48 protein-coding genes (2 of these 48 cut by a window edge) are annotated in these 56,944 nt (G+C 64.8%); 30 read left to right on the forward strand and 18 right to left on the reverse strand.

Annotated elements, in window-relative coordinates:
* On the forward strand, positions 1–554 hold the 3' portion of the coding sequence (locus HAP47_RS14650; protein ID WP_371821783.1) for an NAD-dependent epimerase/dehydratase family protein. It extends 325 nt beyond the left edge of the window; 554 of the gene's 879 nt are visible here — the last part of the coding sequence; the start codon falls outside the window, past its left edge; its stop codon occupies positions 552–554.
* A 67-nt stretch (positions 555–621) separates the two neighbouring features.
* Here HAP47_RS14650 and HAP47_RS14655 read toward each other — a convergent pair whose 3' ends face one another.
* Both HAP47_RS14655 and HAP47_RS14660 read right to left on the reverse strand, forming a co-directional pair.
* A complete protein-coding gene (locus tag HAP47_RS14655) occupies positions 622–1,632 on the reverse strand; it encodes a glycosyl transferase (RefSeq protein WP_173637624.1) in 1,011 nt (336 codons plus the stop codon).
* A gap of 10 nt (positions 1,633–1,642) precedes the next feature.
* Positions 1,643–2,629: a lysylphosphatidylglycerol synthase transmembrane domain-containing protein gene (locus HAP47_RS14660; protein WP_173637623.1), complete on the reverse strand. Its 987-nt coding sequence runs from the start codon at positions 2,627–2,629 to the stop codon at positions 1,643–1,645.
* Positions 2,630–2,966: 337 nt separating this feature from the next.
* Here HAP47_RS14660 and HAP47_RS14665 point away from each other — a divergent pair, with 337 nt between their 5' ends.
* From HAP47_RS14665 to HAP47_RS14690, 6 genes are all read left to right on the forward strand, one after another.
* On the forward strand, positions 2,967–4,379 hold the full coding sequence (locus HAP47_RS14665; RefSeq protein ID WP_173637622.1) for a mannose-1-phosphate guanylyltransferase/mannose-6-phosphate isomerase: 1,413 nt from the start codon (positions 2,967–2,969) through the stop codon (positions 4,377–4,379).
* Positions 4,380–4,628: 249 nt separating this feature from the next.
* Positions 4,629–5,645, forward strand: coding sequence for a Gfo/Idh/MocA family protein (locus tag HAP47_RS14670; protein ID WP_173637621.1), 1,017 nt, complete (start codon positions 4,629–4,631; stop codon positions 5,643–5,645).
* 50 nt (positions 5,646–5,695) lie between these two features.
* Positions 5,696–6,847 (forward strand): DegT/DnrJ/EryC1/StrS family aminotransferase, encoded by a 1,152-nt coding sequence (locus tag HAP47_RS14675; RefSeq protein ID WP_173637620.1) that lies wholly within the window; start codon positions 5,696–5,698, stop codon positions 6,845–6,847.
* A 43-nt stretch (positions 6,848–6,890) separates the two neighbouring features.
* A complete protein-coding gene (murJ, locus tag HAP47_RS14680) occupies positions 6,891–8,420 on the forward strand; it encodes a murein biosynthesis integral membrane protein MurJ (RefSeq protein WP_173637619.1) in 1,530 nt (509 codons plus the stop codon).
* Between the two features lie 128 nt (positions 8,421–8,548).
* Complete coding sequence (locus tag HAP47_RS14685) at positions 8,549–10,858, forward strand: xanthine dehydrogenase family protein molybdopterin-binding subunit (RefSeq protein ID WP_173637618.1); 2,310 nt, start codon at positions 8,549–8,551, stop codon at positions 10,856–10,858.
* Positions 10,859–10,961: 103 nt separating this feature from the next.
* Positions 10,962–11,408, forward strand: coding sequence for a c-type cytochrome (locus HAP47_RS14690; protein WP_173637617.1), 447 nt, complete (start codon positions 10,962–10,964; stop codon positions 11,406–11,408).
* Between the two features lie 105 nt (positions 11,409–11,513).
* Here the strand turns inward: HAP47_RS14690 and HAP47_RS14695 are convergent, their stop codons facing one another.
* Positions 11,514–11,936, reverse strand: coding sequence for a CHRD domain-containing protein (locus HAP47_RS14695; protein ID WP_173637616.1), 423 nt, complete (start codon positions 11,934–11,936; stop codon positions 11,514–11,516).
* 166 nt (positions 11,937–12,102) lie between these two features.
* Between HAP47_RS14695 and HAP47_RS14700 the strand changes: the two genes are divergently transcribed.
* Positions 12,103–13,032 (forward strand): c-type cytochrome, encoded by a 930-nt coding sequence (locus tag HAP47_RS14700; protein ID WP_173637615.1) that lies wholly within the window; start codon positions 12,103–12,105, stop codon positions 13,030–13,032.
* A 10-nt stretch (positions 13,033–13,042) separates the two neighbouring features.
* Here the strand turns inward: HAP47_RS14700 and HAP47_RS14705 are convergent, their stop codons facing one another.
* Positions 13,043–13,288: an Lrp/AsnC ligand binding domain-containing protein gene (locus tag HAP47_RS14705; RefSeq protein ID WP_016845986.1), complete on the reverse strand. Its 246-nt coding sequence runs from the start codon at positions 13,286–13,288 to the stop codon at positions 13,043–13,045.
* A gap of 193 nt (positions 13,289–13,481) precedes the next feature.
* Here HAP47_RS14705 and thiD point away from each other — a divergent pair, with 193 nt between their 5' ends.
* From thiD to HAP47_RS14725, 4 genes are all read left to right on the forward strand, one after another.
* Entirely contained in the window at positions 13,482–14,279 is a 798-nt protein-coding gene (gene thiD, locus HAP47_RS14710) for a bifunctional hydroxymethylpyrimidine kinase/phosphomethylpyrimidine kinase (RefSeq protein WP_173637614.1), read from the forward strand.
* Positions 14,280–14,514: 235 nt separating this feature from the next.
* On the forward strand, positions 14,515–15,327 hold the full coding sequence (locus tag HAP47_RS14715; protein WP_050403538.1) for a UDP-2,3-diacylglucosamine diphosphatase: 813 nt from the start codon (positions 14,515–14,517) through the stop codon (positions 15,325–15,327).
* On the forward strand, positions 15,324–16,415 hold the full coding sequence (locus HAP47_RS14720; RefSeq protein WP_173637613.1) for a glycosyltransferase family 4 protein: 1,092 nt from the start codon (positions 15,324–15,326) through the stop codon (positions 16,413–16,415). The genes HAP47_RS14715 and HAP47_RS14720 overlap by 4 nt, the downstream gene beginning before the upstream one ends.
* A gap of 42 nt (positions 16,416–16,457) precedes the next feature.
* Positions 16,458–17,447 carry a threonine/serine dehydratase gene (locus tag HAP47_RS14725; protein WP_092115464.1) on the forward strand — a complete coding sequence of 330 codons (990 nt, stop codon included), beginning with the start codon at positions 16,458–16,460 and terminating at the stop codon, positions 17,445–17,447.
* A 74-nt stretch (positions 17,448–17,521) separates the two neighbouring features.
* Here the strand turns inward: HAP47_RS14725 and HAP47_RS14730 are convergent, their stop codons facing one another.
* From HAP47_RS14730 to HAP47_RS14740, 3 genes are all read right to left on the reverse strand, one after another.
* On the reverse strand, positions 17,522–19,087 hold the full coding sequence (locus tag HAP47_RS14730; RefSeq protein WP_231168882.1) for a caspase family protein: 1,566 nt from the start codon (positions 19,085–19,087) through the stop codon (positions 17,522–17,524).
* A 119-nt stretch (positions 19,088–19,206) separates the two neighbouring features.
* On the reverse strand, positions 19,207–19,560 hold the full coding sequence (locus HAP47_RS14735; RefSeq protein WP_173637612.1) for an ADP-ribosylation/crystallin J1: 354 nt from the start codon (positions 19,558–19,560) through the stop codon (positions 19,207–19,209).
* A 10-nt stretch (positions 19,561–19,570) separates the two neighbouring features.
* Positions 19,571–20,857 carry a hypothetical protein gene (locus tag HAP47_RS14740; RefSeq protein ID WP_173637611.1) on the reverse strand — a complete coding sequence of 429 codons (1,287 nt, stop codon included), beginning with the start codon at positions 20,855–20,857 and terminating at the stop codon, positions 19,571–19,573.
* Positions 20,858–20,932: 75 nt separating this feature from the next.
* On the opposite strand from HAP47_RS14740, the gene HAP47_RS14745 reads away from it, so the two are divergent.
* The gene (locus tag HAP47_RS14745) at positions 20,933–22,105 is read left to right on the forward strand and encodes an MFS transporter (protein WP_173637610.1); all 1,173 of its coding nucleotides are present in this window, start codon (positions 20,933–20,935) and stop codon (positions 22,103–22,105) included.
* Here HAP47_RS14745 and dgcA read toward each other — a convergent pair.
* Positions 22,102–23,103: an N-acetyl-D-Glu racemase DgcA gene (dgcA, locus tag HAP47_RS14750; protein WP_173637609.1), complete on the reverse strand. Its 1,002-nt coding sequence runs from the start codon at positions 23,101–23,103 to the stop codon at positions 22,102–22,104. The two genes, HAP47_RS14745 and dgcA, sit on opposite strands and share 4 nt — an antisense overlap.
* A 134-nt stretch (positions 23,104–23,237) precedes the next feature.
* Here dgcA and HAP47_RS14755 point away from each other — a divergent pair, with 134 nt between their 5' ends.
* The 3 genes from HAP47_RS14755 to HAP47_RS14765 all read left to right on the forward strand — a co-directional run bounded on the left by HAP47_RS14755 (position 23,238) and on the right by HAP47_RS14765 (position 26,141).
* Positions 23,238–24,371, forward strand: a complete 1,134-nt coding sequence (locus HAP47_RS14755) for an MlaE family ABC transporter permease (protein WP_173637608.1) — start codon at positions 23,238–23,240, stop codon at positions 24,369–24,371.
* 2 nt (positions 24,372–24,373) lie between these two features.
* A complete protein-coding gene (locus tag HAP47_RS14760; protein WP_173637607.1) occupies positions 24,374–25,144 on the forward strand; it encodes an ABC transporter ATP-binding protein in 771 nt (256 codons plus the stop codon).
* A 121-nt stretch (positions 25,145–25,265) separates the two neighbouring features.
* Entirely contained in the window at positions 25,266–26,141 is an 876-nt protein-coding gene (locus tag HAP47_RS14765; RefSeq protein WP_173637606.1) for an MlaD family protein, read from the forward strand.
* A gap of 39 nt (positions 26,142–26,180) precedes the next feature.
* On the opposite strand, the gene HAP47_RS14770 is transcribed toward HAP47_RS14765, so the two are convergent.
* Both HAP47_RS14770 and HAP47_RS14775 read right to left on the reverse strand, forming a co-directional pair.
* Positions 26,181–26,543 (reverse strand): hypothetical protein, encoded by a 363-nt coding sequence (locus HAP47_RS14770; protein ID WP_173637605.1) that lies wholly within the window; start codon positions 26,541–26,543, stop codon positions 26,181–26,183.
* A gap of 105 nt (positions 26,544–26,648) precedes the next feature.
* Positions 26,649–32,585 carry a negative regulator of septation ring formation gene (locus HAP47_RS14775; protein WP_173637604.1) on the reverse strand — a complete coding sequence of 1,979 codons (5,937 nt, stop codon included), beginning with the start codon at positions 32,583–32,585 and terminating at the stop codon, positions 26,649–26,651.
* 377 nt (positions 32,586–32,962) lie between these two features.
* Here HAP47_RS14775 and HAP47_RS14780 point away from each other — a divergent pair, with 377 nt between their 5' ends.
* Together HAP47_RS14780 and HAP47_RS14785 are read left to right on the forward strand one after the other, a co-directional pair.
* The gene (locus HAP47_RS14780) at positions 32,963–33,340 is read left to right on the forward strand and encodes an Hpt domain-containing protein (protein ID WP_173637603.1); all 378 of its coding nucleotides are present in this window, start codon (positions 32,963–32,965) and stop codon (positions 33,338–33,340) included.
* Between the two features lie 160 nt (positions 33,341–33,500).
* Complete coding sequence (locus HAP47_RS14785; protein WP_029085343.1) at positions 33,501–33,821, forward strand: 2Fe-2S iron-sulfur cluster-binding protein; 321 nt, start codon at positions 33,501–33,503, stop codon at positions 33,819–33,821.
* Between the two features lie 6 nt (positions 33,822–33,827).
* Here the strand turns inward: HAP47_RS14785 and HAP47_RS14790 are convergent, their stop codons facing one another.
* On the reverse strand, positions 33,828–34,289 hold the full coding sequence (locus tag HAP47_RS14790) for an acyl-CoA thioesterase (protein WP_173637602.1): 462 nt from the start codon (positions 34,287–34,289) through the stop codon (positions 33,828–33,830).
* A gap of 163 nt (positions 34,290–34,452) precedes the next feature.
* Here HAP47_RS14790 and HAP47_RS14795 point away from each other — a divergent pair, with 163 nt between their 5' ends.
* Positions 34,453–35,481, forward strand: a complete 1,029-nt coding sequence (locus HAP47_RS14795; protein WP_173637601.1) for an NAD(P)/FAD-dependent oxidoreductase — start codon at positions 34,453–34,455, stop codon at positions 35,479–35,481.
* A 127-nt stretch (positions 35,482–35,608) separates the two neighbouring features.
* A complete protein-coding gene (locus tag HAP47_RS14800; RefSeq protein ID WP_371821811.1) occupies positions 35,609–36,178 on the forward strand; it encodes a DUF2147 domain-containing protein in 570 nt (189 codons plus the stop codon).
* Between the two features lie 163 nt (positions 36,179–36,341).
* Here HAP47_RS14800 and HAP47_RS14805 read toward each other — a convergent pair whose 3' ends face one another.
* Together HAP47_RS14805 and HAP47_RS14810 are read right to left on the reverse strand one after the other, a co-directional pair.
* Positions 36,342–38,300, reverse strand: coding sequence for a hypothetical protein (locus tag HAP47_RS14805; protein WP_173637599.1), 1,959 nt, complete (start codon positions 38,298–38,300; stop codon positions 36,342–36,344).
* 118 nt (positions 38,301–38,418) lie between these two features.
* Positions 38,419–39,495, reverse strand: coding sequence for a lysylphosphatidylglycerol synthase transmembrane domain-containing protein (locus HAP47_RS14810; RefSeq protein ID WP_173637598.1), 1,077 nt, complete (start codon positions 39,493–39,495; stop codon positions 38,419–38,421).
* Positions 39,496–40,104: 609 nt separating this feature from the next.
* On the opposite strand from HAP47_RS14810, the gene HAP47_RS14815 reads away from it, so the two are divergent.
* The 3 genes from HAP47_RS14815 (at position 40,105) to HAP47_RS14825 (ending at position 44,845) form a co-directional block, all read left to right on the forward strand.
* Positions 40,105–41,523 (forward strand): MFS transporter, encoded by a 1,419-nt coding sequence (locus tag HAP47_RS14815; RefSeq protein ID WP_173637597.1) that lies wholly within the window; start codon positions 40,105–40,107, stop codon positions 41,521–41,523.
* 89 nt (positions 41,524–41,612) lie between these two features.
* On the forward strand, positions 41,613–42,299 hold the full coding sequence (locus HAP47_RS14820) for an alpha/beta hydrolase family protein (RefSeq protein WP_231168883.1): 687 nt from the start codon (positions 41,613–41,615) through the stop codon (positions 42,297–42,299).
* Positions 42,300–42,442: 143 nt separating this feature from the next.
* On the forward strand, positions 42,443–44,845 hold the full coding sequence (locus HAP47_RS14825; RefSeq protein WP_173637596.1) for a bifunctional diguanylate cyclase/phosphodiesterase: 2,403 nt from the start codon (positions 42,443–42,445) through the stop codon (positions 44,843–44,845).
* On the opposite strand, the gene HAP47_RS14830 is transcribed toward HAP47_RS14825, so the two are convergent.
* Positions 44,842–45,276: a hypothetical protein gene (locus HAP47_RS14830; protein WP_173637595.1), complete on the reverse strand. Its 435-nt coding sequence runs from the start codon at positions 45,274–45,276 to the stop codon at positions 44,842–44,844. The genes HAP47_RS14825 and HAP47_RS14830 overlap by 4 nt on opposite strands.
* An 83-nt stretch (positions 45,277–45,359) precedes the next feature.
* On the opposite strand from HAP47_RS14830, the gene HAP47_RS14835 reads away from it, so the two are divergent.
* A complete protein-coding gene (locus HAP47_RS14835) occupies positions 45,360–45,974 on the forward strand; it encodes a hypothetical protein (protein WP_173640494.1) in 615 nt (204 codons plus the stop codon).
* 71 nt (positions 45,975–46,045) lie between these two features.
* Positions 46,046–46,639, forward strand: a complete 594-nt coding sequence (locus HAP47_RS14840) for a YdcF family protein (protein ID WP_173637594.1) — start codon at positions 46,046–46,048, stop codon at positions 46,637–46,639.
* Between the two features lie 114 nt (positions 46,640–46,753).
* Here the strand turns inward: HAP47_RS14840 and HAP47_RS14845 are convergent, their stop codons facing one another.
* Together HAP47_RS14845 and HAP47_RS14850 are read right to left on the reverse strand one after the other, a co-directional pair.
* Entirely contained in the window at positions 46,754–47,041 is a 288-nt protein-coding gene (locus HAP47_RS14845; RefSeq protein ID WP_173637593.1) for a hypothetical protein, read from the reverse strand.
* 152 nt (positions 47,042–47,193) lie between these two features.
* Positions 47,194–48,537: an aminotransferase-like domain-containing protein gene (locus HAP47_RS14850; RefSeq protein WP_173637592.1), complete on the reverse strand. Its 1,344-nt coding sequence runs from the start codon at positions 48,535–48,537 to the stop codon at positions 47,194–47,196.
* A 181-nt stretch (positions 48,538–48,718) separates the two neighbouring features.
* On the opposite strand from HAP47_RS14850, the gene HAP47_RS14855 reads away from it, so the two are divergent.
* The 4 genes from HAP47_RS14855 (at position 48,719) to HAP47_RS14870 (ending at position 52,014) form a co-directional block, all read left to right on the forward strand.
* The gene (locus HAP47_RS14855) at positions 48,719–48,955 is read left to right on the forward strand and encodes a DUF1127 domain-containing protein (protein WP_173637591.1); all 237 of its coding nucleotides are present in this window, start codon (positions 48,719–48,721) and stop codon (positions 48,953–48,955) included.
* A gap of 275 nt (positions 48,956–49,230) precedes the next feature.
* Positions 49,231–49,872 carry a hypothetical protein gene (locus HAP47_RS14860; RefSeq protein ID WP_231168885.1) on the forward strand — a complete coding sequence of 214 codons (642 nt, stop codon included), beginning with the start codon at positions 49,231–49,233 and terminating at the stop codon, positions 49,870–49,872.
* 285 nt (positions 49,873–50,157) lie between these two features.
* Positions 50,158–50,880: a 2'-5' RNA ligase family protein gene (locus HAP47_RS14865; RefSeq protein WP_173637590.1), complete on the forward strand. Its 723-nt coding sequence runs from the start codon at positions 50,158–50,160 to the stop codon at positions 50,878–50,880.
* Between the two features lie 90 nt (positions 50,881–50,970).
* A complete protein-coding gene (locus HAP47_RS14870; RefSeq protein WP_173637589.1) occupies positions 50,971–52,014 on the forward strand; it encodes an HAD family hydrolase in 1,044 nt (347 codons plus the stop codon).
* Between the two features lie 296 nt (positions 52,015–52,310).
* On the opposite strand, the gene HAP47_RS14875 is transcribed toward HAP47_RS14870, so the two are convergent.
* Positions 52,311–52,544, reverse strand: a complete 234-nt coding sequence (locus HAP47_RS14875) for a DUF7336 domain-containing protein (RefSeq protein ID WP_173637588.1) — start codon at positions 52,542–52,544, stop codon at positions 52,311–52,313.
* A 1,825-nt stretch (positions 52,545–54,369) separates the two neighbouring features.
* Here HAP47_RS14875 and HAP47_RS14880 point away from each other — a divergent pair.
* Positions 54,370–54,531, forward strand: a complete 162-nt coding sequence (locus tag HAP47_RS14880) for a hypothetical protein (RefSeq protein WP_173637587.1) — start codon at positions 54,370–54,372, stop codon at positions 54,529–54,531.
* A 939-nt stretch (positions 54,532–55,470) separates the two neighbouring features.
* Here the strand turns inward: HAP47_RS14880 and HAP47_RS14885 are convergent.
* Positions 55,471–56,944: the 3' portion of an arylsulfatase gene (locus HAP47_RS14885; protein WP_210285215.1), read on the reverse strand. The gene runs 1,022 nt beyond the window's last position; only the last 1,474 of its 2,496 coding nucleotides appear in the window; its start codon lies beyond the right edge, outside the window; its stop codon occupies positions 55,471–55,473.

A 56,944-nucleotide genomic window follows, 5' to 3' on the forward strand; every position in this document is an offset into this window, starting at 1 on the left:
AGGACGACGTCCTGACGCCTCGCGGCCTCTACGGAAACTCGAAGGCGGCCGCTGAAGTTGGTCTGAAGGGGATTGTGCCGGGCAGCGGCATGAGGGTGACCGTGATCAGGCCGCCGCTGATCTACGGCGCCGGCGCGAAGGGAAATTTCGCCCTGCTCAAGCGCGCGGTGATCAATCGCATGCCGCTTCCGCTCGCCTTTGTGAAGAATCGCCGCGCGTTCCTGTCGGCGGAAAACCTGGCGTCGTTCATTCTGTATCGGTTGTCGCGACCGGGAAATGATTTCGACGTCTTTCTGGTGGCCGACCGCGAGCAGGTCTCGACGCGGGAGTTCGTCGAGCGCCTTGCCCGCGCGGCAGAAACCTCGCCGCATCTGTTCTGGCTGCCGTTGCCGCTCCTGAAAGCGTCGCTCACGGTGGGCGGCCGCAAGGAAGCCTATGACAGCCTGTTCGCCTCGCTTGAACTCGATCTATCCAAGGTCGCGAGCACCGGATGGCAGCAGCCGATCAGTCTCGATGAGGGGCTGAGACGCGCGCTGCGCCGAACGGATATGTAGATTTTGTTTTGACGCGTTTTCTTCACGCGAACCGGTAGCCACTTCGCTGGAAAACGCTCTGGCCCGATCAGAACGGTCGCGAGAACCGGCGCAGTTGCCAGGCGACGGCGAGCGCGCCGGCCAGCAGCAGGACGATATCTGCGGCGAGGGAATTGAGGGCGACCGATGCGAATGCGAGCAGCGCCAACCCCACGTTGAGCGCAAAGACCTCGCCGACGACGCGCCACACCACAAATCCGTTGTCGGTCGCGCGCTGATAGAAGTGCGAGCGGTGCGCGGACCAGAACGGCTCGCGCCGCGCGACGCGGCGAAACAGCGTGACCGTCGCATCGGTCAAATAATACAGCGGCAGCAGCAGCGCGGCGGCGAATTGCTGATGCAGGGCAAGCTCGAGCAGGCACCAGCCCAGCAGCAAGCCGATCGGCAGGCTGCCGACATCGCCAAGGAATATCTTTGCCACCGGCCGGTTGAACGGCGCGAAGCCGAGCAGCGCGCCGCACAGCGCTGCCGCGACCAGCGCGCAAGCCGCGGGCACATGGCCGAAGCTGCCGAGCAGGGCGACGGCCACCGTGATCGGCACGGCCTCGGCCGCCGTCATCAGGTCGAGCCCGTCCATGAAGTTGACGAGGTTCACGAACCAGAGGCCGGCGATCAGCAGCAGGCCGCGTTCGAGCCAGAGCGGGCAGGCCGGAACGAGCCTGAGATCGGACGGCGCTGAAAACACCACGGCTGCAACGGCGGCGGCCTGCAGCAACAGCCGCAGGACGACAGGTAGCGACCGGATGTCGTCGGCAAAGCCCACCACCGCGATGAACAGGCAGGCCGCGAACACGGTGAACGGTATCGTCAGGTCCGGCGATCCGGCCAGCACGACGACGATCCCGCCCGCCAGCAGCGTGGCTGCGATGACCGCGATGCCGGCGCCCTGCGGCGTTGGAATGCGGTGCGACGAGCGCGCATTCGGCTTCGCCAGTGCCACGCGCAGCAGCAGAGGCCGCGTTGCCTGGATCAGGACGGCCGAGATCGATGCGGCCAGCACCGCTGCGATCAATGACAGGAGGGTCTCGAAACCGCTCATTCTGGTCCGGTCACTGCGATCCCGGGAGTCGCGATGGCGATCCCGGGACTTCGATCGGCTCGGCGCCCTTGGCGGCCTTTTCCGGGCTCAGGATCCACACCAGGCCGCCGAACACACCGACCACGAACGACACCGCGCCGAACAGCAGCGAGATGTTGACGCCTTCATTCGCGATCAGGCCGGCATAGCCGAAGGCGAGCGCCATCGTGGCCTCGCGCACCCCCCAGCCGGCGATCGAGATCGGCATCATCGTGATCAGCATGACCGGGGGCAACAATTGGAATATCTGGCCGAAGGTGACGGGTGCCGTGATCGATTTCACCACGCACCAGCCGATCACGACGGTCACCACGTGAATGGCGATCGAAAGGGTCGCGACCCGCAATCCGTGCTTGCGGCTGAACAACACCCGGTTCGCGATGACCGCGCAGGCGTGGATGTGGTGCGTCGCCCACCACTGCTTCAGCCAGGGCCACGGCAACAGGCCGATCACGAGGAAACCAAAGCCGGCCGCAAGCGCGGCGATGTCGAGCAGCAGCAACGCCATCCAGCCGTGGGTATCGGAGATCAGCCGATAGCTCCAGGGCAGGGTGGCCGCGATGACGACGGCAAGCGCGATCAGTCCGACCGCGCGATCGACGAAGATCGAATAGGTGGCTGCGCGCCAGCCCGCACCGGCGCGCGCGACGAGCCATAGGCGCACGGCGTCGCCGCCGATCGAGGACGGCAGGGTCTGGTTGAAGAAGGTACCGATCACGTTGAAGCGCATCGCCTGCGCGGTTTCCAGCGGCGCGCCGCACTCCACGCTGATCTCGCGCCAGCGCAGCACCCCGAGAAAGATCTGCAGGAAGGTGACCGCGATCGCGAGGCCGAGCCAGCCCAGGCTCTCAGCCTGGATGCGGGAGGCGAGGTCGTACAGGTTGACCTTGCGCAGCGAGAAATAGAGCAGCGCAGCCGAGATCAGGATCTTGACGGTCGAAAGCAGGATTCGGCGCATTTCCGTTCGCGCTGCCAGGTTTTCAGGATGTGTCAAAAACAGCGCAAAACGCTTTCGCGCGCCCAAATTCGCCGCCTTGGTATGGTTTCCGCACCGATCTGGCAATACCCCGTACCGACCCTATTGCGGCCCGCTCGACGGGGCGGCTAAAGAGGCCGGACTGGGAGGGACAGCACCCACCCGGGGTTTACGATACGGGTAAAATCCGACCAGACGTGCGGGGGGCACGCGTGATACTGCTCGGATCGTGCTTTGGAGGTAACCCGGCCGCCCGCTGCGGCTGCCCGGGAAAAATCTTAGTGTGTCGTCCGCGGACACGACAGGACTTGAGGCATCGATGGATCGACGAATTATTCCCCTGATCATGTGCGGCGGCGCAGGGACGCGGCTCTGGCCGGCGTCACGCGAGGTGCATCCGAAGCAGTTCCTGTCCCTGTTCGGGGCGCGCTCGACCTTCCAGGAGACGCTGCTGCGGGTCTCCGACGCCGGCCTGTTCGAGCGGCCGATCGTGATCACCAACGAGGCCTATCGTTTCATGGTCCTGGAGCAACTGGCCGAGGTCGGCCGCGAGGCCGACGTGCTGCTGGAGCCGATGCGCCGCGACTCCGGGCCCGCGATCGCGGCGGGTGCGGCATTCGCGCAGAGCCGTGACAGCGAGGCGATCGTGCTGGCGCTCGCCGCCGATCACCTGGTGCGGGATACGCCGGCCTTCGTCGCCGCATGCCGCGGCGGATTGGTGGCTGCCGAAGCCGGCCGCATCGTGACCTTCGGCGTCAAGCCGGAGCGGCCCGCCACTGAATACGGCTATATCAGCCCGGGTGAGGTGGTCGCCGGCGAGGTGCGCGCGGTGGCAAAATTCGTCGAGAAGCCGGATGCCGCGACGGCGGCAGGCTATATCGATGCGGGTTATCTCTGGAACAGCGGCAACTTCATGTTCCGCGCCGGCGTGTTGCTCGACGAGTATCGCAAGGTCGATGCCGACAGCATTGCCGCGGTGGAGCAGTCGGTCACTACCGCGACGCGCGATCTCGGCTTCGTCAAGCTCGATGCCGCGGCGTTCGGCGCGGCGAAGGCGATCTCGATCGATTACGCGGTGATGGAGAAGACCGCTCATGCCGCGGTGGTGCCGGTGGCGTGCGGCTGGTCCGACATCGGCTCGTGGCGCCAGGTCTGGGAGCTCTCCGACAAGGACAGCCTCGGCAACGCGGCGCGCGGCGCGGCGGTGTTCGAGGACTCCCGCAATTGCAACGTCTCGACCGACCGGGCGCTGGTCGCGCTCGAAGGCGTCGACGACCTCGTCGTGGTCGCGACCCAGGACGCCGTGCTGGTGTCACGCCAGAAGGACGCCAACGGGCTGAAGCGGCTGGTCGCGAAATTGAAAGTGGCGGCGCCCGGGGTGACCGAGAACCACATCAAGGTGCATCGCCCCTGGGGCTCCTATCAATCGGTCGACAATGGCGACCGCCACCAGGTCAAGCGCATCATCGTCAAGCCGGGCGGGCGGCTGTCGCTGCAGAAGCACCATCACCGCTCCGAGCACTGGATCGTGGTGCGCGGCACCGCGCAGGTCACCGTCAACGAGCTGATCAAGACGGTGCACGAGAACGAGTCGATCTACATCCCGATCGGTGCGGTGCACCGGCTGGAGAATCCCGGCAAGATCCAGCTCGAGCTGATCGAGGTGCAGACCGGCAGCTATTTGGGCGAGGACGACATCATCCGCATCGAGGACGACTACCGGCGCAGCTGAGGCGAGCCGGTTCCCGCGCCGATCGCCGGGCGCGGGACGATGTAACTCTTTGAATCAAAACGTGTCCGGATTTCGCCGTTGGCATTCGCCACATTTGTGACGCCGTGCTATAGCGGCTGCCAACGAAGCGGGGTGATTTGCGCCGGGGGCGCAGATCGGGACGAGGGGCCTTGGTCTGATTCCCTCGGAGCCGGGATGGCTCCCTGAGGAGCCGGGACAACCGCCAGAACGCTACTTGGGGTCTACGATATGAATGCAAAAGTGTCCGCAGCCGGCGCGAGGGCCGATATCGGCCGCGCATTGCGCGTCGGCGTGATCGGCGCCGGCGTGATGGGCAGCAACCATGCCCGCGTGCTGGCCGGACTGCCCGGCGTCGTGCTGATCGGCATCGTCGATCCGCTGCCGGAACACCGCACACGCGCCATCGACCTGGTCGGTTGCCGCGCCTTCGAAAACCTCGATCAGCTGCTTGCCGAGGGCATCGATGCGGTGACGATCGCAGCACCGACCCACCTGCATCACGAGATCGCGCTCGCCTGCATCGCGCGCAACATCCACATCCTGGTCGAAAAGCCGGTCGCCTCCACGGTCGACGAGGGCCGCGAGATCGTCGCAGCCGCCGAGCGGGCCGGCGTCACGCTGATGGTCGGTCATGTCGAGCGCTTCAATCCGGCGGTCGCCGCGATCAAGCAGGCGATCTCGGGCGAGGACATCCTGTCGATCGGCATCACCCGGGTCGGCCCGTTCCCGCCGCGGATGTCCAATGTCGGCGTCGTGATCGATCTCGCCGTGCACGACATCGACTTGATCCGCTGGTTCACCGAGTCCGACATCGTCGAGGTGCAGCCGCAGCTCTCGAGCGCGGTCGCCGAGCGCGAGGACATCGCACTGCTGCAATTCCGCACGGCGTCCGGTGTGCTCGCCCACATCAACACCAACTGGCTGACGCCGTTCAAGGCGCGCAACGTGACGGTCGCGACCCGCGGCAAGTACGTGATGGGCGACCTGCTCACCCGCCAGGTCACCGAATGCTTCGGCTTCAAGCCGGACGGCAGCTATTCGATGCGTCATCTGCCGGTCGGTCACGACGAGCCGCTGCGCGCCGAACTGATCGCCTTCCTCGATGCCGTGCGCAGCGGCAAGCTGCCGGCGGTGTCCGGCGACGAAGGCGTGGCGAGCCTCGCGATCGCGATCCGCTGCCTGGAATCGCCCGCCCGGCCCGCCGCCTCGACGATGCGCAAGGGACCGCGCCGCATCGCCGGCTGATTGCCTTCACTGGCTGATTGTCATCCATTCAACACGTGCAAAGAGCTTCCATGAACCAGCATATGCAGCTTGAGCCCATTCCCTTCATCGATATCGCCGCGCAGCGCCGCCGGCTCGGCAAGTCGATCGATGACGCGGTCGCGCGCGTGCTCGACCATTGCCAGTTCATCAACGGTCCGGAAGTCACCGCGCTGGAGAGGGCGCTGGCCGACTATAGCGGCGCCAAGCACGTGGTGAGCTGCGCCAGCGGCACCGACGCGCTCCTGATGGTCCTGATGGCGAAGAATGTCGGGCCGGGCGATGCGGTGCTGTGCCCGACCTTCACCTTTTGCGCGACCGGCGAAGTCGTGACGCTGACCGGCGCGACGCCGGTTTTCGTGGATGTCGATGAGGAGACCTTCAACATCGACGTCAACTCGCTGAAGCGCGGCATCGCAACGGCGCGCGCACGCGGATGGAAGCCGGTTGCCGTGATCCCGGTCGATCTGTTCGGCCAGAGCGCCGATCACGACGCGATCGGCGCGGTCGCCGAGGCCGAGGGCCTGTTCGTGCTCGACGACGCCGCGCAGGGCTTTGGCGCAACCTACAAGAACCGCAAGCTCGGCACTTTCGGGCTCGCGACCGGAACCAGCTTCTTCCCGGCCAAGCCGCTCGGCTGCTTCGGCGACGGCGGCGCGATCTTCACCGACGACGAGGAACTCGCGCGCACGCTGCGCAGCATCCGCGTCCACGGCCAGGGCTCGGACAAGTACGATAACGTGCGGCTCGGCCTCACGGCGCGGCTCGACACCATGCAAGCGGCGATCCTGCTCGAGAAGCTGAAGATCTTCGACGACGAGATCGCGGCGCGCAACAAGGTGGCGGAACGCTATTCGCGGGCGCTCGGCAACCTCGTCGCGGTGCCGCGCGTGGCTCCCGGCTGCACCTCGGTCTGGGCGCAATACACCATCCGTCTGACCAACGGCATCGATCGTGACGCCTTCGCGGCCGCCTTGAAGGCGCAGGGCGTGCCGACCATGATCTACTATCCGAAGTCGGTCCACCAGCAGACGGCCTACAGCCACTATCCGGTTGCCGACGGTGGCCTGCCGGTCAGCGAGCGCCTGTCGAAGGACGTCATCGCCCTGCCGATGCACCCCTATCTCGACGAGGCGGCGCAGGACCGCGTCATCGCGGCTGTGCGCAGCGCTCTTTCGGCCTAATAGGTCATTTTGACGTAGGGTGACGATGCGCTAGAAGCAGCGCATGCTTGGGCGCATCTTCACCGTCGGCGGCTATACCCTGCTATCGCGGGTCACCGGGTTCGCGCGCGACATCATGCTCGCGGCGATCCTCGGCGCCGGGCCGGTCGCCGACGCCTTCTTCGTGGCGCTGCGGCTGCCCAATCATTTCCGCGCGATCTTTGCCGAAGGCGCCTTCAACGCCGCCTTCGTGCCGGCCTATGCCCATGTTCATGGTGAGCGCGGCGAGGCGTCGGCGCGGCTGTTCGCCGACCGCATCTTTACGCTGCTGTTCGCCTCGCAGGTGGTGCTGCTGGTGGTGGCGGTGGTGTTCATGCCGCAGGCGATGAGCATTCTCGCGCCGGGCTTCACCGAGGACGCAGCCCAGCGCCAACTCGCGATCGAGCTGACGCGGATCACCTTTCCCTATCTGCTCCTGATCACGCTGGTGACGCTCTATGGCGGCATGCTCAACGTGATGCATCGCTTCGCCAGCGCCGCTGCGGCGCCGATCTTCCTCAACCTCGCCATGATGATGACGCTGGCGCTCGCGGCGTTCTTCCCGAGCGCCGGCCACGCCGCGGCCTGGGGCGTCCTGATCTCGGGCTTCCTGCAGTTCTTCCTGCTCGCCGGCGACCTCGGGCGTCACGGCGGCCTGCCGCGATTCGCGGCCCTCAGGCTCGACGAGGACGTCCGCGCCTTCTTCCGCGCGCTGGGGCCGGCAACCCTGGGTTCGATGGGAACGCAGGTGGCGCTGTTCGCCGACACCATCATCGCGACCTTCCTCCCCGCCGGCGCGCTGTCGGCGCTGTACTATGCCGACCGACTCAATCAATTGCCGATCGGCGTGATCGGGATCGCGATCGGCACCGTGCTGCTGCCGGAGATGTCGCGGCGCCTGACCGCCGACGATCACGGCGGCGCCATGGCCGCGCAGCGCCGCGCCTTCGATTTCACGCTGCTGTTCTCGGTGCCGTTCGTGGCGGCGTTCCTGACGGTCGCCGATCCGATCATGCGCGCGATGTTTGCCCGCGGCGCCTTCTCGAAGGCCGACGCCGCAAGCGCGGGCGCCACGCTCGCGGCCTATGCGGTCGGCCTGATTCCATTCGTGATGATTCGCAGCGCGGTCGCGACCTTCTATGCGCGCAAGGACACCGCAACCCCGGTCAAGGCGGCGCTGACCGGGGTCGCGGTCAACGTCGCGCTGAAGATCGCGCTGGTCGGCTCACTGGCGCAGGTCGGGCTCGCGCTCGCGACCGCGGTCGGCGCCTGGGTCAATCTCCTGCTGGTGCTGCTGTTCGCGGTGCGCCGCGGCTATCTCGCGTTCGATCGCGCGCTGATCCGCTCGTTCGGCACTTTCGCGATTTGCGGGCTGCTGCTTGCGCTCGCGCTGTGGCTGACCTCGCATTTCGCCTATGTGTGGTTCGCGCCGATGCAGATCTTTCGCGATGAGATGATCCTGCTGCTGCTGATCACGGTCGGCGCCTTCGTCTACGCCTTGCTGATCCTCACACTGTTCGGCCGCGGCTGGCTGTTCGCGCTGCGGCGCGTATAGTTTTACCTGTCAAATCAAATGCATAGGAGCCGACCGTGGGATAGCGCCGCGTGCGGCGGAAAGCGGTTTGCGCTTCGCTGACAACCACGCCAATATGCATACAAACAACCAAGGCAATTGGAGAGACGATGGCAGCTCCCATCAAGTTCGGCGTCGGACAAAGTGTGCGACGCAAGGAGGATGACGCTCTGATTCGCGGCAAGGGCCGCTATACTGACGACGTTGCACCGTCTCCCGCATTGCACGCGTTGATGCTGCGCTCGCCGCATGCGCACGCGACCTACACGATCGATGCCGGCAAGGCCCGCGGCATGCCCGGCGTGGCGCTGATCCTGACCGCGGCCGATGTCGCCGAGCTCGGCGGCCTGCCGTGCCTGTTCAATCTCGAAACCGATCCGTTCACCGCACCGCCTTATCCGATCCTCGCCAAGGATGAGGTGCGCCATGTCGGCGACGCCATCGCCTTTGTGGTCGCCGATACCGTCGATCATGCCCGCGACGCGATCGAGGCCATCGACGTCAAGTGGACGCCGTTGCCGGCGGTGGCCGGCCTGATCAATGCGGTGAAGAAGGGCGCGCCGCAGGTGTGGCCGGACAAGCCCGGCAATCTGCTGTTCGACGTATCGATCGGCGACAAGGGCGCGGCCGAGGCCGCCTTTGCCAAGGCGCATGCGGTGGCCGAGATCACCATCGTCAATCCGCGCGTCATTACCAATTTCATGGAGACGCGCGCCGCGGTCGCCGAGTACGACGCCAGGAAGGATCATCTGACGCTGACGATCGGCAGCCAGGGCAGCCACCGCCTGCGCGAGATCCTCTGCGACATGATCCTGAAGATGCCGAAGGAGAACATGCGGGTGATCTGCCCGGATGTCGGCGGCGGCTTCGGCACCAAGCTGTTTCCATATCGCGAGTATGCGCTGATCTCGGTCGCGGCGCGCAAGCTCAAGAAGTCCGTCAAATGGACCGCCGAGCGTTCCGACCATTTCATGGGCGACGCGCAGGGCCGCGACAATCTCACCACCGCGAAGATGGCGCTCGCCGAGGACGGCAAATTCCTCGGCATGGATGTCGACCTGATGGGCGACATGGGTGCCTATCTCTCGACGTTTGCGCCCTATATCCCGCATGGCGGCGCCGGCATGCTGCCGGGCCTCTATGACATCCAGGCCTTCCACTGCCGCGTCCGCACGGTGTTCACCAACACGGTGCCGGTCGACGCCTATCGCGGCGCCGGCCGCCCGGAGGCCGCCTATGTGATCGAGCGGCTGGTCGATGCCGCCGCGCGAAAGCTCGGCATGACGCCGGACGCCATCCGGCGGAAGAATTTCATCCCGCCGAAATCGCTGCCCTACACGACCGCGACCGGCAAGGTCTACGACTCCGGCGACTTCGCCGCGCATATGAAGCGCGCGATGGAGATCGCCAACTGGAAGGAGTTTCCGAAGCGCGCCAAGGCCGCCAAGAAGGACGGGCTCGTGCGGGGCATCGGCATGGCGAGCTATGTCGAGGTCTGCGGCACCATGGGCGAGGAGACCGCCAATGTGGCGCTCGATCCCAACGGCGATATCTCGATCCTGATCGGCACGCAGTCGAGCGGGCAGGGCCACCAGACCGCCTATGCGCAGATCGTCGCCGAGCAGTTCGGCGTGCCGCCGGAGCGCGTCCATGTTCTGCAGGGCGACACCGACAAGATCGCGACCGGGCTCGGCACCGGCGGTTCGGCATCGATCCCGTCCGGCGGCGTCAGCGTGCAGCGGGCGACGCACGAGCTCGGCAACAAGCTGAAGGAGCTGGCGGCGCAGGCGCTGGAAGCCGGCGCCGGCGACCTCGAGATCGCCGACGGCCGCGTCCGCATCGCCGGCACCGACCGTTCGGTCAGCTTTGCCGATCTCGCCAAGCGTCCCGGCGGCGATACCTCGAAGATGAATGCGAGCGCGACCTTCGCCAGCGCCGACGGCACCTATCCGAACGGCACGCATCTCGCCGAGGTCGAGATCGATCCCGCCACCGGTATCATCAAGATCGTCAGCTACGTCATCGTCGACGATTTCGGCGTCACGCTCAATCCGCTGATGCTCGCGGGCCAGGTTCATGGCGGCGCGATGCAGGGCATCGGGCAGGCGCTGATGGAGCAGGCGGTCTATAGCCCGACCGACGGCCAACTCGTCACCGGCACCTTCATGGACTATGCGATGCCGCGCGCCGCCGACGGGCCGTCCTTCGTGTTCGAGACCCACAACGTGCCGTGCACGACCAACCCGCTCGGCGTGAAGGGCGCGGGCGAAGCCGGCGCGATCGGCTCGTGCCCGGCAGTCGTCAACGCGATCGTCGAAGGGCTGCATCGCGAGTTCGGGATCGACCACATCGACATGCCGGCCACGCCGGAGCGGGTCTGGATCGCGATCCGCGAGGCGCAGCGCCGCCATAATCTCTGATAAATTGTCGCAGGCGGAATGAAGACTCCGCCGGCGGTGTTTGCAAACCAGGCCGGCCGCGTACCTGCGGACCGGGACAGAGCGGGATTGAGGGGTTTTGTCGATGAAGCGGATTGTCGTCGTTGCAGCGATGCTTGCGTTGAGTGCGGGGGCGGTGGTGGCCGACCAGAATCAGGTCAAGCAGACCCAGGCCCAGATGAAGGAAACCGGCAAGAACGCCGGTGCACTCGGCGCCATCATCAAGGGCGAGAAGCCCTACGAGCAGGCAACGGTCGACGCCGCGCTGGCGAAGTTCGAGGACACCGCCAAGAAGCTGCCGACGCTGTTCCCTGAAAGCAGCAAGGGCCTCAAGACGGAAGGCGATTACTCCGCTGGGCCGAAGATCTGGGAAGACAAGGCCGGCTTCGAGCAGCACATCGCGAGCTTTGCCAAGTCTGTCGCTGACGCCAAGGGCAAGATCAAGGATGTCGACACGCTGAAGGCCGAGCTGACGGTGATCGGCAAGCAGTGCGGCGGCTGCCACGAGACCTATCGCCTCAAGAAGGGCTGATCGCCATTCGGTCGATCAAAGGGCGGATGCCGTGAAGCATCCGCCCTTTTTTGTGCCGGCCGTTTCTTGTTGACGTGACTTTGCGCGATCTACTTGGTGAACTGATTACTTCGTGACCTGGCCGCGGATCTCGCCGCCCGGGTTGGCCGCGGTGTGGACGTTGACATAGTACTTGCCGGCGAGGAGATCGGCGGCCTGCGCGTCGGTCAACGTTGCGCTGCCCTCGACCGGGCTCGACGTCGCGTTAGGGATGGCAACCGCGACACCAGAATTCTTGCCGGCTTCGGCGGGGCCGTGGAAATGCGCGGCGGTGGCCGGACCCGACAGGCCGGAATAGGTCAGCTTCCAGCTGAGCTTCTTGGTGGCTGCGTCGTAGTCGATGTCGGCAGTGCCGGTGCCGGCGCTGGTGGTCGCAGGCACTTCGGACTTGCCGTCCAATTTGGCCTGCAGCTTCTCGGCAAAGGCCGGACCGGCGAGCGCGATTGCGGCGCCCAATGTTAGTGTGGCAAGCAAGGTCTTGTTTGGCATGGTTCTCTCCCCTTTGACGTCACACGATGGTTGCAAATCTTCAAACCGCGGCTCTCCGGATTTATTCCCAAAATGATCGTGAGTGCGGCAAATTTGATGCGAGCTTGTGCGACCGGTTGCCATCATACTGGTTGATGAACTGACGCGGCCAATGACGGATCGGTGAATGTTGCGACGAATTCTCCTCCTGGCCGCTTTGGCCGGCTTGATCGGCTTCGGTGTGTTCTGGTGGCTGACGATCCCCGCGACCGTTGCCGCGAGCGCGCTGCCCGCCTACCAGCCCAATCTGGCCAACGGGCTCACAACGTTCAATGCGGGAGGATGTTCCTCCTGCCATGCGGTGCCGAAGCAGGACGATCGCACCAGGCTCGGGGGCGGCCTCGCGATACCGTCGCCGTTCGGTACCTTCTATGCGCCGAACATCTCGCCCGACCCGAACGACGGCATCGGCCGCTGGAGTGAGGCTGATTTCGTCACCGCGGTCATGAAGGGCACCTCGCCGTCGGGGACGCACTATTTTCCAGCGTTTCCCTACACATCCTATCAGCACGCCAGGCTCAATGACGTGCGCGACCTGTTCGCCTATCTGAAGACCTTGCCGCCGGTCGCCGGCAAGGTGCGCGACCACGATGTGCCGTTTCCCTTCAACATCAGGCGCAATGTCGGTGTCTGGAAATTCCTGTTCATGGACGGCAAGCCGTTCGTCGCGGATGCGAGCCGCTCGGCGCATTGGTATCGCGGCGCCTATCTCGTCAACAGCTTCGGCCATTGCGCCGAGTGTCACAGCCCGCGCAATTTCCTCGGCGGCATCGTCAGCTCGCAGCGCTTCGCCGGTGGCCCGAATCCGGAAGGCGAAGGCTGGGTGCCCAACATCACGCCGCGGGGGATCGCCGACTGGAGCGCGAAGGACCTCGCCTATTTCCTCGAGAGCGGACAGACGCCGGACGGCGACAGTGCCGGCGGATCGATGGTGCGCGTGATCCGCAACACCTCGCAACTCTCGCCGACCGATCGCGACGCGATCGCCGAATACATCAAGTCGCTGCCGCCGGTCGAGGGACCGCCGAAGCCGGTCAAGAAGGAGAAGGAGTCCTAGCGGGCGCGTCCTACTTCGCGCCGAACGCCTTGAAGGTGATGATGGTGAGGGTGTCCTGGATGCCCGGGATCACCTGAACCTTCTCGTTGATGAAATGGCCGATGTCGGTGTCGTGGTCGACGTAGAACTTGACCAGGAGGTCGTAATTGCCCGCGGTGGAGTAGATCTCGGACGCAATCTCGGCCTCCGCCAGCGCGTTGGCGACGGTGTAGGACTGGCCGAGCTTGCATTTGATCTGGACGAAGAAAGGAACCATCAAAGTCGCCTCCGGGGATTTCCGCGACTATAGGCCAAAAACGGGCGGCCAAGGCAAGGGGGCAAGGCAAGGGGGCAACAAGGCCAACTCGCGGTAGAGTCAGGCGAACTTGCTGCCGATGGGCGGCCGGGCTAGGACAGGCCATGATCTCGTTCGTCATGGTCTCATTCGTCTCGACCGCCGGTCCCGCAACATGACGCCGGTCGCGCTCACCATTGCCGGCTCGGATTCCTCTGGCGGGGCGGGCATCCAGGCCGATCTCAAGAGCTTTGCCGCGCTCGGGGTCTATGGTGCCTCGGCCATAACGGCGCTGACGGCGCAGAACACCACCGGCGTCAGCGGCATCCACCCGGTGCCCGCTTCGTTCGTCACGGCCCAGATCGATGCGGTGTTTTCCGACCTCGACGTCGGCGCGGTGAAGATCGGCATGGTGGCGCAGGCCGAGACGATCGTGGCGATTGCCGACGGGCTGCAGCGCTGGGCGCCGCGCCATGTCGTGCTCGATCCGGTGATGGTCGCAACCTCGGGCGATCGGCTGCTGGCTGCCGAGGCGGTCGATGCGCTGAAGACCATGCTGTTTCCACTGGCCTCGCTGATCACGCCGAACCTGCCGGAAGCGGCGGCGCTGCTGAACGAGCCGGTCGCATCGAGTGAGTCCGACGTCGCGCGACAGGGCCGGCAATTGCTGGCGATGGGATGTCGCGCGGTGCTGGTCAAGGGCGGCCACGGGCACGGCGCCGAGAGCATCGACTATCTGATCGATGGCGCGCGCAGCATCGCGCTCGCAGCGCCACGCATTGCGACATCGAACACGCACGGCACCGGCTGCTCGCTGTCGTCGGCGATCGCCGCCGGGCTCGCGAAAGGCGAGGCGCTGGAGACCGCCGTGCGCAACGCCAAGGCGTGGATCACCGATGCGATCGCGCAGGCGGATCGCTTCGCCGTCGGCCATGGCCACGGACCGGTGCATCACTTCCACAAGTATTATTGAAAGCTCGGAGGCTTCATCCGGGCTCCGCATTCGTTGCTCAAATGCGCGTTGTTCCGCCGCGATATGCAGGCAACTCCTGTTCCGCACAGCCGCGTCCATCCATGTCGCCAGATTGTCGCACGCCGCTGTTATCCGCACTGGAGGGCGTGCTGCTGATTCTCGTTAACTGTTAGTGAGGCCTTGGGTCGCGGGGATCGTCATCGCCTTGTCACAGGAATCTGTTAGGTGCACAGGCATGGGAAGTGACTCCTTGAGTGAAGAAAGCCCAGAGCGGCGCTTTCGCACTTTGTTTATCTCCGATGTTCATCTCGGAGCCCGCGGTTCGCAAGCCGACCGCCTGCTGGACTTCCTCCGCTCCCACGATGCCGACACGATCTATCTCGTTGGTGATATCGTCGACGGCTGGGCGCTGAAGTCGAACTGGTACTGGCCGCAGACCCACAATGATTTCGTGCAGAAGATGCTGCGCAAGGCGCGCAAGGGCGCCAAGGTGATCTACGTCCCGGGCAACCACGACGAGTTCCTGCGCAAATATTACGGCACGCATTTCGGCGGCATCGACGTGGTGGAGAACACCGTTCACACCGGCGCCGACGGCAAGCGCTACCTCGTGATCCACGGCGACATCTTCGATCTCGTGGTGCAGAACGCGCGCTGGCTCGCCCATCTCGGCGACAAGGCCTACGACTTCGCGATCCAGATGAATCGGTTCGTCAATTTCTTCCGCAAGATGTTCGGTGTGCCGTACTGGTCGCTGTCGCAATGGGCCAAGCTGAAGGTCAAGAAGGCGGTGAACTATATCGGCGCGTTCGAGGCGACGCTGGCCGGCGAGGCGCGGCGTCACGGCTGCGACGGCGTGATCTGCGGCCATATCCATTACGCGACGATTCATGACGAGCACGGCATCCGCTACATGAATTGCGGCGACTGGGTCGAGAGCTGCACGGCGCTCGCCGAGCATGAGGACGGCCATTTCGAGATCATCACCTGGACCGACCCGGTGCGCCGGATCGCGCCGGTTCCGCGAGTGACGGCACGCGCTGCATGACGCATATCCTGGTCGCGACCGATGCGTGGCATCCCCAGGTCAACGGGGTTGTCCGCACGCTGACCATGATGGCACAGGCGGCCAAATCGCTCGGCGTCGAGGTGAGCTTCCTGACGCCGGACGAGTTCCGCACCTTCGCGATGCCGAGCTATCGCGATCTCCGGCTGGCGCTGCCGTACCAGGCCAAGGTCGCTAGCCTGATCGAGGCGGCCAAGCCCGACAGCATCCATATCGCGACCGAAGGCCCGATCGGGCTCTCGGTCCGCCGCTATTGCCGTAGGCGCGGCCTGCCGTTCACGACGAGCTTCCACACCCGCTTCCCCGAATACGTCTCGGCACGGACGCCTGTCCCGGAAGCCTGGGTGTGGCGGGCACTGCGCTGGTTCCACAGGCCGAGCCGGGCGGTGATGGCCGCGACCCCGGCGCTGGCCGCCGAACTGCGCCAGCGCGGCTTCCGCAACGTGGTGCTGTGGTCGCGCGGCGTCGACACCGCGCTGTTCCACCCGCGCGATGTCGATCTCTGCCTGCCGCAGCCGGTCTATCTCAGCGTCGGCCGGGTGGCGGTGGAGAAGAACCTCGAAGCATTCCTTGATCTCGATCTGCCCGGCACCAAGGTGGTGGTCGGCGACGGCCCGGCGCGGGCGGCGCTGGAGCGGAAATATCCGGAAGCCCTCTTCCTCGGCGCCCGCCATGGGGAAGAATTGGCCGAAATCTACGCCGCGGCCGATGTGTTCGTTTTCCCCAGCCGCACCGATACGTTCGGTTTGGTGCTGCTTGAAGCGCTGGCCAGCGGCTTGCCGGTTGCCGCTTTTCCGGTCACCGGTCCCCGCGACGTGATCGGCGCGGCGCCGGTCGGCGTGCTCGACGAGGATCTGCGCCACGCCTGCCTGGAGGCGCTCAGCATCCCGCGGCAGGCCTGCGTCGATTTTGCCGCGCTCCACACCTGGCAGGCGTCGGCCCGGGTGTTCATCGACCGCTGCATGAACGTCCGCCCCGTCGCGCCCGACGGCGAGGGGGAGGCATTCGAATTCGGCGCCGAAGAGCACCATTTCGCGGCCTTGCCGGCGCCTCAGCCAAACTCACGCTAAAGCGTCTTGCCGGGTTGCCCGCCGCCGCGATACAAATCGTGGATGACGGACATCACTCTCAATCCACCCGTCGCTGCTGCGGACATCGATGCCGCCGCAAGGGTGGTCGCGCCGTTCGCGGTGCGCACGCCGCTCCTGACTTTCCCCGTTCTCAACGAACGCGTCGGCACCCAGGTCTTCCTCAAGCCCGAGATGCTGCAACGGACCGGATCGTTCAAGTTCCGCGGCGCCTTCAACAAGCTCGCCTCGATACCGCAGGACAAGCGGAGCGGGGGCGTCGTCGCGTTCTCCTCGGGCAACCACGCCCAGGGCGTTGCCGCGGCGGCAAAGATCCTCAACATGCAGGCGACCATCGTGATGCCCGCGGACTCGCCGATCACCAAGCGCGAGCGGACCAAGTCCTATGGCGCCGAGGTCGTGCTGTACGATCGCGATCGCGACGACCGCGAGGCGATCGCCAATGGTATCGCCAGCAAGCGCGGCGCGACGTTGGTGCGTCCTTATGACGATCCCTTCGTGATCGCGGGCCAGGGCACCGCCGGCCGCGAGATCGCCGAGGACATGGCAGCGCTCGGGCTTGTGCCCGACATCGTGGTGGCGCCGGCTTCCGGCGGCGGCCTGATCGCGGGCGTTGCTACCGCCGTGAAGGCGAAATATCCGCAGGCCCAGGTGATCGTCGCCGAGCCCGCGGGCTATGACGACCACGCTTTGTCGCTCAAGGTCGGCCATCGCGAGGCGCATCCGGTCGCGGCGCGCACCATCTGCGATGCGCTGATGGCGATGATGCCGGGCGAGCTCACCTTCGCCATCAACAGCAAGCTGCTGGCAAACGGCGTCAGCGTCTCCGACGACGAGGTCGGTGCCGCCGTCGCCTTCGCCTATCGCGAGCTGAAGCTCGTGGTCGAGCCCGGCGGCGCGGTCGGGCTCGCGGCGCTGCTGGCGGGACGGATCGACGCCAAGGGCAAGAACGTCGTCATCGTGCTCTCGGGCGGCAATGTCGATGCCGACCTGTTCGCGAAGCTCGTCGCCTGAGGCCTGCATCTTGAAATGAAACCGGGGCAGGGCGGTGCTCGCTCTGCCCCCGTTTCGTTGTGGAGCGCGGCTGATCAGTGCCTGACGCCGCCACGGTGGCTGCCGCCCATTCCGCCGAGATGTGAGCCGGACGGACTTGGGTGGAACTCTGTATGGCTACCACCCGATCCCGTCCGGTTGACTTGCATGCTCTGCCGCTCGGCACGGAAGTGCTGCCCGCTGTTATCTTTCATGATCCGGTTCGATGTGGTGTTGCCGGCATTGGCTCCAGGAAGGCTCGGGACCTTGCCCTTGCCGATTGAGCTTGGCATGCCGACCGGCTTCGCTCCAGGCGCGGGCATGGTCACGATCTTGCCGACGGCACCCTGCGCGCCGGCATTGATCGGCCGGAAGGCTGGACGACTAGAAAGCCGAGTGAACTGCATCAGCGGAATTGCTTTCGGCTGCATCTGCAGCTTCAACGCCGACTGCGCGTAGGGGCTGTTGCCGAAATTGTCGTGGAAGGTCTTGTAGGCGAACGGCGTGTTGGCGAGCACCGCCTTGTGCCATGCCGCGACCTGCAACCAGTTCGTCAGCAGGAAGCGAATGCGGTCGCAGAGCGGATCGCGCGGATAAAGCCGGATGAATTCCTCATAATAGTCCGGCCGCCCCTCCGACAGCACGAAGTCATAGGCCTGGCGCACCGAGCGGTTCGGCAGGTTCGACGCCATCTGCACCACCGGGCCATTCGCCGGCGCCCGCGCCGACGCGACGGCGGTGTCGCCGAAGAAATAGAAATCGGAGGTCAGCGACGAGCTTTCCCAGGGCGTCTGCCGGCCGTCGGTCGTAGAGTTGACGTCGAGGCGAATGCGCTTGAACAGCTGCTCGATCGGCAGATTGGGCTCGCGCGCCAGGCGCAGGAAGGCGTTGGTGTAGGGGCTGTGGCCGTTGCTGCCGTCCTGCGCTTCCATGCCGGGCGCGGTCGAATAGCCGACGATCGAGCCGCTCGGGGCATCGACGACGGCGACGGCAAGGCCGCGGCCGGCGTCGTTGACATTTGGAAACGGGTTGTTGCGGCAGGCGTCGAGCACCACGATGCGCATCCGGCTCGGGATGTTCTCGAGCGTGCCCATCACGTCGACGAGACGCACCGCATTGCCGTCGAGGTCGGACGGCGTTGCGATCTTGGCATCGACCGGAATCAGATAGTTCTCGCCGGCGAGCTGCACGCCGTGGCCGGCGTAATAGATCATCGCGACCGTGCCGGGGCCGCGCGCCGCGACCTTGTCGGAGAAATCCTGCAACACCTTGACCATGTCGCCCTGCCTGAGGTCGGTCGCGGAGATCACCTCGAAGCCGGCCGCGTTCAACAGCTCGGCCATCGACTGCGCGTCATTGCCGGGATTGGCGAGCTTTGGCGCATTCTCGTAGTTCGCATTGCCGATCACGAGCGCGACGCGCTGCTCGGGGCCGCGTGGCGCAGCCGGCGCCGCTGCGGTGGGCATCGCCGGCGAATCCGCTTGATCGATCGATTGTGCAGGCGTCTGCGTTGCGTTGCCGACGGTGACGCCGCTGGTCTCGGCAGATGCTGTGCCCGATACGCCGAGGCTCAACAGACCGAACAATGCGGCCGATATCATGATGGATGTCAGGCGGACCATCGCGCGCTCCCAAAAGCTGGTCCCGGTGCAGGACCGGTCGCGGCGAGGCTAGGCGCGGACACGCCCGCCGTACGTGAGCTGGGTCACGCTGCGCGGGTGGTCAATGGGAGCAAACCGCCTCAAGGAAAGCTGCGGATGACTTCGATCGGCCCGACGATTGCAGCGTTGAATGCCGGCAGGTCCTCCGCCGGGATCCAGTATTCGAGATGCGCGTGGCCACCAGCCTCCTGCACATCATAGCGATCGATGAAGCTTCGCTTGACCTGAAACCGTGTGACGAATCCGGCGCCACTTGCGGGCACGTTCCAGTCGCGCGCGATCTTTGCGGCGTACTCTTCCGTCAGGACTGGATAGAAGATCGGTTGATCGAGAAGCCGCAGCGGAAAGGCACGCATGCCACTCTGCTCGATCAGCGCGAGCTCCTGGGGGCCCACAGGTCGCCAAAGAGTGATCGTGTCGGTTTCGTCGGGCATCGGACTGCGCTTACGAGAAGAACGCGATTCTCTCGACCTGGCTCATGCGGCGGATCGGTGCGAGCGGATCGTTGGCCGCGACGCTCGGCTTTTTCAGAAGGCCGCTCGCGATGATGGTCGAGCCGAGTGAGACTTCTGCTGCGGGAGCAGCGGCAGCCTCGACGGCGGGCGGGAGAGGCGGCGGCACGGTTGCCGGAGCCGCGGCAACCGGTGCTGCAGCAATCGGCGCTGCGGCCATCGGTGGCGGCTCGACCTTGATCTCGATCGGCTCGGGCGCCGGTGCGGGCTCGGGCTGAATGGCCGGTGCGACCATCTCGGGCTCGTCAGCCATCGCCTCGGCGACCCGCATCTCCTCGGCAGCGTGTATCTCTTCGGCGATCGCTTCTTCGTCGATCGGATCGGGCGCGCCCATCTCCATCGCGATGAGGTCGAGCACCGCTTCGTCCTGGGCGTCAGCGGCGGCCTCGGTGACGCGGGCGAGCTCTGCGGCTTCGGCTTCGGCCAGCGCGGCCTCCGCCTTGAGCCATGCTTCGTTCGGCTCCGGCACCGCGGCCGTGGTAGTCCCAGTGATCGGCGTTGCAACGGCCTCCTGAGGCGGCGCCGGCGGCGCGGCGGCCAGTGTAGCATCGGGGGCAGCACTATCGGCGGCAGCGGTTTCGGCCACCGGTGGCGGCGAGGGGGCAGCAGCGGGCGGTTCCGCAACCGGTGCTTCGGCCACATCTGGTTCGGCCGCAGGCGCTTCCGCCTGGTCCGGATCGAATTCGCTGAGTCGGCGGGCCAACGCCGCGAAAGCGGCATCCAGCACGGCCTTGGCGTCGTCCATCGAAACCTGGGTCGCACCGGCCTCGATCGCGCTGGCCTGCGAATCGATGATGTCACAGATCCGGCCGTCATTGCCGATCTCGCGCAGCCGCCAGGAGATCTCCCTGATCACCCGCACGCCCTTGCGTACCGGCGCGAGATTTGGCTCGAAGCTGATGCCGTCGAGCGCCGCGATGGCGGAGGCCTGGGCGGCCTCGATCGCGCCGCGCAGCGCGGCCAACGCCTGCGCCAGCTGCTCGTCCCGGATGGCCGCCGCGGCGGCTTGCCGCTGCGCGCTGAGGCTGTCCTCGATCCGCGCCACGGCGTCGAGCACCATGCGGGTGTCGGCATTGCGGTTGCGCTTGGCGTATTCGCCGAGGAACCAGCGGCCCCGCGAGGTCTCCATGAAGGCCGCGCTGATCGCAGCATAGTCCTCCTCGCTCGGCAGGGCCGCGCGGGCGGATATCGGAGACAGGGCGAATGCTTCTTCGGCCATCACAATCTCTCCGCGCAAATCACTGCGCGTTACGCTAACGATCACCACGATATCGCGCGAATCGCAATTGAATTGATGTCTTCCGAATCACAAATCCCCATCGCAGCCAAGGTCGCGCCGCGGCGATTCGCGCGCAGCCTCGCGGCATTCTATGCCACGACGTTCGGGATGACCGGGGTCCACCTGCCGTTTTTCACGGTGTGGCTGAAGGCGATCGGGATCGATGCCACCTGGATCGGCATCATCACGGCGGTGCCGCCGGTGACGCGCTTCACCGTCCTGCCGCTGGTCACGGCGGCGGCGGAGCGCCGCCAGATGCTGCGAGGTGCGATCATCGCCACGGGATTCGCGACCGCACTGGGCTTTGCCGTGATCGGCACCCAGCACCAGCCGTTGGTGCTGCTCGCGGTCTATGCGCTGACCTGCTGCGTGTGGACGCCGATGGTGCCGCTCACCGACGCCTATGCGCTGCGCGGCGTCAGGCAATTTGGCCTGAGCTACGGACCGTTGCGGCTGTGGGGCTCGGCCGCCTTCGCGGTCTGCGCGCTGATCAGCGGGTTCTTGCTCCGCTATGTCGCCGAGGTCGATCTGATCTGGATCATCACGGCCGTGACCGTGCTCGGCGCGCTGGTCGGGCTGACGCTGCGGCCGCTCGGCCGCCCGGTGGCCACCGTCGCGCACGCGGCCGGCGCGCCGAGGCTGCTGCGCAATCCCACTTTCCTCGCGATCATCGTGTCCTCGGCGCTGATCCAGGGCAGCCACGGCGCCTATTACATCTTCGCATCGATTGCCTGGCAGCAGGCCGGCTTCAGCGGCCTGACCATCGCGGTCCTCTGGGTGCTCGGCGTGATCGCCGAGATCGTGCTGTTTGCGGCCTCGCCGCGCTTCACGCTGCCATCGGCTGTCCTGGTGATGATTGCGGCCGCCAGCGCCGTGGCGCGCTGGGCGATCACCGCGCAGGATCCGCCGCTTGCGGTGCTGGCCGTGGTCCAGCTCGGACACGGCTTGAGCTTCGGCCTGACCCAGGTCGGCATCATGGGCCTGATGGTGCATCACGTGCCGGTCCATGTGATGGCGCGCGCGCAGGGTTATCTCACCGCCTGCGGCGGCATCGTCGCCAGCACCACGGCGATCGTCAGCGGCATGGTCTATGCGCGCTTCGGCCTCGGCGTCTACGACATGATGGCGGCGATGGCGGCGACGGGCGGGTTCGTGATGTGGCTGGCACGCAAGCGACTAACCCACTAGCCCCAGAGTGCGGCGTCGGGCGGATAGACCAGGCTGCCGTCGTAGCGCAGACCGTTGTCGCGGTCCTTGGCCAGCAGCAGCGGGCCGTCGAGATCGACGAAGCGCGCGGCTTGCGCGATCAGCATCGCCGGCGCCATCGCGAGCGAGGTCGCGACCATGCAGCCGATCATGATCTCGAAGCCGAGCGCGCGGGCGGCGTCCGCCATCGCGAGCGCTTCGGTCAGCCCGCCGGTCTTGTCGAGCTTGATGTTGACGGCGTCATAGCGGCCGCGCAGGCCTTCGAGTGAGGGGCGGTCATGCACGCTTTCGTCGGCGCAGACCGCAACCGGTCGCCTGATGCGCAGCAGCGCCTCGTCCTTGCCCGCAGCCAGCGGCTGCTCGATCAGCGTGACGCCGGCATCGGCGCAGGCCGCGAGATTGGCGGCGAGGTTGTCCTCGGTCCAGGCTTCATTGGCATCGACGACGAGTTCGGATGCCGGCGCCGCCTTGCGCACGGCGGCGATCCGCGCGGCGTCGCCATCGCCGCCGAGCTTGATCTTGAGCAGCGCGCGGTGCGCGGCCTTCGCGGTGGCCTCCGCCATCGCCTCGGGCGTCCCGAGCGAGATCGTATAGGCGGTGGTGCGCGGTTCGGGCGCGGGGCGGCCGAGCAGGTTCCATATCCGCCTGCCGGCGCGTTTGGCCTCGAGGTCCGCCAGCGCGCAATCCAGCGCATTGCGGGCCGCGCCGGCTGGCATCCTGGCCTGCAAGGCGGTGCGGTCGATGCCGTTGGCGAGCGGCCCCTGCATCGCCTGGATCGCCTGCAGCGTCGCCTCGGGCGTTTCGCCATAGCGCGGGTAGGGCACGCATTCGCCACGGCCGGTGAGGCCGCTTTGGCACACCTCGGCCACCACGACGACGGCCTCGGTCTTGGCGCCACGGCTGATCGTGAAGGTTCCGGCGATCGGCCAGCGCTCGATCCGCCCTGTCAGGGAAATGGCTCCGGGAGGGGTGGAAGTCATTTTAATGTCTACTATTTCCTGCACCGTAGCTTGCGACGCGCAACCAACTATGGCTGGTTAGCGACAGATTCGACAAGCCGATCCGGCAAGCCGCCGGAGATCAACGGCCAGCCGGCTTGAGGGGTAGGCAAAAGGTGAGCGGCGACCCGACACTGGAGCGGACAGCCCAAGGCGAAGGACTGGCGTTGTGCGCGGCGGGCAACTGGACAGCCCGCTTTGCTCCCGCGCTCGAGCGGATCGTCTCCGAGGCCGAGAAACTGCGCGGCACCCGTCCCCACATCTTCATCGACGTGTCGCAGGTCGCGAGCCTCGACACGTTCGGCGCGTGGCTGATCGAGCGGCTGCGCCGCAGCCTCAGCGATGCCAGCGCCGAAGCGGAGATCGCCGGCCTCTCCGCCAATTATTCCAGCCTGGTCGACGAGGTGCGCCGCGTCGGCCCTGTGCCCAGGGTCGTGAGCGACCGGCTGTCGATCACGGGCATGCTCGAGCAGATCGGCCGCACGGTGGCCGGGGTCGGCGGCACGATCATCGGCCTCGTCGACATGCTCGGCGCGGTGCTGGCCGCCGTCGGCAAGGTGCTGATCCATCCGCGCAGCTTCCGCCTGACCTCGACGGTGCATCATCTCGAGCAGGTGTGCTGGCGTGCGGTGCCGATCGTGGTGCTGATCACCTTCCTGATCGGCTGCATCATCTCGCAGCAGGGCATCTTCCATTTCCGCAGGTTCGGCGCCGACATCTTCGTGGTCGACATGCTGGGCGTGCTGGTGCTGCGCGAGATCGGCGTGCTGCTGGTCGCGATCATGGTCGCGGGGCGCTCCGGCTCGGCCTATACCGCCGAGCTCGGTTCGATGAAGATGCGCGAGGAGATCGACGCGCTGCGCACCATGGGCTTCGATCCGATCGAGGTCTTGATCCTGCCGCGCATGCTGGCGCTGGTGCTGGCGCTGCCGATCCTGGCCTTTCTCGGCGCGATGGCCGCGCTCTATGGCGGTGGCCTGGTGGCCTGGCTCTATGGCGGTGTCGATCCGGAGGCCTTCCTGCTCCGCCTTCGTGATGCCATATCGATCGACCATTTCATCGTCGGCATGGTCAAGGCGCCTGTGATGGCCGCGGTGATCGGCATCGTCGCCTGCGTCGAAGGGTTGGCGGTGCAGGGCTCGGCGGAGTCGCTCGGTCAGCACACCACCGCGTCGGTGGTGAAAGGGATCTTCTTCGTAATCGTGATGGACGGCGTGTTCGCGATCTTCTTCGCCGCGATCGGGATGTGATCATGGCGGAGCAGGACATCGACGCCATCATCCGGGTCCGCGACATCACGGTTCAATTCGGCAACACGCGCGTGCTCGACGGCCTCGACCTCGACGTCAAGCGCGGCGAGATCTTGGGCTTCGTCGGCCCGTCGGGCGCCGGCAAATCGGTGCTGACGCGCACCATTATCGGCCTGGTGCCGAAGGTCTCCGGCCGCATCGAAGTGTTCGGCGTCGATCTCGATGCCGCGAGCTCGGCGCAGCGCCGGGCCGTCGAGCGGCGCTGGGGTATCCTGTTCCAGCAGGGCGCGCTGTTCTCCTCGCTCACGGTGCGCCAGAACATCCAGTTTCCGGCGCGCGAATACCTGCGCGTCTCGCAGCGGCTGCTCGACGAGATCATGGTGGCGAAGCTCGTGATGGTCGGGCTGAAGCCCGAGGTCGCCGATCGCTATCCGTCGGAACTGTCCGGCGGCATGATCAAGCGCGTCGCGCTGGCGCGCGCACTCGCGCTCGATCCCGAGCTCGTGTTTCTCGACGAGCCGACGTCGGGTCTCGACCCGATCGGCGCCGGCGATTTCGACGAGCTGGTGCGCACCCTGCAGCGCACTTTGGGGCTGACCGTTTTCATGGTAACCCACGATCTCGACAGTCTATACACCGCGTGCGACCGTATCGCCGTTTTAGGGAACGGTAAGATCATTGCTGCAGGATCGATCGCCGACATGAAGGCATCGCAGCATCCGTGGTTGCAGCAATATTTCAACGGCAAGCGCGCCCGTGCCGTTGTGGCCTAGCCCATGATCCCGAAACGAAAGGGCCGGTTTTCGGACGAGATCATGCGCCAACAGGGAATTCGAAGGGCTCGAACGCAGGCCGACTGCGCGAGCGCCCAAGAGTGATGAACGCGAGCAATTGATGGAAACGCGGGCGAACTACGTCTTGATCGGGGCTTTCACGCTGGCGGTAATCGCTGCGGCGTTCGGCTTCGTGCTCTGGTTCCAGAGCCTGCACACCACCAAGCAGCGCAGCCCCCTGCGGGTGATCTTCGAGGGGCCGGCGTCGGGCCTGCGCAATGGCGGCAATGTCAATTTCAACGGTATCCGGATAGGGGAGGTCGTCTCGGTCAAGCTCGACAATCCACGGCGCGTGGTCGCGCTGGCGATGATCGAGAACAATGCACCGCTGCGCAAGGACACCCTGGTCGGCCTCGAATTTCAGGGCCTGACCGGCGTCGCCGCGATCTCGCTGAAGGGCGGCGAGGAGGCCGCCCCGCCCGTGCCGCTGGATGAGGACGGCATCCCGGTTCTGACCGCCGACCCGAATGCGCTGCAGGACGTCACCGAGGCGATCCGCGCCACGCTGCAGAACGTCAACCGCATCGTCGCCGACAATCAGCAATCGGTGAAGAATTCGCTGAAGAATCTCGAGGTCTTCACCCAGGCGCTGGCGCGCAATTCCGAGAAGATCGACGACGTCATGCTCAAGGTCGACGGCGTGATGGGCAAGGCCGACAATCTGATGCTGGGCCTCAATGCGATCGCGGGCGGCAACAATGGCAGCGAGCTGAACCTGATGGTGAAGTCGATCCGCGAGCTCGCCGACAACGTCGACAAGCGGTCCAATCTCCTGATCAACGACGGCCGCCGCACGCTGTCCGACATCAGCCGCGCCGTGAACAATTTCGACCGCAACCCGAGCCGGGTGATCTTCGGCGGCAGCAACAATGCCGCACCGGAGCCCGCGCCGGCTCCGGCCGCAGCACCGGCCGGGCCGCGGCGCCGGCAGCAATAGGCTGCGCGCCCTCCGTTCGTCCCGACGATCGTCGCAGTCCTACTGGGGCGCTGCCTGAGATGGCTCGGCTGCTTCAGGAACGAAGCGGCGATAGCGGTCGTCCGGATACGTCTGCTCCGAGCGGATCCTCAAGCTGCGAATAGGGTGGGGATCGGATGCCGCATTGACGAGGCCCTGTGTTGCCGGCCATGCGCGGACGGTCACATCGTGGGTCGCATCGGGTGCCGGGCTGACAGGCGTCGTTCGAGTGACGCGCGCACCGGCCGCAGGTTGGCTTTCTTCCTTTATTCTGATGGTCCGGATTTTGGACGGCTGGATCGGGTCCGCCGTCGCAATCGCGGCCACCCCGATTGTCCCGAGCATCGTCAGCGCGACGATGCGGCGCCAGCGCGCGAGCAACATCCGAAGCCTCCCAGCTCGTTCTCCCGCAATTCTAGTCTTGCGGCGGTCAAAAGCAAAACGGAGGCATCGCTGCCTCCGTTTCCTGTACTGCGATGGTTCGAACGCTTACCCGAGCCGTCCCGCGGCGTGGGCGAGCAGGGTGTAGACCAGCCCGGTCTCCGAGGTCAGATGGCTGCTCAACTCCTGCTGGCCGCGGCCATCGCGGGCGACTTCGTCGAGCAGGCGCTCGAATTCCGCGATGTAGCGGTCGACCGTCTGCTTGAAGCCGCGGTCGGCGCGGTACTTGCGGGCCACCTCATCGAAGGCCTTCTGGCCCGCCGGCGTGTAGAGGCGCTTGGAGAACGCCTTGTTCTCGCCGCGCTGGTAGCGATCCCACATCTCGGCCGCGAGCGTGCGGTCCATCAGCCGGCCGATGTCGAGCGACAGCGACTCCAGCGGATTGGCGGCCGGCTGCTGCTGCGGACGCGGGCGCTGCTGGGCATCGCGGCCCTGCGGAGCCGGCGGCGGCGCGTCGCTGCGGTTGAGCAGGTCGGACAGCCAGCCATCGCCGTTGTTGGGGCCGGCCGGGCTGACCGACGGAGCCTCGGTGCGGCGCGAGGTCGCCATGCCGAGATCCGGCGGGGGCAGCGTCGAGGCGCTGTTGCCGCTATCCCGCATGCGCGCGTCGTCCCGCATGCGCACGTCGCTGCGGCCACCGGCGGCAGCCATCACCGGCTCCTCGTGGCGGACGCTGGCGCGGTTGGACGAGACCACGTCGAGCCCGCGGCCGTGATGGGCGACGATGCGGTTCAGCTCGGCCAGGGCCTCGATCTGGTCGACGATCACCTTGCGCATCTGCGCGGTGTTTTCGGCGGCCTCCTGCGGCATCTCGAGCACGCCGCGGCGCAGCTCGTTGCGGGTGGCCTCGAGCTCGCTGTGCATCTCGCTCGCCATCTGCTTCATCGCCGTGACCATCGCGGAGAACTTCTCCGTCGATTCCCTGAACATCGCATCGGTCTCGGCGTTGCTCTGCTGGTAGAGCTCGTTCATCGCGTCGACGGTCTGCTGGCGCTCGTTCTCGGCCGCTTGGCGCACCGCCTCGAACTGCCTGCTGATCGCAGCCGAACCGGCGCCGGCGGTCTCCGCCACCACGCGCGCGATGTCGCGGGCGCGTTCCTCGGCCGCGCCGAGCGATTCATCGAGCAGCCCGGTGAAGCGCGACAGCCGCTGGTCGAGATCGGTGGTCCGCAGGTCGATGGTCGTGACCAGCGATTCAAGCGCCGACTTGCGCTCGCTGACGGAGGCCGTCGTCGAACGGTTGGCCTGTTCGACCACGGCAGCCGCCTCGATCAGCGCCTTGCCATGGGCCTCGAACTGGCTCGACAGCGCGCCGAGATCTTCCAGCGCCTTGCCGGTCTTGCTGTTGAACACCGTGAGCTGGTCTTCCAGCGTCTGGGTCGCCACGCCGTTGCGCGAGGTGACGTCGTTCATGGCGGACACGAAGTCGGCCACGCGGGTCACCAGCGCGCGCTCCAGCGAGTTGAGGTTGTCGTGGGCGCCGGTCAACACTTCCTGCAGCAGGATGTTGCCCTCGCGCAGCCGCTCGAACAGCGCCACCGTATCGGTGCGCAGGATCTTGCTGGTCTCCTGCATCTCCTTGACGGCCGAGATCGAGACCTGACGCGACTGGTCGATCGCCGCGCGTGAGGCCTGCTCGAGCTCCTTGAGCGACTTCGCCACCGCACCGGTCGCCTGATCGCCGGCCGAGGTGATGTTGCGCGCGACATCGCCGCCGTGCGCCGCCATCGACTGCGAGAAGGCGAGGCCGCGGGTTTCGATCGCCTTCAGCGCGTCCGCGGTGGCGCGATCCATGTCGTTCGACAGCTGCGTGGTCTTGGCGGTCAGCGCCTCGACCAGCGAGCCGCGGCGGCCGTCGACCATCTGCGACAGCCGCTCGGTCTGCTGCTGCACATAAGTGACGATCTCGTCGGTCTTGCCGGTCATCGCCGAGCCGAATGCGCTGGAAGCGGACAGCACCGAACGTTCGATGTCGGCGGAGGTCGTCTTGACCTTGGTCGTGACCTCGTTGGACATGTTGATCAGCGCGGCCTGTGCGTTTTGCGCCGAGGTCTGGATGTTGTCGGTGGTCTTGGCCGTGACCGAACCCAGCGCGCGCTCGATGTCGGTCGAGAGCGTGCGGATCTGGGCGGCCGCGTCGGCGGAAGTCGCCGCAAACGAGCTCTGGGCCTCGCGTGCGCTGCCCAGGATGGTCTGTGCCGTCTCGGCGCTAGCCGTGGTCAGCGAGCGCTCGATCTCGACCGAGATCGCGCGGATTTGTGTTGCGGCCTCGTTGGACGTTGCCACGAACGAGTTCTGGGCATCGCGGGCGCTGCCGAGGATCGTCTGGGCGGTGTTGGTGCCGACCGACGTCAGGGTGCGCTCGACATCGGCTGCCAGCGACTTGACGTGGTTGGCTGCTTCGGTCGACGCGGTGACGAGGGTGTTCTGCGCCTCGCGAGCGCCGGCCGTCAGCACCTCGACGGTGCCCGAACCGGCCATCGACAGCGCGCGCTGGATATCGGCGGCAAGCGCCGTCACCTTTGTCGCAGACTCGGTCGATGCATTGACCAGCATGCTCTGGGCTTCACGCGCACCTGATGTGATCGATTCCGCGGTGGCGGAGCCGGCCATCGAGAGCGAGCGCTCCATGTCGGCCGCCAGCGTGCGGACCAGATCGGTGGCCTCGGTGGATGCGCCGGCCAGCGTGCTCTGCGCCTCGCGCGCGGCGGCGACGACGGCTTCCGCGGTGGCGGAGCCTGCCATCGACAGCGAGCGCTCGATGTCGGCCGACAGGGTGCGGACCAGATTGGTGGCGTCGGTCGACGCGCCGGCCAGCGTGTTCTGCGCCTCGCGGGCGGAGGCGACGACGGCCTCCGCGGTCGCGGTGCCGGCGGTCGAGAGCGAGTGCTGTATGTCGGCCGCGAGCGTGCGGACCAGGTTGGTGGCTTCGGTCGACGCGCCGGCCAGCGTGCTCTGGGCCTCGCGGGCCGAGGCGACGACGGCTTCCGCGGTGGCGGAGCCGGCCATCGAGAGCGAGCGCTCGACGTCGCTGGCGAGCGACTTGACCTGACCCGTGACGTCGGCCGACGTCGCGATCAGCGTGGTCTGGGCCTCGCGGGCACCGGTCATGATCGCTTCGGCGGCGGCTGAGCCGGACATCGACAGCGATTGCTCGACGTCGGCGGCCAGCGACTTGACCTGGCTTGCGGCTTCGATCGAGGCCGAGACCAGCGTGGTCTGCGCGTCGCGGGCACCCGACAGCACCGAGGCTGCGGTGGCGCTACCCGCCGCCTGCAGCGTCCGCTCGACGTCCTCCGACAGCGCCTTGATCTGCGAAGCGACGTCGCCGGATGCGGAGACCAGCGACACCTGGGCGTCGCGGGCACTGGTGAGGATCGAATTGGCGGCGTTGGTGCCGACCGCGGTCAGCACGCTCTCGACCTCGGCGGAGCTCTGCTTGAGCTGGTTGCCGACATCCGCGGACACGGTGAGCAGCGCCTGCTGCGCGGTGCGCGCGCCGGTCTGGATGGTTTCGCTGGTGTTGACCACGAGGTTGGTCAGCGAGCGCTCGGCGTCCTCGACATGGGACTTGATGCTCGACGACAACATTTCGGCGCGGGACATCAGCTCCTCGCTCGCCTGGCGGCCGCTGCTCTCGATGCGGCCGGCGACGGCCTCGACGCGCGAGCCCAAGAGGTCCTCGAACTGCGCGACGCGGGTGTCGATGTCACCGGCGATGACGCCGACGCGGCTCTCGATGCCCTGCTGGATGTCGGCGAAGCGCGCCGAGATGGTGTCGGTCAGGTTCGAGCTATGACCGCTGATGGTCTCGACGAGGCGGGTGTTGTGACCGTTGATGGTATCGGCGAGGCGGGTGCTTTGGCCGTTGATGGTGTCGACCAGACGGTTGCTGTGGCCGTCGATGGTCTCGGTGACGCCGTTGATGCGATGGTCGACCGCGGCGATCGCCTGCACGGTGCCCTCGGTCAGGGTCGTGGTCAGCAGGCCGAGGCGCGAGTCGATCGAGTGGATCGCCTGGGTGGCGCCTTCGGTCAGCTGGGTTGCGAGCGTGCCGAGATGGCTGTCGATGGTGTCGGTGACCGACTTGGCGCGGCTCTCGAAGGTGACTTCGAGCGTCCGCATGCGGCCGTCGATCGCGTCATCCAGCGACTGCAGGCGGCCGTCGAACGAGCCGATCCTGGTGGCGAGCGAACTGTCGAACGACGACAGCTTGTCGGTCAGCGAGGCGTCGAGGTTGGTGACGCGGCTGCCGAGCGTGGTCTCGAACTGCAGCAGGCGCTGGTCGAGCGAAGCGGTGATCTCGCCGCTATTCGTGGTGACGCGATGGTCGAAGGTGTCGACATAGGTCTTCAGGCTGTCGGCGATGTCCTGGGTCCGCTGGCCCATGCGCTCGACGATGTCGCCGCCGAACGTCTTCACGGTGCGGTCGAATTCCGAGATGTGGCGGGTGATCAGCGCGCCGAGCGTGCCGGAGTCGCGGGCGAATTTCTCGGCGAGCTCGCTGCCGTGGTTCTTCACCAGGTCGTCGAACGCGCTCATCTGCAGCGACAGCGAGTCGTGCGCGGTCTCGGTCTGGCCCACCACCTTGGCGACCAGCGAATTGACGGTGACGTCGAGCGCCTCGCTCGCCCTGTCGCCGGACGTCATGATCTGGCCGGCGAGGCGGTTGCCGGCGTCGTCGATCTTGCTGACGAGGTCGTTGCTGCGCAGCTCGAGCTCGAGCAGCAGCGAGTCCGCGGAGTTCTTCAGGGAGTCGTGGACCTCTTCGGTGCGGTCGGAGATGCCGTCGACGATCACGGACGAACGCTGCTCGAACTCGCCGGTGATGCGGTCGATGCGCTCGTTCAGCATCTCGTGGACGCGGTCGGCCAGATCGACGAACTCGTCATGGACGTGACCGGTCTTGAAGTTGAGGCTGGTGGTGAGCCGCTCGGAGGCGTCCATCACCGCGCGCGTGGTCTCGGCGCTGGCTTCCTCGAGGCGGTCGAGCAGGTCGCCGCCGCGCTCGCCGAGCGCGAGAATCATGTTGTCGCCGGCATGGCTCAGCGCGGTCGTGATGTGCTGGCCGCGCTCTTCCAGCGCGCCGGTGATGCTCTTGGCGACCTCGTCGACGCGCGAGGCAATCGCGTCCGAGATCAGCGCGATGTCGTGGCGCAGGTCGATCTGCACGCCGGAGATCGCGCTGCGCACCTGCTCGGCCTGGCCGACCAGATTGTCGCGCTGGTGGGCGATGTCCTGCAGCAGCGCGCGGATGCGCACTTCATTGTCGGAATAGGCGCGCTCCAGCGCCGCCACCTCGTTGGCAACCAGGGTCTCGAGTTCGCCGGCGCGCGCGATCGCGCGTTCGACGCCGTCGCCCATCGCCGCGACTTCGCGGCGAATCGCCTGGCCGACCGTCACCATGGAATCGGCGGCGGCGTTTTCCGGCTCGGAGAATCGCATTGCGACCTGCGCCATCGATTGCGCGATCATCTGCATGCGCTGACCGTGCGAGGCGAGGCTGGCGAGATAATAGAACAGCAGCACCGGAACGGCGAACAGCGCGGCGAGGCCGGCGAGCACCAGGACCCCAGTGCCCTGCGCCATCGAAGCCTGCAGGGCCGGCCAGAACGCGATGGTGAGGATGACGCCGCCGAGCAGCCAGGCGCCGGAGCAGACAAAGAACAGCGTGAAGGCGTTGCGGGCGCGCCCTCCCTGCAGCGTCTGCAGCATCTGGCCGATGGTTTCGCGATCATCATTGGCGGCGCGGCGCGGCGCGCGCGGTTCCTCGATCGGCTCGAACACCGAACGATCGGTATTCGTACGGGACTCGAACGATGCGGCTGAAAAATCCGGAGCTGACGGCGGCAGGCTCGACGGCGCGGCGCCTTCGTTGAGGGGGCTGCGGCTCTCCGCGCCTTGCTCGCCGATGTTGAGGGCTTCCTGGATGGCAGAAAGCGCGACTTCGGTGGGATCTTTGACCTTCTTGGGAGTGTTCGCCATGTTCAGTCTGAGCCCTCTCACTATTTTACGCGTCGGCGAGCCTGCGATCGTCCCCACGCAAGCTCGAAGCCGGTGCCCACAAGCGGAGCGCAAGCGCCCCCTCGGCGGCTTGTCCGCTACATCCGCAAACATCCTATTGGGAGAGCGATGCGAATGAAATGCTTGCGATTAATACTTTCTTAATCATCGTTAACAGCTTTGCGCCATAAGGCCTTAGGGTACTCGAAATTCCTGCCGCAGAGGGCCGATTGTGTCCGGAAATTGTCCAGAATCGGGCGGTTTTGCCGATCATCCCGACAACAATTCGTTAACCAGTTTCGTGATTGGCTGGGCGAACGGTCCGCCGGCAAGCCCGGCAGAGACGACAGGGACAGGCCATGCCGCTTCATCTCGAACGGGTTGAATGGACGCAATCGCCGCCGCTCGCGCCGGGCGACGGGCCGATCGACGTCGATCACCTTCGACGGATGACGCTGGGCGACCCGGGGCTGGAGCGGGAAGTGCTGGCGATGTTCTCGACCCAGTCGGCCCGGATCCTTGGCGAGCTGGCTGCCCTGCCGGCCGAGGCTCCGACTCACGCCCACACCCTGAAAGGATCGGCGCGGGCGATCGGCGCCTTCGGCGTCGCCGAGGCGGCCGCCAACCTGGAAACCGCGCTGACCGCCGGTTCCGACCCGGCCCAGCCGCTCGCCGCGCTCGGGGCGGCGATTGCCGAGGCGCGCACGGCGATCGAGCTGATTCTGGGCCGCTCCTAGGCTTCCCGCCTGTCCACAGCCTGCGGCAACGGGCAGGGCGCCGCCCTGGGCGGCCGGCAGGTTTTCGGTCTCCGCGCTAGCGCTGTGAAGATCGACCCGTTATACGACTGCCGGGACCTTTCCAACCATCGTCCGGCGCATTCCGGCAGCACGAGCAATCATGGCCAAAATCCACTTTATCGACCATTCCGGAGAGAAACGCTCCATTGATATCGAGAACGGCGCGACTGTGATGGAAGGCGCGATCCGCAACGCCATTCCGGGCATTGAAGCCGAATGCGGCGGCGCCTGCGCCTGTGCGACCTGCCATGTCTATGTCGATGAAGCGTGGCGCGAGAAGGTCGGCGCGCCGTCGCCGATGGAAGAGGACATGCTGGATTTCGGCTTCGACGTGCGTCCGAATTCGCGGCTGTCCTGCCAGATCAAGGTGACCGACGATCTCGACGGACTGGTCGTGTCGACGCCGGAGCGGCAGGCTTAACGTTATCTATTCGCCGTCCGGATTCACACCGCGACGGACCCAGCGGCGGAAGTTCTGCTTGACCTCCGCCGGCAGCGGCGTCGGTCTGCGCGTGGCCTCATCGATCATGACGGTGACCGCCTTCGCCGACGCCACGCATCTCCCTTCCGAAAATACCACTTGATCGAACGTGGTCGACGTCCGTCCGAACTTGACGAGACCGAGCCCGAGCTCGATCTGTCCCGGCCAATGCAGCTCGGCGCGGAAATGGATGTCGAGCCGCACCATGATCCAGCCAAGCCCGGCAGGCATCAGCCCCATGCTGAGGTCCTTCACCAGCGTGACGCGGCCGGTCTCGAAATAGCTCGCATAGACGGCGTTGTTGACGTGGCCGTTGGGGTCGAGGTCGGCAAACCGCACATTGTCGGACAGCCGATAGGGGAAATCTTCCAGGCGCGGCGTGTCATCCGCGCGGACAGGGGCGTTCACGAGAATTGATCTCCGTCAGTTTCCGTCCATACAGCCGAGTTACGAAGGCTCGGCAAGGGGTTGCCGCGCCAGCCTCTACCCCTATTATGCATGTCCCGATCCGGCCATACTTGGCTGGGCAGGCGCGAGCCGCCCGGTCGATCTCAACTGAAAAGAAGCGGATATGAGCGAAGCGATCAAAACCGATGTGCTGATAATTGGCGCGGGTCCCTGCGGACTGTTCGCCGTGTTCGAACTGGGCCTGCTCGACATGAAGGTGCATCTGGTCGACATCCTCGACAAGATCGGCGGGCAGTGCGCCGAGCTCTATCCGGAGAAGCCGATCTACGACATTCCAGGGATTCCCTTTGTCACCGGCCAGGGCCTGACCGAGCAGCTGCTGGAGCAGATCAAGCCGTTCGGTCCGACCTTCCACCTCAACGAGATGGTGGAGAGCATCGAGAAGATCGGCGATCCCCTGTTCCGCGTGAAGACCGATGCCGGCAAGGAGTTCGAGGCCAAGGTCGTCGTGATCTCCGCGGGCGGCGGTTCGTTCCAGCCGAAGCGTCCGCCGGTGCCTGGCATCGAAGCCTATGAAGGCACGTCCGTGTTCTATGCCGTGCGCAAGATGGAGCAGTTCCGCGACAAGAACATCCTGATCGTCGGCGGCGGCGACTCCGCGCTCGACTGGACGCTCAATCTGCATCCGATCGCCAAGCGCATCACGCTGCTGCACCGGCGCGACGATTTCCGCGCAGCGCCGCACAGCGTCGAGCAGATGCGCTCGCTGGTTGCCGACGGCAAGATGGATCTGAAGATCGGCCAGGTCACCGGGCTCGAAGGCGCCAACGGTCAGCTCTCGGGCGCCGCGCTGAAGGGCAACGACAATGCGATGTCGACGATCGCCTGCGATACGATGCTGCCGTTCTTCGGGCTCACCATGAAGCTCGGTCCGGTCGCGAACTGGGGTGTGGCGCTGGAAAACAATCTGGTGCCGGTCGACACCGCAGCATTCGAGACCAACGTTTCAGGCATCTTCGCGATCGGCGACATCAACACCTATCCGGGTAAGCTGAAGCTCATTCTCTCCGGCTTCCACGAGGGCGCGCTGATGGCGCAGAAGGCGCACCGCTACGTGTATCCGGACAAGCGGCTGGTGTTCCAGTACACAACCTCGTCATCAAGTTTGCAGAAGAAGCTTGGGGTGAACTGATTCCACGTCATCAGCGACCAATGCCAGGGGCATGGGCCATTGCCCATGCGGCGCGGGTACTGGAACACTCCGCGAAATGGCCGTAGTCTGCTCGTAATCGAGTTTGTCGATTGATCAGGTGATGATGATGCGGAACACGCTATCCAGACTTCGGCTGACCTTGGCGATCGCCACGGCCTTTGTGCTGGCTGCACCGTTGGCAGCCTCGGCGGCCGATCTGACGTCGGCGGCCGGCCTCTGGCAGAAGATCGAAGACGGCAAGCCGGAAGGCTGGTTCCTGGTGATCGAGCGTAACGGCCTGTTCGAAGGCATGATCGCAAAGATGTTCTCAGCGCCCGGCGAACCCCCCAATCCGGTCTGCTCGAAATGCACGGACGATCGCAAGGACATGCCGTGGCTTGGCATTCCGCTGATCCGCGACATGAAGCGCAATGGGCTCGCCTATGAAGGCGGCAACGTGCTCGATCCGCGCAACGGCAAGATCTACAAGGCCAAGATGACCCTGAGCGCCGATGGACAGACGCTGACCATGCGCGGCTATCTCGGCATCTCGCTGTTCGGCAAGGACGAGGTCTGGACCCGGCTGCCGGACACGGCGATGGCGCAGCTCGATCCCGCAATCGTCGCCAAATATCTGCCCGCGCAAGCCGCAGCGATGAAGCCACCGGCGCCCTTGCCGGCGACGAAGCGGCACTAAAGCGCAATGAGATCAGGTTGAATCGTCATCGCGCTTTAGCTTCTTGTTTGAGCATGATCTTTTCGGAAAACCGCTTCACACTTTTCCGGATCATGCTTTAGACCCCCTTTGGGATCACGTTGGTTCGCGGCCGCACGCGTGCGGCGTCGCGAGCGTGCAGCGTTCAGCGTTGCTCCGGCACGGTCGGCAACGGCGCGACCGGCTCGGAGATCACCTCAGGCACCGTGGTGTTCAATCGCAGCACGGTGGCGGCTGCCGGCACCGCCGCATCGGCCATCGCCGCATGACCTTCGGCGCTCGGATGCACCGCGCCGCCATACACCGCCGACAGGATGCCCCATGTCGCATCGTGGATGTCGGTTGGCTGCATCGAGGACGGCAGGCCCTGCGGGTAGGTCATCGCCGTGAAATAGCTGTCATTGGCGTCGCGGATCCAGCGCGCCCGTGGCAGATAGGCGCGGTATTCGCCGGCGCTGCGACCGCATTTGAGCGGCTGGTTGGCCGCGGCGACGATGTCGGAGACGAAGCTGTCGCCGTTGGCGGCGAAGCAGTCGCGGTCGAACTCCGGATCGGTCGACGCGCGTGCGCAGAAGCCGTGGCTTGCAAACGCATCCTGATGCGCATCGACGAAGGTCATGCGGTCGGCCTGCGGATTGCGGCAGATGATGCCGGACTGGCACTGCGCGATCGCCTTGAGCTGCGGCAGGAACTCGTTCTGCACGAAGCTCGAGACCGCCGCGAGCCGCTTGGGATCGGCGTTGAACGAGGGATGGATCTCGAAGCCGGCGCGGCCGCCGGGGCAGGGCGCGCCGCCATTGGCCAGCGCCGGATTGGCGTAGGCCGTGTAGATCACGTGCGAGAGGTCGCCGCCGACCAACGGCTTCAGCGCATCGCGCAGCTTGGCGAAATCGGCCGGCAGGTCGCGTGCCAGTGCCGAGCGGGCATCGTCGACGCTGGCCATCGAGCCGCCTTGGCTGAACAGCGTGCGTTCGGTCGGCGTGTCGACGATCACGTTGGCGACGAGGCCGGAGAAGTAGATGTCGTTGGCGCCGACCGACAGCAGCACGAGATCGAGCGTACGGTCCGGCTGCCGGCGCTTGGCGGCGGCTAGCGCCGTGCGCAGCTCCGCGATCTGGCCGTTGACGGTGCCCGAGCAGGTGTTGGCGGTTTTCGTCGGCAGACACTCCCGCGCCTGCTGCGAGCCGAGCAGGCCGTCGGCGATGGTGGCGCCGGTGCAGGCCAGCGGCAGATAGGTCACCGCGATGTGCGGATATTGCACGGCGAGCGCAAGAGCGGTGCGGGTCTGGTAGCTGTACAGCGAACGGTGACAGGCCGAGTTGAGCCACAGCGCGCTCTGGCGCTGCCAGTTGGTCAGGGTGTCGGGCGCTTCGCAGGCGCGGCCGCCTTTGAAGCCGGCGCGGCTCGGCCGGTAGTATTGCGCTCCGCCGAGATAGGAGCGGAAGCAGAAGCCTTCGTCGGAGAGGGCGATCGCGCGATCGGGATTGCCTTCGCCGGATGCGATGCTGTCGCCGAGGCCGGCGATCAGCAAATCGCGTACCGCGATCTGGGTCGTCACGCGCTGGTTGGCATCCGAGCCGCTGGCGACATCGACGGTCGCGACCGTGGTGCGGCCGTAGCGGACGCGCAGATTGACCGGCTCGGCGCAATCGAATGTCGAGGATTGCGGCCCGTCGCCGTCGTCGAACGACCAGGCGCAGGTCGCGCCGACCGGAACCGGACCCGTGAGCCGCACGACGATCGGGTGATCGATCGGCGTCAGATAGCTTTCCTTGACGTTGTCGCGGGTGCAGGGCTCGCTGACGCGGCCCTGCAGGTCGATGCAGAGCCGGTTGACCGTGTTGCGCGCCCAGCCGCGGCCGTCGCTTTGCAGTTCCAGCGCCTGTTCCGAGGCCAGCACGCTGCGGCCGAGCCCGCTTTCGACATGCAGACGGAAGTCGCGTTCCTCGCGGAACAGCCGGAAGCGGTTGCGGACCTCCCAGGAGATCGAGAGCTGGGTATCCTGCGCGTCGGCGGCTGAAGCCAATACCGCCGCGAGCGCGCTGCCGAGCAGCACGCTGCAGACCGTGACGCGAAACGAAAATCGAACCAGAAAGCCAATCATGGCGTGGTTTGACGCGAGTGGTACGGCGAAAATAAGAGAAGCGGCTGCAGAGACCAACAATCCGGGATCGAAACACCGGGACTGAAAGCAGGGACCCTGGGGCCGATAACGTTCGCTGTTACCGTCTCAGCCGCCTGATCTGCTGCTGCCGGCTTTCGATCGGTTGCCGCACGGTCGCCGAAGCCGTGCAGGCTTGGCTGAGTCTTTTTCGTTCCTGCCAGGGCCGCACCACGTTGAGCCACAGCTCGCGCATGCCCATGATCGAGATCGAAATCCCGAACGGGATCAGGAAATAGAGGATACGGAACACGACCAGCGTCGCCAGCAATTGCTCCTTGCTGAACTCCGGCAGCGCCACCAGCATCGCAGCGTCGAACACGCCGATCGAGCCGGGAGCGTGGCTCGCAAAGCCGAGCAGCGTCGCCAGGATGAACACCACCGCCAGCGAGACGAAGTCGATATGTGGCTCGGTCGGCATCAGGAGATACATCGCGAGCGCGCAGAAGCCGAGATCGACCACGCCGATGATGATCTGCAGCAGCGTCAGCTTGGCCGAGGGCAGCACCACCTTCCACCCGTTCTGGCCGAGCTCGCGGCGCTTCTCGCCGGTCAAGAGCCAGACGAAATAGGCGCCGATGCCGGCAAGGCAGCCGAGCGCGATCAGCCGGTTCATCGCCGGCGGCAGCAGGTCCATCGCCGATGCCGCCGCGGGATGCCAGGCCATGCCGAAGCCGAGCACGAACAGATTGCCGAGCCAGAAGGTCAGGCCCGAGAGAAAGCAGATCTTGGCGACGTCGATCGCGGAGAGGCCGTAGTCGGAATAGATCCGGAAGCGGATCGCGCCGCCGGTAAAGACGGTGGCGCCGATATTGTGGCCGATCGTGTAGCTGGTGAAGCTCGACAGCGCTGCGATGCGATAGGGGACGTGGGTCTTGCCGATCGTGCGCAGCGCGAAGAAGTCATAGAAGGTCAGCGTACAGAACGCCCCGACCACGCAGAGCGCCGCGAGCGCGATCCGGTGTGGCGCGATGTCGGTCAGCGCGGTGAGGATGATACCGGTGTCGACGCCCTTCAGGGTGTGGACCAGCGTCGTGACCGCGAACGCGATGATGAGCACGCTCGCAGCGATCCCGAGCCGTTTCCAGCCGATCTTTTCCTTGAAGCCACGCCCAAACGTGGTCAGCAGCCGAAGCATTCATCCTCCCGGCAGGGACAATTTCAGTGGGACCCGGTCACGGACGGCGACGGGTAACGGGCAAACGCACCGTACGCGATGACCCATAAGGCAAAACCGATGCGTTGTGCAGTCCTTGACAAGCCAACCTTCTGCTCCCGTCCAGCATTGTTGTCATACTGGCTACATATGTTCTCGCTCTGCGGAATGTGAGTCGCGGCCATGTCGTCATCCGCGACGGGATCACTGCACGTTCCGCCGTCCTTCAGCCGTTCCAGGCGATTTCGTCGGTATTTTTGCCGATTTTGCCGTCGTCGCAGCACCACTGCGGGGCCGTCGAAGCGGAGCGAATAGACGATATGCATCAGCGTGGGGGAGGTTCGGGCCGGCCGCGGCGTTTACCAAAGCGTGAAGTCGATGTGCGCATCTGCGTGATCCGGCTGTGGACCGCAGTTCGGGCCGCAATGAGGCGCCCGGGGGGCGGTCCGTAGGTCTATTGAGGCAAAACGCCGCGCAACGTCGCCGCGGCCCCGGCCGGCATGTCGATACCACACTTCGATCCGCAGCGAAGTATCATTGAGAAACGAAGACCTATCTCTCGCATTGGTTGCGCAGAGCGAGGTCAAGTCCATGCAACAGAGATCCCCGAACCTCCGGCGCGTGCCCGACCAGCGCGCGGCGTCGCATCAGCAGTCGACCGGGCTTGCGGCGACGTTGACGCTCGCCGCGATGAGTCTCGGTTACGGCGTCGTGCAGCTCGACGTCACCATCGTCAACACGGCGCTCAACGCCATCGGCGGCTCGCTCGGCGGCGGCGTTGCCGAGCTGCAATGGGTGGTCAGCGCCTACACCATCGCGTTTGCCGCCTTCATCCTGACCGCGGGCGCGCTCGGCGACCGGATCGGCGCCAAACGCGTTTTCATGGCCGGCTTTGCCATCTTCACCGCGGCGTCGGTTGGGTGCGCCGTCGCGCCTGATGCCGTGACGCTGATCGCCGCGCGCTGCGTGCAGGGGCTGGCCGCGGCCATCCTGGTGCCGAACTCGCTCGCGCTGCTCCGCCACGCCTACGCGGACGAGAAGGCGCGCGGACGTGCGGTCGGCGTCTGGGCCGCAGGCGCGAGCCTTGCCCTGACCGCAGGCCCGCTCGTCGGCGGCGGGCTGATCACGCTGGTCGGCTGGCGCGCGATCTTCCTGGTCAATCTGCCGATCGGCCTGGCCGGGCTGTGGCTCGCCTGGCGCTTTGCCGGCGAAACCACGCGCCGTCACCAGCACCGGCTCGATCTGCCGGGGCAAATTGCGGCGATCGCCGCGCTCGGCACGCTGGCCGGCGCGCTCATCGAGGGCGGCGCGCTCGGCTGGGATAGCCCGTTCGTCGTCGCAGGCTTCGCTCTGGCGGCCGTCTTCTCCGTGCTGTTCGTCTGGCATGAGGCGCGCACGGCGCAGCCGATGCTGCCGCTCTCGCTGTTCAGCAACAGGATGTTTGCCCTGACCTCGCTGGTCGGCCTGCTGGTGAACGTTGCGTTCTACGGGCTGATCTTCGTGCTCAGCCTCTACTTCCAGCAAGTCAACGGGCTGTCGGCGTTCGCCACCGGCCTCGCGTTCGTGCCGATGCTCGGCGCCGTGCTGCCCGCCAATTTGATCGCGCCGCATGTCGCGGAGCAGATCGGCGCGCCGAGGACGATCGCGCTCGGCGCCGCGATCTCGGCCGCCGGATGCCTGGCGATGCTGTTCATCGGTCCCGGTACCGGCTATCTCGCGATCTGCCTGCAACTGCTGGCAATCAGCGGCGGCCTCGGCCTGCTGGTGCCGCCGCTGACATCGGCGCTGCTCGGCAGTGCCGAGCCGCAGCATGCCGGCATCGCGGCCGGGGTGCTGAACGCCACCCGGCAGACCGGCAGTGTGCTGGGTGTCGCGCTGTTCGGCTCGATGGTCGGTCGGTCCGCAGCTTTCGTCGCGGGCTTGCATGCGGCACTCGCGATCTCCGCCGGTGTATTGCTTGCCGCCGCCGCGCTGATCTGGATCGGCGCATCATCACAAGCGCGGCAATGAGCGAGGCCGTCGTTGCGCGGTTATAGCGCGGTATCTCACCTTGCGCGGTCGGGGACTGTTATCAATGGCTCGCCAACCGGGGCTATGCGGTGCTTGCCGTCAACTACCGCGGCTCGACCGGCTTCGGCAAAACCTTCATCACCGCCGCCGACCACGAATGGGGCGGCAAGATGCATGACGACCTGATCGATGCGGTCGATTGGGCGATCGCGCAAGGCATCGCCGATCCGAAGCGCGTCGGCTTCTTCGGCGGCAGCTATGGCGGCTATGCGGCGCTGGTCGCCGCGACCAAGACGCCCGACGTGTTCGCCTGCATCGTCGATCTGTTCGGCATCTCCAATCTCGTCAGCTTCATGGCGACGATCCCGCCCTATTGGGGTCCGTGGATCAGCGTCTGGAAAAACCGGCTCGGCGATCCCGGCACCGAGACCGGCCGCGCATTCCTGGTCGAACGTTCGCCGCTGACCCACATCGACCGTACCGTGAAGCCGATCCTGATCGCGCAGGGCATGCGTGACGTGAGGGTTGTGGCGGCCGAGTCCGAGCAGATGGTCAATGCGCTCAAGCAGCGTGGCGTGCCCGTGACCTACATTACATTTGCCGATGAGGGGCACGGTTTTGTGCGGCCGGAAAATCGGCTTGCCCTCTATGGCGTCACTGAAGCGTTCCTTGCCAAGCATCTCGACGGTGCTTGCCAGCCGATCGGAAACGATTTCGCCGGCTCGTCGCTCAAGGTCGAGACCGGGGCCGAACTGGTGCCCGGGTTGCGCGGCTGAGACCATTTCATGGCCGATTGCCGTTTTCCTGATTGTATCGCGTGCATTCAAGGCTTTTTCACCATGCGTGAAGCCTTGCTGCGGTGCAGTTACCGTTCGTACACGAATACGCTGGTTTTTATGGGTCCATAATGGGGGCCTATATGTATCGCGTTCTAACCTGTCTCACCCTGGAACATGACTGGCGGTTGGTCGTCCTCGGTGGCGTGATCTGTCTGCTCGCCAGCGCCGTCGCGATCAGCCTGTTTCACCGGGCCCGCGCGGCAGAGGGCCGAACCCGCGAGATCTGGATCGGTCTTGATGCGGCAGTCGGCGGTTGCGGCATCTGGGCCACCCATTTCGTCGCCATGCTGGCGTACGTTCCCGGCATCGAGGCCGGATACAACATTCCGATCACGCTGTTGTCGCTGGTGCTCGCGGTTGCGATCCTGGCCGTCGGCCTGGCGGTCGCAACGCTCAACGAACGCTGGCAGACGGCCGCCGCCGGTGGTGCGATCGTCGGCGTCGCTGTCGCGGCGATGCATTACACCGGCATGCTGGGACTGGAACTGCCGGCGCGCATCGTCTGGTCGCCCGGCACGGTCGTCGCATCGATCGCATTCGGAAGCGCGTTTGGCGCGCTTGCGCTGGTCGTTGCCGCGCGCGGCGAACGCCTTGGCACCACGGCGGCTGCGACCGGTCTTCTGACGGTTGCGATAGTCTCGCATCATTTCACCGGGATGGGTGCGGTGACGCTCGTCCCGGATCCGACGATCGTTCCAGACGGGCTTTCGGTCGCGCCGCGCGTGCTGTCGTTCATGACCGCGGTTGCGGCCTTCGCGATCCTCGGGCTTTCGCTGATCGCCTCCATCCTCGATCGCCGCGCCAAGACCGAGGTTCACAAGCAGAAGGTTGTGCTGGATACCGCGCTCGAGAACATGTCGCAGGGACTGTGCATGTTCGATGCCGATGGCCGCATCATGCTGTTCAACGAGCGCTACAGTGAGATGATGGGGCGCAATCGCGTGCCGCTGCAGGGGCGCCTCTTGATCGACGTTCTGCAGGACCTGCATTCCATCGGTGAGTGGGACGGTGATCCCACGGAGTTCTGCGAAGCGCTCGTCGCCGAGGCAAAGGCCGGCAACAGCGCGACGCGGATCGTCAGCCGCAACGAGCGCGCGATCCGTGTCGTCGATCAGCCGATGAAGGGTGGTGGATGGGTCGCGACCTTCGAGGACATCACCGAATGGCAGCAGGCCCAGGAACAGATTTCACACATGGCGCGGCATGACGCGCTGACCAATCTGCCGAACCGGACGCTGTTCCGCGAGCAACTCGAGAAGGCTTCGAGACTGGCCAAGCGCTCCGACCAGCTGGCGGTGCTCTGCCTCGATCTCGATCATTTCAAGGAGATCAACGACACGCTCGGACATCCGATCGGCGACGCGCTGCTGCGCGAGGTTGCGCGCCGGCTGAGCGAATGCGTGACTGAGCACGACACCGTGGCGCGGCTCGGCGGCGACGAATTCGCCATCGTGCAGTTCTGCAGCAACTGCGAGCCGTCCGTGGTGTCGTCGTTGGCAAGTGCGGTGGTCGAGCGGATCGCCGCACCCTATGAGATCGGGGGCCATCAGCTCGTGATCGGCGTCAGCATCGGCATCTCGCTGGCGCCCGAGGACGGCAAGGATCCCGACGAGCTGCTGCAAAAGGCCGATCTGGCGCTGTACCGCGCCAAGGCCGACGGCCGCGGCACCTATCGGTTCTTCGAGACCGGGATGGATGCGCGTGCGCAGGCGCGCCGCCTGCTCGAGCGCGACCTGAGGCTCGCGCTCCAGCGCGACGAGTTCGAGGTCTATTATCAGCCGATCCGCGATGTCGTGGGCGATCGGGTCGTTGCCTTCGAGGCGCTGGTGCGCTGGAATCATTCGCTGCGCGGGCTGATCGCACCGAACAATTTCATTCCGGTCGCCGAAGAGACCGGGCTGATCGTGCCGCTGGGCGAGATCGTGCTGCGCAAGGCTTGCGCCGAGGCGGTGAGATGGCCTGCGGACGTCGCGGTCGCCGTCAACCTGTCTCCGGTGCAGTTCAAGAACCCGAACCTGGTGTCGTCGGTGAAGGCGGCGCTGCAGGCGTCCGGCCTGGCGGCGGATCGGCTCGAGCTCGAGATCACCGAATCGGTGCTGCTGCAGAACAGCGAGGCGACGCTCGCGGTGCTGCATGAGCTGCGCGGTTTCGGCGTCCGGATCTCGCTGGACGATTTCGGCACCGGCTATTCCTCGCTGAGCTATCTGCGCAGCTTCCCGTTCGACAAGATCAAGATCGACCGTTCCTTCGTGACGGACCTGGCGACGCGCGAGGACTCGATGGCGATCGTGCGCGCCGTCACCGGTCTCGGCAAGAGTCTCGGCATCGTCACCACCGCCGAGGGGGTCGAGACCGATACCCAGTTCGACCTGTTGCGTCGGGAAGGCTGCACGCAGGCGCAGGGCTATCTGTTCAGCCCGCCGCGGCCGGCGGCTGACGTCGCCAAGATGTTGCGCCGGGCGCCGGAACGGTCGGTCGCCTAGCTCCGACGCTGGGCAAAATAGGCGCCGCAAAACGCCATCACCGCGCCGAGGCACAAGGCGGCGAGACCGGCGAGCACGGCGGAAACGGTCGAGACCGTGCTCGGCGCCGCCGCGGCCTGGCCGGCGCCGGCCAGCATCAGCACGCCGACGACAATCAGGAACTGGCGCATCCGCTGCGGGATCTGGCCGGCCACCGCGCTGTGCATCAGATTGGCGGTGAAGTAGCCGCCCGAAAACCCGACGCTCGCGATCAGCCACCACGCGACCGCCGCGCCTGCCGGCATGAACTCGTGGGTATCGGATCGCCACAGGCCGCCGAGGTCGAGCCCGTATCGGGCGCCGAGCATGTGCACGGCAAGCGCCAGCAGCACGCCGGATATCATCGCGCCGCCGAGGATGAGGTAACGCGGAAAATAGGTCGTCTCGGGCATGGCTCGCTTGTAGGATAGGCGTGACATCCCATGCAAGCGCGCGGATGTGTCGGAACAGGTGGAACGGCGGATTGCCAACAACGTTGCAGGACCGGCCGGAGGCAGGCGAGGGCGCGCCCGTGCGCTATGCCTACAAGGCCTCATTGATCGGCTCGGCGCACCAGTTCGAGCTGACCGATGACGGGCTGTCGTGGCGGATCGCCGGCAGGTCGGGCGTATGGGATTACAGCGACATCTCTGCCGTCAAACTGTCCTACCGTCCGGTCTCGATGCAGCAGCAGCGGTTTCGCGCCGACATCGACAATGCCAAGGGTGGGCGGATCGCGATCCTGTCGACCACCTGGCAGACCGCGACGCTGGTCGCGCCGCAAGGACATCTCTACCGCGACTTCGTCGTCGAGCTGCATCGCCGGATGCAGGCGGCGGGCAGCACGGCCAGGCTGGTCGGAGGCCTCGGGCCGAAGACATACACCGCCGCGCTGGCGCTGCTGGCGTGCCTTGCGGTGGCAATGGCCGGATTGCTGGTGATGGCGCTGCTGGCCGCGAACTGGATGGGCGCGCTGTTCCTGGTCGGCTTTGCCGCGCTATTCACCTGGCAGGTCGGCGGCTTCGTCACCCGCAACCGGCCGCGGCGCTACAGCTTCGATCAATTGCCCGATACGCTTTTACCGAAGCCGGTTCGCAATCGAGCGCAATGAAATGTCACTTCGTGCGCGCGTCCGTGCGCGGCATCGTCGGCGCGCGGTGTCGCAGGCGGAGCGAGCAGGGCATGGACGATCGAAGTTTGCGGATGCCGTCACGCGAGGAGATCGCCGCGATCAATGCCCGGCACCTGATCGAGACGCCGCTCAAGCCCGCCGATCTGCTGTTCGTGTTCGGCACGCGCGGCGATATTGCCGGGCGGGTCGACGCGGCGGTCCGGCTCTGGCGCGACGGCTTTGCGCGCTGGTCGATCGTGAGCGGTGGCGTGACGCCGGGCGACGACCGCTCGGAATGCGAGATCATCAAGGCTGCGATGGTGGCGGGCGGCGTGCCTGCAGCGCGGATCCTCGAGGAGCATCGCGCGCAGAACACCGGCGAGAACGTGATCTTCTCGCTGCCGGTGATCGACGCGGCGCTGGGGCTCGCCAATATCAGGAGCGTGATCTGCCTCGGCAACAGCTGGACCGCGCGGCGCTATCCGATGACGCTGCACCGGCACTGGCCGGAGGTCGAGAAGATGCTGGTGACGGTGGATCATTTTGCGGTGCAGCGTACGCACTGGCACACCATTCCCGAGTTTCGCCGCCGGGTCCTCAGCGAATGGGACAAGATCGAGCCGTACAAGGCGCGGGGGTTCATCGCGGAATGGCCGGTTGCCTGAAGGCAACGCTCGCGACCGGACTGTAAGCAGGCTGTAAGCAACGCGCTGTAAACTCGGCGCCTGATTTGCTTTTGGCTGGAGTGTCAAATGACAATCCGGACTCCATTCTTGGCTCTATGCCTCGTGCTTCTGAGCATCGCCCCGGCTCTTTCCAAGGGCAGCGTAGGCAACAAACACGATCCGCTTGACCACAATCACGTCGACAACCTGCCCCTCGATGTGCGGCAGTACGTTGCTGGAATTTGCAAGGGAACGCCTGTCGCGCAGCACGACTTTGCGACCTACTCGCCGCGAGAAAAGCGCTGGCGGATCAACCTCGAATATCTGCAGTGCAGCGTGATCGGGGAATATCGCAGAGGCAATCAATGCCTGGATGTGGATTTTGTAGCCGAGGGCGCGCATTTTCGTCTCGTGAGAAAGACGTATGCGGCCTGTGGCTTTTGATGCTCTGGCGCTCGGATTGCTGGAAATAGCTCCGCCGCGAGTGCTGCGATCGCGAGTGCCATCGTATCCAATTCTGGGCTGCTGCGCCGCTTCGAAGTGCGGATGCGACGTCATTCCGTCGAGTCAAAATCCTCCTCGGTCGCGCTCAGCATTCCCGCCAACGTCCGCAGGCCGAGGTCGAGTTGCTCCATCGGCGGCGCGGCGAGCGCGAGCCGCACCGCATTGGGCGCGTGTCCCGGCGTAGCGGCGAAGGTGGTCGACGGCGTCAGCGCGATGTCGCGTCGTGCCGCGGCCGCCACCAGGGTCTGCGAGCGCCAGTGCAGCGGCAAGGTCAGCCACAGATGATAGGATTTCGGGTTGGTCTGGATCTCGAAATCGGCCAGATGCTTGGCCGCGATCTGTTGGCGGCGGCCGGCGTCGATCCGCTTCAGCCGTGACAGCTCGGCGGCGGTGCCGTCGGCCATCAGCCGCTGCCCCGCGGCGAAGGCATAGCCCGACGCCGTCCAGCCGCCCGAGCGCACCGCGGCCATGATGCTTTCGCGCAGCCGCGGCGGCGGGACGATGAAGCCGAGCGCGAGGCCGGGCGCAACCTTCTTCGACAAACTGTCGAGCACGATGCAGCTGTCCGGCGCGAGCGCGGCCAGCGGCACCTCATCGTCGAGGAATCCGTAGACGCCATCCTCGATGACGACGAGGCCGAGCTTCTCCACCACGCGCAACAGCTCGGCGCGGCGCCCGGCCGGCATCGTGATGCTGAGCGGGTTCTGGATCGTGGGCTGGATGTAGAGCGCGGACAGATGCGCCTCGCGGTGCGCCTTCTGCACCGCGTCAGGGCGCACGCCGTGCTCGTCCATCGCAAGCGGCACCAGCGCGATGCCGAGCCGTGCGGCAATGCCCTTCACGAACGGATAGGTCAGCGCCTCGACGCCGCAGCGGCCGCCCGGCGGCACGACCGCGGCGAGCGCAGAGGCGATGCATTGCCGGCCATTGGCGGTGAACACGATCTGGTCGGGATTCGGCGCCCAGCTCTTGCGCGCGAGGAATTCCGCGGAGATCGTGCGCGCCGCCCGCGTGCCGAAACTGGTCGCCGGCCGCAGCGCGCCCTCGAGCACCTCGGGCCGCTCCAGCCCTTCGAGGCTCTTGGCGATCATCGTCGCCTGATGCGGCAGCAGCGGATAGTTGAATTCGAGATCGATGCGGGCGCCGCGCGGCTCGGTCGGAGCGGCAATGCCGCGTCGCGCCTCGCCGGATACGAAGGTGCCGCGGCCGACTTCACCGACCACCAGCCCGCGCCGCAACAGCTCGGTGTAGACCCGGCTCGCAGTCGAGACCGCGATGTTGCGGTCATAGGCGAAATGGCGCTGCGGCGGCAGGCGGTCGCCCGCCTTCAGCGCTCCACTGGCGATCTCGGCGGCCACCGCATCCGCCAGCTTCAGATATTCGAACCTCGACATTATTGCACCGAGAGCAATGTTTTACTTGCTCCGAGCAATGTACCGGATCATTTAAGAGGCAACAAGCCCATGATTGCACCGAGGAGCGCGCAAGCGATCCGAGGTTACGACGGCGCAGGTGTCGAAACGACATTTGCGTCAACGGCATAGCTTTGTCGTTTGGGCATCGAAGGAGATGACAATGACGACGATAGACTCAGCTGCGGCATCGCCCGCGCGGTCCAGCATGATGGGCGGATTGCTCCGATTGCTCCGAGCGTGGGGCGATGCGCTCGCGACCTATTGGGTGCGCCGGGAGGCGATCAAGACGCTGCGCCAGCTCGATGACCGGACGCTGCGCGATATCGGAATCTCGCGCTGCCAGATCGAGCCCGCCGTCGCCGGCGATCTCGATATGGAGCTGGTGCGGATCCGCTGAACAGAAGCGTGATGCGACGGCTTCGCGTGATCGGAGCAGTCGCATCGCAGACGGCTGTGATGGTTCGCTGCGCGGCTTTAACCAACCAGTGTTTGAGCGTGGCGAAGAACTGTTCGGATTGGGGCGCTTACGGACACTCGGTGCTGGTTGCAGCATTCACCGAAACTACACCAAAGAAGCGGAAGAACCCCGCTTTGTCACCGCCGTCGCTCCAAGGTTGTGACGCTCTATGCTAGCGTATTGGTTGCGTACGCTAGCGTTGTAGTTGGGGACCGATGGCCGCTCGCAAATTGTCGCAAGGGCAGGCCCAGACCCGGGAAGCGCGCCGCCGCTGGCATGAGGAGCGGTCGCTGCGGTGCGCCATCAGATTGGCCCGCATGGGTTATTGGGAGTCGCAGAGTGCCGCGGCGACCGATTTCTGGATATCGCCCGAGCTCGCCGACTTCTACGAATTCGAAACGGTCGACGGCTTCATCCCCGTCGCCACGGTGCGCGAGCGCTATCTGCCCGAGAGCCGGAAGGTTCTGGAGGCGCATTACGCGGCCTGCTGGGCGGAGGGGCAGCCCTATGCGGTGCGGACGAGGCTCCGCAGTCCCGATGGCAGCCTGCTCGACTGCGTGGTGCATGGCGAGTCGGAATTCGACGCGCGCGGTCAGGTCCGGCGCGTGTCCGGCATTGTCCGCGACGTCACGGAGGAGACCTCCGCGCTGCGGCGCCTGACGGAGAGCGAGCAACGGCTGGCCGATTTTGTCTCTACCGCCTCGGACTGGTGCTGGGAGAGCGACGCTGCCCACCGGCTGCTGCCGTGGACGAAGAAGCCGGTCTTCATCTGCCAGCCCAACACTAACAAGGCGACGACCGTCAGCAAGATAGTAAGAGCGAGCTTGGTTCGTGGGCTCATCGACGGAACTCGCTAGACCGTCTTTAGGTTGCATGAAGCAACCGAAGCAACTCTTAACGCAGAGCGATAAACTTCGAAATTTGGCGCGTTAGGTTTCCGCTTTGAGTCAAACTCGGAAGTCGGAACGCGCGATCGGGACGTCCGCTTCACTCCCGGCACCGGACCTTCAATGTCAGCGCGGCACTTCAGAGAGGGGCCAATAAGCGACATGGCCTGACCTGATTCAAACAGTTGATTTGGCTCAATATGCGTGTTCACCTATGGAACGATGCCTGTTTGTCGAGACGAAAGGCTTCTTGCTATGGTGAAGTACGCTCAATGGCCTGTGGCCCTCTGCTTTAGCCTAGCCGTATCGCCTGTATTTGCAGCGCCATCACATGCGCAGCAAAATTCGGTTACAGCCATCGACATTGCGCTGGAGCCGGACGCGACGATGATCAAGCATGCGCAGGCGGATAATGCCCGCTTGCTGAACAATTTCCCGAAGGGCTTCGCGCTGGATGCGACCCACAATCCGCACGTGACCTTGCTGCAGCAGTTTGTCTGCACCGCGGACCTTGAGCAGGTTTACGACGCAGTCAGCAAGGTATTTGCCAGCGAGAAGCCTCTTGGCTGGAAACTGAAGGCATACAAATACTATTACATCCCGGCGCCGCCAATCGGTCTTGCGGGTATCGTTGTCGAACCGACTGAAGATTTGCTTAGACTGCAGCAGAAAATAATCGACGCAGTCACTCCTTTCACCGAAAAGACTGGGACCTCGTCAGCTTTCATGAGCACCGAGGATGGCCGCGATATCCAAGAGTTCTTGATTGGCTACGTGGCGAATTTTGTGGAGATCGGGACCGGTAAGAAATTCAATCCCCACGTCACAATTGGTGTTGGCACCGAAGCCTATTTGAATGAGATGCTCGCCCAACCGTACGAGGCTTTCACATTCTCGCCAGCGGGCGCGTCGGTTTATCAGCTTGGCAGCTTTGGTACCGCTCGTAAGGAGCTGAAGGCTCTGGCTCTGAAGCCGTAATCGTCTTCGGAGAAGACGCGCAGCTTGCAGGCGCCCGGGTCCGATTGCTGACTTGTCATGGCGAACGTCCACCTCGAAAGGGAACCAACCATGCCCCCGAATGCCTTTTTCTCCGGGCTCAGCCGCCGCTCGCTGTTCTCGGCTTTGGCGATGCTTCCGGCATTTTCCGGAGCGATCCTTCCCATCTCCGCATCAGCGCAGACAGCAGCATCCACAGGCAGCCCGCTTCCTTCATGGAATGAAGGCGCGACAAAGCAAGCGATGCTGGATTTCGTAGCCGCCGTAACGCGAGAGGGGTCGCCGGATTTCGTGCCTCCCGCCCAACGCATCGCCACGTTCGACAACGACGGCACCCTCTGGGTGGAGCTGCCCGGCTCTACACAACTAACCTTCGCACTCGACCGTGTGAAGGCTTTGGCACCCATGCATCCAGAATGGAAAGACAAGCAGCCGTTCAAGGCCGTTCTCGAGAACGATATGGCGACGCTCGCCAAGACTGGCGAGCATGGGTTGGCGGAGTTGGTCTTGGCGAGCCACGCCGGAATGACGACGGAAGAATTTGAGAAGATCGTTGTTGACTGGCTCGCTACAGCCCGCCATCCGCGCTTCAAGCGACCATACACCGAGCTTGCTTATCTGCCGATGGTGGAATTGCTCGCCTACCTGCGCTCCAATGGGTTCAAGACGTTCATCATTTCAGGTGGCGGCATCGAGTTCATGCGCCCGTGGACCGAGCGGGTCTACGGTATTCCGCCGGAACAAATCGTTGGCTCCTCCATCAAGACCAAGTTTCAGATGCGCGATGGCAGACCGGAACTTTTCCGGTTGGCGGAGATGAATTTCATCGACGACAATGTCGGCAAGCCGGTCGGCATCAATGAACATATCGGTCGCCGTCCGATTGCGGCTTTCGGCAATTCCGATGGCGATCTGGAAATGCTGCAATGGACGACAATGGCCGCTGGCAGACGCTTCGGCCTGATCGTCCATCACACCGACGCGGAGCGCGAATACGCTTACGACAGGAAGTCACCCTTCGGCCGCCTTGACCAAGCTTTGGACGCCGCAGTTGTGAATAAGTGGACAGTGGTAGATATGAAGAACGACTGGAAGCGCGTCTTTGCTTTTGAGTAGCGGTGATGACCGTTCCGGGTCACACTCGGAAGTCGCGCGGCTTTTCGCCGACGTCCGCTCGGCCCCAGCGAGCAGACATCCGCTGATCATGGGGCTAGGTGCTCGAATTGATCTAGCGCAAGCTACAACCATAGGAATATACGACAGCATCACTGACACCGATGTCCGCGTTGGGTCAAAACTCGGAAGTCCGAACGCGCAACCGTAACGTGCGCTTTACCCCCGACACCTGACCCTGGATAGTCAGCAGAGCACTTCCGAAAAGTGCCACTAGGAGACATCGGCGCATGTTCACTTCACGTCTTCACGGTGACGAACCCTTCGCTCCACGCATCCTTGTCGACTTCCATCTCGCTAACTTGGAAACAGTCTGGGTAGTCGCGAAAGCCCTCAAATTGAAGCTTGCGCATTTTTGCTGCTTCCGCCTCGGCAGAGCTGCTGTAGACCCCGACGAGTTTATCTTCGGTATCGTTCTCATCTAGACCGTCTTCGCGCGGATAGCTGTGCCAAAGCAGAAAAACCGTACGCATTTTGGTGTGCTCGTCTTATAGAGGCCGACGAAGTCAGCTTAGGGTCTCATGTTCGCGCATGGCTGTGGCGTGCCTTGCAGCGCGCTTCTTCTGTGTACATCCCTAGAGGTTGGCTAACGCCAAGCTATTTGAGCTGGAGAGAGTCGGGACCGCGAACCTCAGTCCAGTGGGTGACGCCGAGTGCACTCGATAGCACTTGTATTACGACGGAGTTGTTGAGGACAGCATCTTTGGGGTGGTTCACCTGGACTCCCCTGATCCCGCTCCTCCAGACCGCGTCTGGTCTAACTTCCGGCTTTCCCTGCCACCAGCGGGTGAAATAGAAAACTCGCCACTCCTCGGCGGGGAGACGATAGCAGCCCTCAATATGGTCGCAATCTTCCGGGTAGTAACAATCGAAGCTGATCTCGGCATTCATTCAGAGCGCCACTGAGGCAGCACAATTGCCAAGCCGGTGACTGCCGGGGGAAGTACCCCAAAGGATGACCGTATGGCAAGTGGCCCGAGGTCCGTTGTCGGTCAAACTGAGACCTCGCACCGGCGGGTCGGCACTTCCGGTCTTCATTCGGAAGCGGACATCGTCACGGCCGTCCGGCATGTCTCAAGAGGGCCAACAGGCGACCTCGTCATTCGGTCTTATACATGGACAGTTCAACATCGATCCCTGCCTCACCAGTCGCCGCGGCCAGACCGGCTGGGACGATCAGAGACTTGGACAGAGACGAATTAGGGAAGGCGGTAGCTACGTCCAAGCTCGGCGTTCCAATCGACCCTTCGGAAACCAGCCGCGGGATGATGGCGCCGATTGATCTAACACAGTCGAGAGCGGCGGCCCATTGATCTCCACCATCTACGACGTCGATCTGAGCATATGCCAGCCCTGACGACTCTTCATACCGGTCGACTTGTAGTCCCAACGCGGCGGTCAGATCGGAACGCGAGAGGGACACGTCAGGTATCCGAATTACGATGCTTAGCGGCTGCGAGCTTGTAATGCTTCATTGTATTCCGGTTCTCGGGATATCCGCTATGGGTCAAACTGAGACCTCGAACCGGTGGGGCGGCACTTCCGGTCTTGGCTCCGATCCGGACATCGTCACGGTCGTTCAGCATGTCTCAGAAGGGCCATAACCGGACAGCAAGTGCCCTATCCATCCTTACCTTGATCGCGAACCATCCGCATCAAGCAGAGAGTTACACGGACACCTTCGGCGTAGCTGATGCTCGGGTCGATTGTTTGAGCGATAAGCCGAACTTCATCGACCATCGCGCGCCCGCGCTCCTCGTCCCCGCACCCCATAACTTCCCGAAATCTCTGCATGAGGTGGCGATCCAATGACATTTGACGAACCACGGGATCAAGTTCCTCCCGCGAACGCATCGGTGCTTGTGTAATCGGCAGACGCTCACGCGCCGCTTTCGGGTTACCAAGTGAAATGCCCTTGAGAACTCCCCTTTGGGATTTATCGTCTGTCGTAGCCGCAGGGTCCAAAAGCAACGAAGTCCAAGAGGGATCGAAGGTCTGTGAGGCGACCTTAGCACGGGAGCGTTGAGGACCACATTGGGTCAAACTGAAACCTCGCACCGGCGGGTCGGCACTTCCGGTCTCCATTGGGAAGCGGAAATCGTCACGGCCGTCCGGCATGTCTCGAGAGGGCCAACAACCGACGTCCCGCTTTGTCGCGAGGCCTCCCGCATTGGGCGGACCTCTTTGTTCGTCGATTTCGGCCGAAACCTGCCCAAGGAGGCGTTGAAATCCAAAAGCGGCTTGGCGCTCGGCGTGGTCGGGAGTAAATAGTGGTCGGGGTATGAGGCAGGATTAGAAATGGCCGACTGGATCGCAAGAGCGAATATCGAGCATTTCAAGAAGCTTCTTCAGACGGAGAAAGACCCAGTAAAGCGCAGTGTTATTGAGCGTGAACTGGCCGAAGAAGAACAGAAGTTAGCTGCCATCCTTAAGTCGCAGAATGAGAGAAAGAAGGGCTAGCTTCCGTCCATTCCCGCCAGTGCGTAGGATACACTTCTACGGGGTCGTTCGTGGTCGAGTTGACCCAACCCCGCAGGACACGACGGCAGGGAAAGACGAGTGCATGCGTGCCGGCAGGGTCGAGGACGGCAACCTCAAGCTCCCGATCAAACGGTGCAGTCGATATGGTCTGCCATTTCATTCGAAAATGTTCGGACGGCTTTGCCGCCAGCGCATTGATACTCATCAAATCTCACGCGTCAGCTGCGGCTCAGCTTGCCGGGCTCGCTTCGATCTGGAGTTTGCTCAGCTATTGCCGCTTACCGGCCAATTTCCCCGTTCTCACATTGATGAGATGGGAGCCGGAACAGGCCGGGCACTGCACAACGTCGTATTCGTCGGCAGGCGCGTTCTCGCGTTCCAGTCTATGCTGAACGTTCAAGCCGGTTTGCTCGCATTTGAAGATAATGTGCCTTGCCATGCCTGCCGCTTATCTCCGAGTTCAGCCGGAAGCAATTCCGGTTTGTTACTTAGGGGCAAGTCCGCAGACTAGAACGCGCGTTCGCTCCAAGTTCGCTCGCCGCATGTGCTGCACTCGAACATGCGGACGTGCCTGCCAGTGCGGATATTCAGCATGCTCCGGACCAAATCCTGCGGCTTGCCGCAGCGGCATGGTTTGACCGGCTGGTTTTCGATCTCTTGGATTTTCTGCCCGATTGCGCCCATGGACCTGCCTCCTCCAGCGAGGGCGACTCTTCAAGTTACAAAGTGAACACTTGTTCCTAGGGCGTGGACAGAATCGGGACGTCCCTTCACCCTCGACACCTGGCGGGCCGGCACTTCCGGTCTTCATTCGGAAGCGGACTTTGTCACGGCCGTCCGGCTTGTCTCAAGAGGGCCAGAAAGAGCCATCTCGCGGGCCGCTCCTACAAGCGGCCCGCGTCAGCTGCTATCTTACGGTTAGTCGCGAGCCAGCGCTCTCTGCGCCTCCATTTCGAGGGCCTCGTACGAAGCCTTTTCGACCGTGATGCCGACCGCCTGAATGGTTCCGCCATGGAATGTCCCGGGCGTCTTGTATTCCGCGCTGACGGCGTCGCCGCTGTCGTAGCCGACGCAGAGGCCGTCGCCCGACAAGGTGAACTTGGCCGCCTGCGTCTTCATTGAACTTTCGGCAACAACCTTGTCGTTGATGTACAGCTTCATTGTACCGACCGACTCCTTGTGAGGGCCAGCACCCGTGCGTGTGAACTCCATTCCGAGCGTGTACTTGCCGGGCTTCAGTGTCTCTTTGGAGACGAACTTCTGCTCGGGCTTGATGCCGAGGAAGTTGTACACGTAGTAGAGCTTGTGATCCTTGATGAACAGTGCGTGCCCGCCGAAGCGAGAGCCGTGGGCGAAGATCACGCCACCGGCATCCGCGTCCGATATCTCGACATTGGCGAGGATCTTGTACGAGCGATTGCGCACGTTGACGGCGACGCCTTCCGGCACCGGCGCCGTATCGGGGTAATAGACGTAACGGTCACGGATTGCTTCGGACGAGGGGCGCTCGATCAGCAGGATTTCGGACGCGGTTCGGTCATCAATCGGCAGAGCCAGATTGGCTCGGGCTTCCTCGTCCCATGCCTTCTTGAGCGCCTCTAGCTTCTCGGGATACTGCTTCGCCAGGTCGGTCGACTCCGAGCGGTCCTCGTCGACGTGATAAAGCTGCCATTGGTCTTGATCGAAGTGTCCCTTGCCGGTGAACGGGGCGTGGACCGCAGCAGCGAGCCAGCCGTCCTCCCACATCCCGCGAGTGCCGAGCATGGAGTAGAACTGCCGCTTCTTCTGGGTCGGCGCATGCGGCGCCGCGTCGAAAGTGTAGCGCATCGAGACGCCGGAGAGCGGGAACTGCTCCACACCGCGATAGACCTTGGGCATCTCGATGCCGACAACGTCGAGGATCGTCGGCACGATGTCGACCGAGTGGTGGTACTGGTCCCGAATTTCGCCACGGGCCTTGATGCCTTTGGGCCAGGAAATGACGAGCGGATCGGCCGTGCCGCCGGAATACTGCGCGTAGCGCTTGAACATCTGGAATGGCGTTGAGAATGCCACTGCCCATCCGGTGGGGAAATGGCCATAGGTGTCTGGTCCCCCCAGCTTGTCGAACAGTTTCATGTTCTCGGCCAGGTCATCGGGATAGCCGTTGAAGAACTTGTTCTCGTTGACGGACCCGTTCGGCGTACCCTCGCCCGAGGTTCCGTTGTCGGCGGCGTAGAGAACCATCGTGTTCTCGAGCTGCCCGGTCTTCGCCAGGTAGTCGACGACGCGGCCGATCTGCACATCGGTGTATTCCGACAATCCGGCCCAGACTTCGGCCATGTGCGAGAACAGTTTCTTCTCGTCCGCGTTGAGCGTGTTCCACGGGCGAACGGCATCTGCCGGGTTCGCC

It is taken from the genome of Bradyrhizobium sp. 41S5, assembly GCF_011516665.3.
In the GTDB taxonomy this organism is placed as follows: Bacteria; Pseudomonadota; Alphaproteobacteria; order Rhizobiales; family Xanthobacteraceae; genus Bradyrhizobium; species Bradyrhizobium quebecense.

Excerpts from the sequence above, each read along its gene's own strand:
- HAP47_RS14655 (WP_173637624.1), bottom strand. The coding sequence starts at position 1,632 with ATGAGCGGTTTCGAGACCCTCCTGTCATTGATCGCAGCGGTGCTGGCC.
- HAP47_RS14660 (WP_173637623.1), bottom strand. The coding sequence starts at position 2,629 with ATGCGCCGAATCCTGCTTTCGACCGTCAAGATCCTGATCTCGGCTGCG.
- HAP47_RS14665 (WP_173637622.1), top strand. The coding sequence starts at position 2,967 with ATGGATCGACGAATTATTCCCCTGATCATGTGCGGCGGCGCAGGGACG.
- HAP47_RS14670 (WP_173637621.1), top strand. The coding sequence starts at position 4,629 with ATGAATGCAAAAGTGTCCGCAGCCGGCGCGAGGGCCGATATCGGCCGC.
- HAP47_RS14675 (WP_173637620.1), top strand. The coding sequence starts at position 5,696 with ATGAACCAGCATATGCAGCTTGAGCCCATTCCCTTCATCGATATCGCC.
- murJ (WP_173637619.1), top strand. The coding sequence starts at position 6,891 with ATGCTTGGGCGCATCTTCACCGTCGGCGGCTATACCCTGCTATCGCGG.
- HAP47_RS14685 (WP_173637618.1), top strand. The coding sequence starts at position 8,549 with ATGGCAGCTCCCATCAAGTTCGGCGTCGGACAAAGTGTGCGACGCAAG.
- HAP47_RS14690 (WP_173637617.1), top strand. The coding sequence starts at position 10,962 with ATGAAGCGGATTGTCGTCGTTGCAGCGATGCTTGCGTTGAGTGCGGGG.
- HAP47_RS14695 (WP_173637616.1), bottom strand. The coding sequence starts at position 11,936 with ATGCCAAACAAGACCTTGCTTGCCACACTAACATTGGGCGCCGCAATC.
- HAP47_RS14700 (WP_173637615.1), top strand. The coding sequence starts at position 12,103 with ATGTTGCGACGAATTCTCCTCCTGGCCGCTTTGGCCGGCTTGATCGGC.
- HAP47_RS14705 (WP_016845986.1), bottom strand. The coding sequence starts at position 13,288 with ATGGTTCCTTTCTTCGTCCAGATCAAATGCAAGCTCGGCCAGTCCTAC.
- thiD (WP_173637614.1), top strand. The coding sequence starts at position 13,482 with ATGACGCCGGTCGCGCTCACCATTGCCGGCTCGGATTCCTCTGGCGGG.
- HAP47_RS14715 (WP_050403538.1), top strand. The coding sequence starts at position 14,515 with ATGGGAAGTGACTCCTTGAGTGAAGAAAGCCCAGAGCGGCGCTTTCGC.
- HAP47_RS14720 (WP_173637613.1), top strand. The coding sequence starts at position 15,324 with ATGACGCATATCCTGGTCGCGACCGATGCGTGGCATCCCCAGGTCAAC.
- HAP47_RS14725 (WP_092115464.1), top strand. The coding sequence starts at position 16,458 with ATGACGGACATCACTCTCAATCCACCCGTCGCTGCTGCGGACATCGAT.
- HAP47_RS14730 (WP_231168882.1), bottom strand. The coding sequence starts at position 19,087 with ATGGTCCGCCTGACATCCATCATGATATCGGCCGCATTGTTCGGTCTG.
- HAP47_RS14735 (WP_173637612.1), bottom strand. The coding sequence starts at position 19,560 with ATGCCCGACGAAACCGACACGATCACTCTTTGGCGACCTGTGGGCCCC.
- HAP47_RS14740 (WP_173637611.1), bottom strand. The coding sequence starts at position 20,857 with ATGGCCGAAGAAGCATTCGCCCTGTCTCCGATATCCGCCCGCGCGGCC.
- HAP47_RS14745 (WP_173637610.1), top strand. The coding sequence starts at position 20,933 with ATGTCTTCCGAATCACAAATCCCCATCGCAGCCAAGGTCGCGCCGCGG.
- dgcA (WP_173637609.1), bottom strand. The coding sequence starts at position 23,103 with ATGACTTCCACCCCTCCCGGAGCCATTTCCCTGACAGGGCGGATCGAG.
- HAP47_RS14760 (WP_173637607.1), top strand. The coding sequence starts at position 24,374 with ATGGCGGAGCAGGACATCGACGCCATCATCCGGGTCCGCGACATCACG.
- HAP47_RS14765 (WP_173637606.1), top strand. The coding sequence starts at position 25,266 with ATGGAAACGCGGGCGAACTACGTCTTGATCGGGGCTTTCACGCTGGCG.
- HAP47_RS14770 (WP_173637605.1), bottom strand. The coding sequence starts at position 26,543 with ATGTTGCTCGCGCGCTGGCGCCGCATCGTCGCGCTGACGATGCTCGGG.
- HAP47_RS14775 (WP_173637604.1), bottom strand. The coding sequence starts at position 32,585 with ATGGCGAACACTCCCAAGAAGGTCAAAGATCCCACCGAAGTCGCGCTT.
- HAP47_RS14780 (WP_173637603.1), top strand. The coding sequence starts at position 32,963 with ATGCCGCTTCATCTCGAACGGGTTGAATGGACGCAATCGCCGCCGCTC.
- HAP47_RS14785 (WP_029085343.1), top strand. The coding sequence starts at position 33,501 with ATGGCCAAAATCCACTTTATCGACCATTCCGGAGAGAAACGCTCCATT.
- HAP47_RS14795 (WP_173637601.1), top strand. The coding sequence starts at position 34,453 with ATGAGCGAAGCGATCAAAACCGATGTGCTGATAATTGGCGCGGGTCCC.
- HAP47_RS14800 (WP_371821811.1), top strand. The coding sequence starts at position 35,609 with ATGCGGAACACGCTATCCAGACTTCGGCTGACCTTGGCGATCGCCACG.
- HAP47_RS14805 (WP_173637599.1), bottom strand. The coding sequence starts at position 38,300 with ATGATTGGCTTTCTGGTTCGATTTTCGTTTCGCGTCACGGTCTGCAGC.
- HAP47_RS14810 (WP_173637598.1), bottom strand. The coding sequence starts at position 39,495 with ATGCTTCGGCTGCTGACCACGTTTGGGCGTGGCTTCAAGGAAAAGATC.
- HAP47_RS14815 (WP_173637597.1), top strand. The coding sequence starts at position 40,105 with ATGCAACAGAGATCCCCGAACCTCCGGCGCGTGCCCGACCAGCGCGCG.
- HAP47_RS14825 (WP_173637596.1), top strand. The coding sequence starts at position 42,443 with ATGTATCGCGTTCTAACCTGTCTCACCCTGGAACATGACTGGCGGTTG.
- HAP47_RS14830 (WP_173637595.1), bottom strand. The coding sequence starts at position 45,276 with ATGCCCGAGACGACCTATTTTCCGCGTTACCTCATCCTCGGCGGCGCG.
- HAP47_RS14840 (WP_173637594.1), top strand. The coding sequence starts at position 46,046 with ATGGACGATCGAAGTTTGCGGATGCCGTCACGCGAGGAGATCGCCGCG.
- HAP47_RS14845 (WP_173637593.1), bottom strand. The coding sequence starts at position 47,041 with ATGCGCGCCCTCGGCTACAAAATCCACATCCAGGCATTGATTGCCTCT.
- HAP47_RS14850 (WP_173637592.1), bottom strand. The coding sequence starts at position 48,537 with ATGTCGAGGTTCGAATATCTGAAGCTGGCGGATGCGGTGGCCGCCGAG.
- HAP47_RS14855 (WP_173637591.1), top strand. The coding sequence starts at position 48,719 with ATGACGACGATAGACTCAGCTGCGGCATCGCCCGCGCGGTCCAGCATG.
- HAP47_RS14860 (WP_231168885.1), top strand. The coding sequence starts at position 49,231 with ATGGCCGCTCGCAAATTGTCGCAAGGGCAGGCCCAGACCCGGGAAGCG.
- HAP47_RS14865 (WP_173637590.1), top strand. The coding sequence starts at position 50,158 with ATGGTGAAGTACGCTCAATGGCCTGTGGCCCTCTGCTTTAGCCTAGCC.
- HAP47_RS14870 (WP_173637589.1), top strand. The coding sequence starts at position 50,971 with ATGCCCCCGAATGCCTTTTTCTCCGGGCTCAGCCGCCGCTCGCTGTTC.
- HAP47_RS14875 (WP_173637588.1), bottom strand. The coding sequence starts at position 52,544 with ATGCGTACGGTTTTTCTGCTTTGGCACAGCTATCCGCGCGAAGACGGT.
- HAP47_RS14880 (WP_173637587.1), top strand. The coding sequence starts at position 54,370 with ATGGCCGACTGGATCGCAAGAGCGAATATCGAGCATTTCAAGAAGCTT.